The following is a 56951-nucleotide window of genomic DNA, read 5'->3' on the forward strand; positions in this document are numbered from 1 at the left end:
TGGGGCGTTGGGTGCGCTACGTGCACTGCAAGGCGGTGGCGCGCCGCGCCGACGGGCGCCTGGTAGCCGTGGTGCCCGAGGACCTCGACCTGGCCCAGTGGCGCGAATTGATGACGCATTTCGCCCCGGGCCTGCCGCGTGCCATCGAGTACCCCCTGGCCGGCGAGGACCTGCTGGCACTGACGGCGCGCCAGGTCGCGCAACTGGCCGAGCTGGAAGGGCAGGTGTGCCATGGCTGAGCATGACGTGCTGTGCTTCGGTGAAACCATGGCCATGTTCGTGGCGGCGCAGCCGGGCGACCTGGCCCAGGTCGAGGGCTTTGGCAAACGCATCGCCGGTGCCGACAGCAACGTGGCCATCGGCCTGTCACGCCTGGGCCTGCGGGTGCAATGGCTGAGCCGGGTCGGTGACGACTCGCTCGGTGCCTTCGTGCTCGACAGCCTGCGCCGCGAAGGCCTGGACTGTTCCAGTGTCGAGGTCGATGCCGGGCACCCCACGGGGTTCCAGCTCAAGGAGCGCTGCGACGATGGCAGCGATCCGAAAGTCGAGTATTTCCGCCGTGGCTCGGCGGCCAGTCGGCTGTCGCCCGCGCTGGTGCGGCCGGCGTTGTTGCAGGCCCGGCACCTGCATGCCACGGGCATTCCGGCGGCGCTTTCAGGCAGTTGCCGCGAACTGTGTCACCAGTTGCTGGACGGCATGCGAGCCAATGGCCGCAGCATTTCCTTCGACCCCAACCTGCGTCCGTCACTGTGGCCCGACCGCCAGACCATGGTGCGCGAGGTCAACGCCCTGGCGGCCAAGGCCGACTGGGTGCTGCCAGGGCTGGAGGAGGGGCGCCTGCTCACCGGCCGGCAGGCGCCGCAGGCCATCGCCGAGTTCTACCTAGAGCAGGGCGCGCAGTACGTGGCGATCAAGCTGGGGGCCGAAGGCGCCTACTGGCGCGATGCCCAGGGTGCCCATGGCGTGGTGCCCGGCCAGCCGGTCGCGCGGGTAGTGGACACCGTGGGCGCGGGCGATGCCTTCGCCGTCGGGGTGATCAGCGCCTTGCTCGAAGGCTTGCCGCTGCGCCGCGCCGTGGCCCGCGGCAACTGGTGCGGCAGCCGCGCGGTGCAGAGCCGCGGCGACATGGAAGGCCTGCCGCAACGTCATGAACTGGACCACCACGAAAGCCCTGAGCGCGAAGCACGCTGAAGCGCCGGCCTGTACGCAACCTGATGTGACAAGAACAACAAGACCAGGAGAACACCCATGCAGATCGATCGACTCGCACCCAGACGCTGGTGGTACATCATGCCCATCGTCTTCATCACCTACAGCCTGGCCTACCTCGACCGGGCCAACTACGGCTTCGCCGCGGCCTCGGGCATGGCCGACGACCTGAAGATCACCCCGGCGCTGTCGTCGCTGCTCGGCGCGCTGTTCTTCCTTGGCTACTTCTTCTTCCAGGTGCCCGGCGCCCTGTACGCGCAGAAGCGCAGCGTGAAGAAGCTGATCTTCGCCAGCCTGATCCTCTGGGGCGGGCTGGCCACGCTGACCGGGATCGTCCACGACGTCTATTGGCTGATCGCCATCCGCTTTCTCCTGGGCGTGGTCGAGGCGGCGGTGATGCCGGCCATGCTCATCTACCTGTGTCACTGGTTCACCCGCGCCGAGCGCTCGCGGGCCAACACCTTCCTGATCCTCGGCAACCCGGTGACCATCCTGTGGATGTCGGTGGTCTCGGGCTACCTGGTGCAGCAGTTCGACTGGCGCTGGATGTTCATCATCGAGGGCGCGCCGGCCATTCTCTGGGCGTTCATCTGGTGGCGCCTGGTCGATGACCGACCGGAGCAGGCCAAGTGGCTCGATGCCCGGGAGAAGGCCGCGCTGCGCCAAGCGCTGGACGCCGAGCAGCAGGGCATCAAGCCGGTGAAGAACTATGCCGAGGCATTCCGCTCGCCCACGGTGATCATCCTGTCGTTGCAGTACTTCTGCTGGAGCATCGGCGTGTATGGCTTCGTCCTCTGGCTGCCGTCGATCCTCAAGCAGGCCGCCGCGCTGGACATCGTCACCGCCGGCTGGCTGTCGGCGGTGCCGTACCTGGGGGCGGTGCTGGCCATGCTCGGGGTGTCGTGGGCCTCGGACCGCCTGCAGAAGCGCAAGCGCTTCGTCTGGCCGCCGTTGCTGATCGCCGCGCTGGCGTTCTACGGCTCCTATGCCCTGGGTACCGAGCACTTCTGGTGGTCATACGCCTTGCTGGTGATCGCCGGCGCCTGCATGTACGCGCCCTACGGGCCGTTTTTCGCGATCGTTCCCGAACTGTTGCCGGCCAACGTCGCCGGGGGCGCCATGGCGCTGATCAACAGCATGGGCGCGCTGGGCTCGTTCTCGGGCTCGTACCTGGTCGGCTACCTCAATGGTGTCACCGGCGGCCCCGGCGCTTCGTACCTGTTCATGTGCGGTGCACTGCTGTTGGCCGTGGCCCTGACCGCCGTCCTCAACCCCTTGCAACAGGCGCGCCGGCAAAGCCTGGCGCCGAGCCGATAGGAGCCTCAGCATGAAAAAGCGCATCGTCGCCTACAAACGCCTGTCCGATGAACTGATGGCGCGCCTGCACGCGCAGGCCGAGGTGATCCTGGTCGAGGCGCCGGCCGCCGATGGCCTGGCGCGCTTGCGCGCGGCGCTGCCGGGCGCCCATGGCCTGCTGGGCGCCAGCCTGCGCCTGGACCGCGCGCTGCTCGACCTGGCGCCGCAGCTGGAGGTGATCTCCAGCGTGTCGGTGGGCGTGGACAACTACGATATCGAGGCGCTGGATCAGCGTGGGGTGCTGCTGACAAACACTCCCGACGTGCTCACCGAAACCACCGCCGACACCGGTTTCGCGCTGATCCTGGCCTGTGCCCGGCGCGTGGTCGAGCTCGATGGCTGGATTCGCGCCGGCCACTGGCGGGCCGGGATCGGGCCGGCGCAGTTCGGCTGCGACGTGCAGGGCAAGACCCTGGGCATCGTCGGCATGGGCCGTATCGGCGAGGCCCTGGCCCGACGCGCGCATGCCGGTTTCGGCATGCGCGTGCTGTACCACACCCGTCAGCCGCGGCCCGAAGTGGAGGCGCGGTTCGCCGCCGCGCATCGCAGCCTGGAGGCATTGCTGGCCGAGTCCGATTTCGTCTGCCTGTGCCTGCCGTTGACCGCCGCGACCGAGAACCTGATCGGCGCGCCACAGCTGGCGCTGATGAAGCCATCTGCGATCCTGGTGAACATCTCCCGTGGCCGAGTGCTGGACGAGGCGGCTTTGCTCCAGGCCCTGGCCGAGCGGCGCATTCGCGGCGCCGGGCTGGACGTGTTCGTGCAGGAGCCGCTGGCGGCCGATTCGCCGCTGCTGCAACTAGACAACCTGGTGGTCACCCCGCATATCGGCTCGGCCACGCTGGAGACCCGCGAAGCCATGGCCCGCTGCGCGGTGGACAACCTGCTGGCCGCGCTGGCCGGCGAGCGGCCGGCGAACCTGGTCAACCCGAGGGCGTGGGAGTTGCGTATGCGTTGAACCTGGCAAGCGTTTCGTTTGCCTGATAACAACAGCTCTTGTGTGATTTCGAGGAGTGGGGCCGCTGCGCAGCCCTGGCCCCACCCACCAAAGGAGCGACGATTCCCGTATGACCTGATCAACAGAGAGACATCCTCATGTCCAAGGACCAACCCGCCTCCGTGCAACCGGCGCGCCGGGCGTTCCTGCGCCAATCCCTGACCCTGATCCCGGTGGCGACCCTCGCCAGCACGGGACTGGGCGGTGCAGTGCTCGCCGACAGCGCCACCCCGGCAGCCGCCGAACCGGCCCGGCCGGTCACCGCGCGCGCCTACCAGCCGACCTTCTTCACCCAGGAGGAGTGGGCCTTCGTCAGCGCCGCCGTGGCCGTGCTCATCCCCACTGATGCCCTGGGCGCGGGCGCGGCCGATGCCGGCGTGCCCGAGTTCATCGACCGCCAGCTCAACACCCGCTACGGCAGTGGCGGGCTGTGGTACATGCAGGGGCCATTCCACCCCGACGCCCCCAGCGAGCTGGGCTACCAGCTCAAGCTCAACCCCCAGGAGATCTACCGGCTGGGCATCGCCGAGACCGACGCCTGGTGCAAGGCGCAGTTCGGCAAGGCGTTCGCCCAGCTCGATCTTGCGCGCCAGCAGCAGGTACTGGAGGCCCTGGACGGCGGTACGGTGACATTTGCCTCGTTGCCGGCGGCCACCTTCTTCAACATGCTCTGGCTCAACACCCGCGAAGGCTTTTTCAGTGAGGCAACCAGGGGTTGGTCGGCTGGAAGCTGGTGGGCTTCCCAGGCGCCCGCGCCGATTTCATGGACTGGGTGGAGCGCGACGAGCGTTATCCGTTCCCGCCGGTCTCCATCAGCGGCGAGCGGGGTTGAAGCATGAGCCAGATGAAGAAAGTCGATGTAGTCATCGTCGGTTTCGGCTGGGCCGGGGCGATCATGGCCAAGGAGCTGACAGAGGCCGGCCTGCAGGTGCTCGCCTTGGAGCGTGGCCCGGCCCGGGACACCTACCCGGATGGCGTCTACCCGCAGACCATGGACGAGCTGACCTACAACTCGCGCAAGAAGCTGTTCATGGACATCTCCCGCGAGACCGTGACCCTGCGCCACAGCGTCAACGACGTGGCCGTGCCGTATCGCCAGTTCGGCGCCTTCCTGCCCGGCACCGGCACGGGTGGGGCGGGGCTGCACTGGTCCGGCGTGCATTTTCGCGTCGACCCGGTGGAGCTGCGCCTGCGCAGCCACTACGAGGAGCGCTACGGCAAGGCCTTCATCCCCGAAGGCATGACCATCCAGGACTTCGGCGTGAGCTACGAAGAGCTGGAGCCGTACTTCGATTTCGCCGAGAAGGTGTTCGGTACCTCCGGCACGGCCTGGTCGATCAAGGGCCAGGTGGTGGGCCGCGACAAGGGCGGCAACCCGTTCGCCGCCGACCGCTCCAGCGACTTCCCGCTGGTGGCGCAGAAGAACACCGTGTCGGCGCAACTGTTCGAGAAGGCCGCCCGTGAAGTCGGCTATCACCCCTACAACCTGCCGTCGGCCAACACCTCGGGGCCTTACACCAACCCGTACGGTGCGCAGATGGGACCGTGCAACTTCTGTGGTTACTGCAGCGGCTATGCCTGCTACATGTACTCCAAGGCCTCGCCCAACGTGAATATCCTGCCAGCCCTGCGCCAGGTGCCGAACTTCGAGTTGCGCAACAATGCCCATGTGCTGCGGGTCAACCTGACCGAGGACAAACGCCTGGCCACCGGCGTGACCTATGTCGACAGCCAGGGGCGCGAGGTCGAGCAACCGGCCGACCTGGTGATCCTCGGCGCCTTCCAGTACAACAACGTGCGCCTGATGCTGCTCTCGGGCATTGGCAAACCCTACGATCCGGTCAGCAACCAAGGCGTGGTGGGGCGCAACTTCGCCTACCAGAACATCTCCACCGTGACCGCGTTCTTTGATCGCGACAGCCACCATACCAACCCCTTCATCGGTGCCGGCGGCAACGGTGTGGCGGTGGACGATTTCAACGCCGATAACTTCGACCATGGCCCCCACGGTTTCGTCGGCGGCTCGCCGTTCTGGGTCAACCAGGCGGGCGCCAAGCCGATCTCCGGTACCAAGGTGCCACCGGGCACGCCGAAATGGGGCAGTGGCTGGAAGGCCGCGGTGGCCGACAGCTACCGGCATATGCTGTCGATGGACGCCCACGGCGCGCACCAGTCCTATCGCGACAACTACCTCGACCTGGACCCGGTGTACAAGGACGCCTACGGCCAGCCGTTGCTGCGCATGACCTTCGACTGGAAGGACAACGACGTGAAGATGAACCGCTTCATGGTCGAGCGCATGGGCAAGATCGCCGAAGCCATGGGGCCCAAGGCGATCAGCGCGGGGAAAAAGGCCTTCGGCCAGCACTTCGATGCCTCCACCTACCAGACCACTCACCTCAATGGCGGCGCAATCATGGGCACCGACCCGAAGACCAGCGCGCTCAACCGCTACCTGCAATGCTGGGACGTGCACAACGTGTTCGTGCCCGGCGCCTCGGCCTTCCCCCAGGGCCTGGGCTACAACCCCACCGGGCTGGTGGCGGCGTTGACCTACTGGTCGGCGCGGGCGATCCGCGAACGCTACCTGAAGAACCCCGGCCCACTGGTGCAGGCATGAGGAGGCCGGTCATGAAACTCAAGACACTGTTCATCGCCATGCTCGGCCTGGGTGCGAGCACCTTGCTGCACGCCGCCGACGGCGTCGATCCAGCCTTGGTCAAGCAGGGCGAGTACCTGGCCCGTGCCGGCGACTGCGTGGCCTGCCACACCGCCAAGGGCGGCAAGCCCTTCGCCGGCGGGCTGCCGATGGAGACGCCGATCGGCACCCTCTATTCGACCAATATCACCCCGCACGCCAGCGGCATCGGCCAGTATCGCTACGAAGACTTCGAGCGCGCCGTGCGCCAGGGCATCGGCAAGGATGGCAGTACGCTGTATCCGGCCATGCCATACCCGTCCTATGCCCGGGTCAGCGATCAGGACATGCAGGCGCTGTATGCCTACTTCATGCACGGCGTGCAGCCGGTGGCGCAGCAGAACAAGGCCAGCGACATCCCTTGGCCATTGAGCATGCGCTGGCCGCTGGCGTTCTGGCGTGGGTTGTTCGCGCCCGAGGTCAAGCCGTTCGAAGCCGCAGGGCGTGATCCGGTGGTGGCGCGGGGTGCCTACCTGGTCGAAGGGCTGGGCCATTGCGGCGCCTGTCATACGCCACGGGCGATCACCATGCAGGAAAAGGCATTGGATACCAACGACGGCGACGCCTTCCTGGCCGGCAGCGCACCGCTTGAGGGCTGGATCGCCAAGAGCCTGCGCGGCGACCACAAGGACGGCCTGGGCAGTTGGAACGAGGCGCAGATCGTCGCCTTCCTCAAGACCGGCCGCAACGAGCGCACCGCGGTGTTCGGCGGCATGAGCGACGTGGTCGAGCACAGCATGCAGTACATGAGCGATGCCGACCTGACGGCCATTGCCCGCTACCTGAAGACCTTGCCGCCGAGCAACCCGGACGACCAGCCGTTCCAGGCGGACCCCAGCGCGGCCCTGGCGCTGTGGCAAGGCAATGACGGCAAGACGGGCGCGGCGTTGTACGTGGACAACTGCGGGGCTTGCCACCGTACCAACGGCCAAGGCTATGCCCGGGTGTTCCCGGCGCTGGCAGGCAATCCAGTGGTGCAGGGGCAGGATGCCACCTCGCTGATCCACATCGTGCTGGAAGGCGCGACCCTACCGGCCACGGCGAGCGCGCCGTCGACGTTCAGCATGCCCGGCTTCGGCTGGCGGCTGTCGGACCAGCAGGTGGCCGATGTGGTCAACTTCATTCGCAGCAGCTGGGGCAACCAGGCCGCGGCGGTGACCGCGGGGCAGGTGGCGGCGCTACGCAAGGCAGCACCGGTGCCGCTCAAGGCTCAGACGCTGATCGGTGATACCACGGGGATTGTGGAGCCTTGATCGACAGGCTCGATTGACAGGGAGGTGTTGTGGGAGGGGGCTTGTTCCGCGATGGCCGCTTGGCCAGATCGCGGGGCAAGCCCGCTCCCACCGGTTGCCGATTACGCCGCCGAATACCTCGAAATCACTTCAGCATGTTCTAATAAAATACATTTGATATAACTCATAACTATTTGAATTATATGAATTAATTTTTAGCGACTGCATGCTGGGCGCATTGCTCGTAATACGTCTGCTTGATCGCCGCAGGCTTCAGCCGCGAGCGACTGTTATACGTCTGCTCGGTGATCCCGAACGCCGTCATGCGCATCCATGGCTTGGCGAACTTGCGTGCCTGCAGCTTCTTGCGCGTGGCATACAGGGTCACCCCGGAAAGCTTGGCCTGTTGCGCCTCGGCGGCGATCTGCGCGCCCCAGCCGCACACCTGGCGATCGTTCTGGCTCAGGGCCCGGGCCTGGGCGCCAAAGGCGGTCGTGGCCAGCAGGCAGCCAGCCACGGTTGCTAGAATTACGCGCATGTTGCTGTCCTAAGCATCTGAAGGAAAACGAAGTTTGCCCGCGCTTTCGACGCCTGGGGGCCAGCAGTTTGCCGTCAGGCGATGGCCATTTGCAGGCCATCGCGCGAACGCCAGCGCAACGATTGCAGGGCCAGGGCGGCAACCCACAACACGCTGATGCCGTAGTTGAGGCGCTGGTACAGGCCGAACAGTTCACCGCCTTGCGCGGCTTTGGCCATCAGCACCACGGTGATCATCGCCAGCACCGAGCACAGTAGCGACCACCTTCCCAGCCAGGGGGAACCTGCCACGCGTTTGCCCAGCCAGATCCACAACACGCTGGCCAGGGTCAGCGAGAGGAACATCAGCAGGCCGCTGAGGTTGTGCATCTGTTGCGAGAATGACGGCTCCAGCGGCGCGCAGCCCTGGTCGCAGGGGAACCAGCCGGTACCCAGGCTGCCGACAGCGTGCAGCAGCACCAGCCCCGCGCTCAACCGAGCCAGACCCGAGTACTGCCAGCGCCGCGCCAGGCCCCAGCCGAACAGGCCGAAGAGCAACGCCAAGGGGAAGTTGTTGACCCAGGGCGAGAAGCCATGGGTCGGCGCGCCGACCGCGCCGAGCTGGCTCATGGCCTGTTGCAGATGGTCGTAGCCGGGATAGGCCAGGGCGGTCAGGCCAACGCCCGACAACAGCCAGAGCGGAATGAGCAGGCCAGTGGCGAGCAGCAGGCGATCGAACGTCTTCATGCGGTTTCCTTCCTTGGAGAGAGCAGGTCGCAGCCTACAGCGCGGGCATGTCCCATGGCCAGGCTCAATCGCCAACGAGCAGCATCACCAGCAGTACGCAGGCCAGCAGCGCCAGGTAGGCCCGGGCATGCACGTGGTCGGGGATGCGCCCCAGCAACGGCGCGGCCAGGTGCATGCCCAGCCAGGCACCGACGGTCATAACCAGGGCGGCGCGCAGGTCGATCAGCCCGAGCACGCCGGAGCCCAGGTCAGCCTGACTGCTCGGCACCAGGGCATAGACCAGCGTGGCCGCCAGGGCCATGGGCAGCGACAGCGGATTGGCCATGGCAGTGGCGGTGCGCATACTGGCGCCGCGGCGGCGCATCAGCGGCACGGTCATCACGCTGCCACCGACGCCAAGCAGCGCCGCCAGCGCGCCGATGGGCAGGCCGGCGAGGGTTGCGCCGGTACGGCTCATTTCAGCCAGTGCCTGCCCGCTTGTGCGGACGAAGCCCGGGCGCAGCCAGGCATCGAGCAGGCTGAGCAGGAGATAGGCGATGAACAACCCGCGCAGCCAGGCGCTGGTCACGTACAGGGCGGCCCAGGCGCCGAGCAGCGCCCCTATGGCTATGGCCGGCGCCAGGGGCCGCACCAGGTCCCAGCGCAGGCTGCCGGCTCGGTGGTGGCGCCAGGTGGCCAGGGCGCTGCTGAAGATCATCACCGTGGCCGAGGTGGCCACGGCGATCTGCATGGCATGCTCCGCCACGGCCGTGCCTGCGCCGTGGCTGGTCAGCAGCAGGGCATAGAGCAGCGGCACGGCGAAGAACCCGCCGCCGAAGCCGAACAGCAAGGTGGTGACGCCGGCACACAAGCCGAACAAGCCAAGCAGGGGGTAGAGCATGGGAACAGCCTCAGGGCCAGGACAGGGGCTCCCAGCGTAGGCCCCTGCCTCTTGGCCGGCTTGCGCCAATTGGCCAATAATCATCGCATCACGGCCAGAGCCTGTTGTCATGCGCAATGTTCCCCTGTCCCAAGTCGATGCCACCCCCCGTGCGGTACTGGCCATCGCCACCGATTACCCGCCCGACACCCTGTTGCCCAGGCACGTCCATCGCCGGGCGCAATTTCTGTACGGGATGAGCGGGCTGATGGAGGTGTTGACCGACGATGGCGCCTGGGTCATTCCACCCGGCAGCGGCGTGTGGATTCCTCCCGGCAAGCCGCACCAGGTGCGCATGCGCGGCGTGAGTACCCGCAGCCTCTACATCGAGCCGACAGCACTGCCTCGCCCGGGGCCGCTATGCGAGGCATTGCGTGTCCAACCGCTGCTGCACCAGCTATTGCTGGCCAGCGCCGAAGTGCCGGCACTGCATGACGAGGCGGGGCGCGACGGCCTGCTGCTGGGGCTGCTGCTGCACGAACTGGGCCAGGCCGAGCGCCTGCCGCTGTTCGCGCCGATGCCGACGGAGCCACGTTTGGCGGCCCTGTGCCAGGCGTTCCTGGCGCAGCCGTTGATCCATGCCCGGGCCGAGGCCTGGGCGCGTCAACTCAACTGCAGCCCGCGCACCTTCAGCCGGCGTTTTCGCGAGCAGACCGGGCTGTCGTTCGGCCAATGGCGCCAGCAGGCCTGCCTGATGGCGGCGGTGACACGCCTGGCGGCAGGCGAGGCGGTGACGGCCATCGCCCTGGACCTGGGCTACGAGAGCCCCAGCGCATTCTCCAGCCTGTACCGCAAGGTCATGGGCCACACGCCCTCGGCGGCGCGCCACGGCGCATGAAAACCCGCCCGGACGTATGTGATCGTACAACTGCTTGCGCTATCATCGCGCCTGTCTTCCACAACCAGACAGACAGGGCATGACAGAGCAGCAGGTACAGGCACGGACCCGGCGCAAGCCACGCAGTCTGGCCCAGGAACTGGTCACGGTGCTGACCGAGCGCATTCGCAGCGGCCAGCTCAAACGCGGCGACAAGCTGCCCACCGAATCGCAGATCATGGCCGAGGAAGGGGTCAGCCGCACGGTGGTGCGTGAGGCCATCTCGCGGCTGCAGGCCGCAGGCCAGGTCGAGACCCGCCACGGTATCGGCACCTTCGTGCTGGACACCCCAAGTACCGGGGGTTTTCGTATCGACCCGGCGACCATCGTCACCCTGCGCGAGGTGCTGGCGGTGCTGGAGTTGCGCATTGCCCTGGAGATCGAGTCGGCGGGCCTTGCGGCCGAGCGTCGCAGCGACGAGCAACTGGCCGGCATGCGCGCCGCGCTGGACGAGCTCAACGAGGGCGCGGCCCATGCCTCGGATGCGGTGTCGGCGGACTTCCAGTTCCACCTGCGCATTGCCCAGGCCAGCGGCAATCACTACTTCGCCGACATCATCAATCACCTGGGCACCAGCATCATCCCGCGTACCCGGCTCAACTCGGCGCGCCTGGCCCATGACGACCAGGCGCATTACATGAGCCGGTTGATGCACGAGCACGAAGCGATCTACGAGGCGATCGCCCGGCGCGACAGCGAAGGCGCCAAGATGGCCATGCGCATGCACCTGAGCAACAGCCGCGAACGCCTGCGCCAGGCCCATGAAGAGGCCGAGGCGCAGCGGGGCTGACGTCCGAGGTGGTCAAACGCGTGGGAGCCCGGTATCAGGCCTGCTCCCACGTCGTTTCCAATCGCGTTTCCAGGTAGTCAGACTGCCCCTTCGCTCCACTGTCCATTCACCAGCCGCCGCAGCCCCAACGGGTTGCCATCGCGCAACGCCTCCGGCAGCAAAGCCTGCGGGTAGTTCTGGTAGCACACCGGCCGCAGGAAGCGATCGATCGCCAGCGTTCCCACCGAAGTGCCACGGGCATCCGAGGTCGCCGGGTAAGGCCCGCCATGGACCATGGCGTCGCACACCTCGACCCCGGTCGGGTAGCCATTGACCAGGATGCGCCCGACCTTCTCTTCGAGCAGCGGCACCAGCCAGGCAAAGGCCTCGAGGTCGTCCGGCTCGCCGATCAGCGTGGCGGTGAGCTGGCCGCGCAGGCCGAGCAGGGCGGCGCGCAACTGTGCCTCGTCGGCGACCTCCACGGCCACCGTGGCCGGGCCGAACACCTCCTCCTGCAGCAGCGGGTCGGCCTCTGCCAGCAGGCGGGCATCGGCCTTGAACAGCTGGGCCCGGGCCTGATCGCCTAGCTGCGGCTGCCCCGCCAGATGCTGGATGCCGGCGTGGGCCTGCAGATGCTCCAGGCCGCCGACATAACTGCACAGACCGCCGGCATTGAGCAACGTCTGGCCGGCCTGCTGATCCAGGTGCTGGCCCAACTCGCCCAGCAGTTGGCTGAAGCCTGGGGACTGCAAGCCGATCACCATCCCGGGATTGGTGCAGAACTGACCGGCGCCCAGGCACACCGAGCCTGCCAGTTCGCGGGCGATGGCCTCGCCGCGCTTGGCCAGGGCGCCGGGCAGGACGATCACCGGGTTGATGCTGGACATCTCGGCGAACACCGGAATTGGTTGCGGCCGCTCGGCGGCCATGCGGCACAGCGCGTCGCCGCCTTTAAGCGAGCCGGTGAAGCCGACGGCCTGGATGGCCGGGTGCTTGACCAGCCATTCGCCGACACCACCGCCGAACACCATGTTGAACACGCCCTTGGGCATGCCGGTGCGGTCGGCGGCGCGCAGGATGGCACAGGCCACCAGGTCGGCGGTGGCCATATGGCCGCTGTGGGCCTTGAATACCACCGGGCAGCCGGCGGCCAGGGCCGCAGCGGTGTCGCCACCTGCGGTGGAGAAGGCCAGCGGGAAGTTGCTGGCACCGAACACCGCCACCGGGCCGACCCCGATGCGCATCTGGCGGATGTCCACCCGTGGCAGCGGCTGACGCTCGGGCAGCGCCAGGTCGATGCGCGCGCCGAGGTAGTCGCCGCGACGCAGCACCTGGGCGAACAGGCGCATCTGGCCGCTGGTGCGGCCGCGCTCGCCCTGGATGCGCGCGGCGGGGAGGGCGGTTTCACGGCAGACGATGGCGACGAAGTGCTCGTCGAGTTCGTCCAGTTCGGCGGCGATGGCTTCGAGGAACTCGGCGCGGCGGGCCGGGGGCAGTTGGCGGAACGCGCTGAAGGCGTCGGCGGCGGCGCGGGCGGCACGGTCGACTTCGCCCTCGGTGGCCTGGACGAAGCTGTAGGGCAGCGCTTCGCCGCTGGTGGCGTCGAGGCTGTACAGGCGTTGCGGGCCAAGGGCGCTGCGCTGGCCGGCGATGAAGTTGTGGCCGAGGATATTGGGCATGGAAACTCCAGGATGAGTGATGAGCCAATGCGTGGGAGCGGGCTTGTCCCGCGATTGCATCATCGCGGGGCAGGTCCGCTCCCACGCCACCTGTGTCGTTCAGGTAATAGGGGCTGGGTTGAACAAGGTGATGTCGTTGTGCAGCCGGTGCTGTTCGGCCCAGGTCTGCCTGCGGCCGCTGGCCACGTCCAGGTAGTAATGGAACAGCTCCCAGCCCAGCTCCTCGATGCTCGCCCGGCCGCTGGCGATGCGCCCGGCGTCGATGTCGATGAGGTCCGGCCAGCGCTGGGCCAGCTCGCTGCGGGTGCACACCTTGACCACCGGCGCCATGGCCAGGCCATAGGGCGTGCCGCGACCAGTGGTGAACACGTGCAGGTTCATCCCGGCCGCCAGTTGCAAGGTGCCGCAGACGAAGTCGCTGGCCGGGGTGGCGCAGAAGATCAGGCCCTTGCGCGTTACCCGCTCGCCGGGCCCGAGTACGCCCTGGATCGCGCCGCTGCCGGACTTGACGATCGAGCCCAGGGCTTTTTCGACGATGTTTGACAAGCCACCTTTCTTGTTGCCCGGCGTGGTGTTGGCGCTGCGATCGGCGGCGCCCTGCTGCAGGTAGCGGTCGTACCAGTCCATTTCGCGCACCAATGCTTCGGCGACCTCCGGCGTTTCGGCGCGGGAGGTGAGCATGTAGATGGCGTCGCGCACCTCGGTAACTTCAGAGAACAGCACCGTCGCGCCGGCGCGCACCAGCAGGTCGGCGGCATAGCCCAGCGCCGGGTTGGCGGTGATGCCGGAGAAGGCGTCGCTGCCGCCGCACTGCATGCCGAGGATCAGTTCGCTGGCCGGCACGCTCTCGCGACGGCGCTGGTCGAGCTTTTTCAGGCGGGTCTCGGCCAGGGCCATGATCTGCTCGATCATCTCGCCGAAGCCCAAGGTTGCATCCTGCAGGCGGTACAGCCACGGCTCGCTGAGGTCCACGGACGGATCGCCGTCGTGCATCACCTGGCCGGCCTGGAGTTTTTCGCAGCCCAGGCTGATGACCAGCGCCTCGCCGCCAAGGTTGGGGTTGCGCGCCAGGTTGCGCACGGTGCGGATCGGGATGTAGGCGTCGCGGGCGTTGATCGCCACGCCGCAGCCGTAGCTGTGGGTGAGGGCGACCACATCGTCGACATTGGGGTAGCGGGGCAGCAGTTCGGCGCGGATACGCTTGACCGCATGGTCGAGCACGCCGGTCACGCACTGCACGGTGGTGGTGATGCCGAGGATATTGCGGGTGCCGACGCTGCCGTCGGCGTTGCGGTAGCCCTCGAAGGTGAAGCCGTCGAGTGGCGGCAGGGGGGCGGGTACGGCGTCGCAGCGTGGCAGGCTGGCAAGCTCGGGCGCGGCCGGCATCGCCAGTTGATCTTCCTTGACCCAACTGCCCTGGCGCAGGTCTGCCAGGGCATGGCCGATGACCTGGCCATAGCGGCGCACCGCCTCGCCCTTGCGGATGTCCACGGTGGCGACCTTGTGGCTCTGCGGCACGCTCTCGACCAGGGTCAGGCCATCGGCAAAGCGCGCGCCTTCGCCCAGGCCGCCGTCGTTGACCACCACCACGACGTTGTCGTCGGGGTGCAGGCGCACGTAGCGGGGCGACTCGGAATGTTCGATCAGCTGCATGGTTCAGGCCCTTCTTGTCTTGTCTCTCAGGCGTGGTGCTGTCGCCGGCGCCGTTGGGCGCCGACGTGTCCGGCTTACTGGCGGGCCAGTTCCGCATCGGGCGCAGGTTCGTGCTTGGGCGGCTCCTTGAGCTCGATGCGCTTGATCGGGCCGACGATCACCAGGTAGCTGAACACCGCCACCAGGGCGTTGGCGCCCACATACATCAGAGCCCATTTGAACGAACCGGTGGCGCTGATGATGTAGCCGATGACGATCGGCGTGGTGATCGAGGCGATGTTGCCGAAGGTGTTGAACAGCCCGCCCGACAGGCCGGCGATCTGCTTGGGCGAGGTGTCGGCGACCACCGCCCAGCCCAGGGCGCCGATGCCCTTGCCGAAGAACGCCAGGGTCATGAAGCCGACCACCATCCATTCGGCCTCGACGTAGTTGCAGAACACCATGGTGGTCGACAGCAGCAGGCCGCAGACGATTGGCAGCTTGCGCGAGAAGGTCAGCGAGTTGCCGCGGCGCAGCAGCCAGTCCGATAGCACCCCGCCGAGTACCCCGCCGATGAAGCCGCATACCGCCGGCAGCGAAGCGATGAAGCCGGCCTTGAGGATGGTCATGCCGCGCTCCTGTACCAGGTACACCGGGAACCAGGTGAGGAAGAAGTAGGTGATGGCGTTGATGCAGTACTGGCCGAGGTAGACGCCCAGCAGCATGCGGCTGGTCAGCAGCTGCTTGATGTAGCCCCATTTCGGGCCGTCGCCGCCGCGTTTCTGGTCCATGTCCACCAGGCCGCCGTGCTGTTCGATATGGTCGAGTTCGGCCTGGCCTATGCGTGGGTGCTGGCGCGGGTTGTAGATAGTCTTCATCCACACCGCCGAGAACACGATACCCAGTACGCCCATGACCACGAACACATGTTCCCAGCCGAAGGTGAAGACGATCCAGCCCATGATCGGGGCGAACAGCGCGGTGGCGAAGTACTGCGCCGAGTTGAAGATCGCCGAGGCGGTGCCGCGCTCCTGGGTGGGGAACCAGGCCGCGACGATCCGCGCGTTGCCGGGGAACGACGGCGCTTCGGCGAAGCCGACCAGGAAGCGCAGGGTGAACAGCGTGACCACCGCCCAGGCCACCGGCAGCCCGCCGACGAAGCCCTGCAGCAGGGTGAACAGCGACCAGGTGAAGATGCTGAAGGCGTAGACGTTCTTCGAGCCGAAGCGGTCGAGCAGCCAGCCGCCGGGGATCTGCCCGGCCACGTAGGCCCAGCCGAAGGCGGAGAAGATGTAGCCGAGGGTGACCGCGTCGATGCCCAGGTCTTTCTGCAGGCTGGAGCCGGCGATGGCGATGGTGGCGCGGTCGGCGTAGTTGATGGTGGTCACCAGGAACAGCATCAACAGGATCAGGTAGCGTACATGCGTCTTTTGCGTCGCTTGCATGCTGGTTACTCCCACTCGTTATTTTTATACGGGGATTGGTTGTAGGCCGGAGCGGGGCGTCCCTGCTCCGGCGGCGGCTTTGGCAGGCCGCGGGGTGCTCGCTTATTGCGGGCCCATCTTGTCCATCAGCGCCGCGAGCATCTCGTACTCCTGCGCGGTGAGGTCGGTCAGCGGCGTGCGCACGGGGCCCGCGTCATGACCGGCGAGCTTCGCCCCGGCCTTGACGATGCTCACGGCGTAACCGGCCTTGCGGTTGCGGATGTCCAGGTACGGCAGGAAGAAGTCGTCGATCAGCTTGGCCACGGTGGCGTGATCGTCGCGGGCGATGGCGTGGTAGAAGTCCATCGCGGTCTTGGGCACGAAGTTGAACACCGCCGACGAATACACCGGCACTCCGAGCGCCTTGTACGCCGCAGCATACACCTCGGCGGTGGGCAGGCCACCCAGGTAGCTGAAACGATCGCCCAGGCGGCGACGAATCGACACCATCAGCTCAATGTCGCCCAGGCCGTCTTTGTAGCCGATCAGGTTCGGGCAGCGCTCGGCCAAGCGTTCCAGCAGGTCGGCGTTCAGCCGGCAGACGTTGCGGTTGTAGACCACCACGCCGATGTTCACCGCCTTGCACACCGCCTCGACATGGGCGGCGACGCCGTCCTGGCTGGCTTCGGTGAGGTAGTGGGGCAGCAGCAGCAGGCCCTTGGCGCCCAGGCGTTCAGCCTCTTTGGCGTATTCGATGGCCTGGCGGGTCGAGCCACCGACGCCGGCGAGGATCGGTACCGAGGTGGCGCAGGTGTCGACGGCGGTCTTGATCACCTGGCTGTACTCGCTGGCGGCCAGGGAGAAGAACTCGCCAGTGCCACCGGCGGCGAACAGCGCGCTTGCGCCATACGGGGCGAGCCATTCCAGGCGTTTGACATAGCCTGCGGGGTTGAAGTCGCCGGCCGCGTCGAAGTCGGTGACGGGGAACGACAGCAGGCCGTGGGAGAGGATGGATTGCAGTTCTTGTGGATTCATTGTTGTAGGCATCCTGTGGCGCTTGGAAGGAGGGGTACCAAGGTGAGAGGTAAGTTATCGTACAACTTGTTCTATGACTAGCCCTGTTCATGGATTTTCTGCGGGGGTACTGATCAGATCTGGCCTTAGCGCGTGGGGCAGCCCGCGCCTATAGTCATGAGGTGACAGGTCTGCCGGGCTGCGGGAGCGGGCTTGCGCTGCGATAGGGGCGGCAAGACGACACGAGACCTTACGAGTCATCGTATCTCTATGAGGGAGAGAGGAAAAAAGATCGCGGAGACAGGCACAAGCCCGCCGCCCGCTTCCACGGGAGATGTTCTGGGACCAGCAGAGGGTGACCGTGGGAAACGGGGGCGACCTTGCGCCGCCCCGCGATCAAAGCTAACGAAGCTTCAGAGGGTCAGGCGGCCTGGTTGCGCTTGACCTGGGACTTGCGGACCTGGGCGCGGCAGGCGTCGCCGAAGGCCTGGAACATCTTGATCGAATCGGGGTTCTTCGCCGCCTGCCACTCCGGGTGCCATTGCACCGCGAACAGGAAGGGCGAGATGCTCGGGGCGTGGATCGCCTCGACCAGGCCATCCTCGGCATGGGCGATCGGCTCGATGCCGGCGCCCAGGTTGCGCAGGCCCTGGCCGTGCAGCGAGTTGACGCGAATTTCGTCGCTGCCGAGGGTGTCGCGCAGCCAGCTGCCCGGCTTGATCTTCACGCCGTGCACCTGGGCGTACTGGACCTCGACCGGATCTTCGGGGTTTTCCCGGTGGTCGTTGAAGCCTGGCTCGGCGTAGACCTTCTGGTAGATGTCGCCACCGAGGGCCACGTTGATTTCCTGCATGCCGCGGCAGATGCCGAAGATCGGCAGGCCACGCTTGATCGCCGCCTTGACCAGCGGGATGTCGAACAGGTCGCGGTCCTTGTCCTGGCCCTTGCCGGGCGTCTGGTTGTCCTGGCCGTAGAGGGCCGGGTCGATGTTGCTGCCGGCACCGGTCAGGTACACGCCGTCGGCCATGTCCAGGTAGGTCTCGAGGTCTTCAACGCCGCAGCAGGTGGGCACCAGGACCGGAACACAACCGGAGAACTCGACCAGCGGGGAGATGTATTTGTGTGTCATGACCTGATAGTCATGGCCTTTGCGCTCTTGGCTGCCCATGGTCATGAGGACGACGGGTTTGCGCAGGGAAGGTTGCTTGTTGCCAATGTTGCTGTTGGACATATGTCACCTTGAGACAGGTCATGCCTGTCGTTGTTGTGCAGGCGCACGGCCGGAGCCTTGAGTGCTGCCTGAAGCCCCGAGCACTGCCGGCTCGCCCTGCAGGCGATGTCGGTCGGGGCCTGACTCATAGCTTGCCAGAGCCGTTCGATATGTCAAACGAGTGACGAACCCTCAAGCCGCCATTTTTCGGGGGCTGTAGGCGGTCGGAGCCTTGGGCGACAAGGGTTTGGCGCAAGCTAGGTCAATAATATTTAACGACGCAGTCGGCTCTTTGCACCAATGCAATGTCATGCAGGCATGTTCCGCAAAATCATTACGCCCAGCCCAGCCCAGCCCAGCCCAGCTTTTGCCTTTGCCTTTGCCCTTGCTGTTGCTTCTAAGCGCGCGATAGTTCAGGCGACACAAATTGCGACTTCAAGAGGCCGAACGGAGGGCTTGCGCAGGGAGGTGACGGGCATGGATGCCCGTCAAGCGCCGATCAGGCCATGGATGGCCCGTCGGCGCGTCCTCCAGGAGCAAGCCCGGAGTGAGGGGACCCCGGAGCGAAGCGTAGGGGCCGTATGAACGGAGCCGAACGGTTTTGCCTCCTTTTCCCAAGAGAAAAGGAGGTCGCCGTAAAGGCGAAAAGGTGAGTATGCGTCGACATGGCGAATGAATGCGTATATAACTTTCAAAACACACGCTGTGTAAGTCAAAGTCAAAGTCAAATGCGATCGGCGTGGGTTTTCACAGTTTTAAGCGCATTCATTTGCTATAATGACGCATAGTCACGGCGGCGGCAAAAACTGAGTGCAACACCTGACCTTTCCGGTACGGTGCTGCCACTATGTCTTATACCGAACTCAGCGTTGAAGAGCGCGCCACCATTCAAATCGGTCGTACTCAAGGCTTCAGCCTGCGTAGGATTGCCTGCTTGATCAACCGATCCCCTTCGACCATCAGCCGGGAGCTGCGCCGCAATCGAGATGTCTGTGGCGGCTACTCGGCCCACGCGGCCCAGCAGCAGATGCAGGCTCGCCGCCAGGTGTGTCGACCGAAGCGAAAGCTGTTGCCGGGTGGTGAGCGCTTCGAGTTGGTGGCGCATATGCTCCGTGAGCGTTTGTCTCCCGAGCAGATTGCCGGCAAGCTGCGCAGCATGAACATTCCCAGCCTCAGAGATGCCTACGTCTGTCGCGAGACGATCTATAACGCGATCTATGCCCTGCCGGTCGGTGAACTGCGCAAGGAGCTGATCATCTGCCTGCGGCAAAGCAAGACGACACGCCGACCGCGCTCTGGTGGTGTGGATCGGCGCGGCCAGATCCCCGAGATGGTCAGTATTCATGTGCGCCCGCCGGAGATTGAAGACAGGCAGATGCCGGGGCATTGGGAAGGCGACCTCATCAAGGGTAAGGCCAACGCCTCGTCCGTCGGTACGCTGGTGGAACGCACCAGTGGCTACCTGATGCTGGTAAAGATGAACGACGCGACGGCGACTTCGGCGCTGGAAGGCTTCAGCGCCGCGCTCAATGGCATGCCGCTGGAGATGCGAAAGAGCATGACTTACGACCAGGGCCGGGAGATGGCGCGACACGCCGAGATCACCCAAAGAACCGGCGTGGCGATCTACTTCTGCGACCCGCACAGCCCTTGGCAGCGCGGTAGCAACGAAAACATCAATGGCCTGATCCGCCAGTACCTGCCCAAAGGCACAGACCTGTCGGTACACAGCCAGGAAGAACTGAATGCCATCGCACTGCAACTGAACATGCGTCCGCGTAAGCGCTTCGACTTCAAATGCCCAATCGAAGTTATGGGCGAGGTGATGCAGAAGGCCATGGCTATGCGGCATGATGCTCCAGTTTCAATTCAATGACCGTGTTGCACTCAGCTCCTGCAACCGCCCACCTTTTCGCCAACGGCGAGTCACTTTTTGTCAAACGCGACAAAAAGTAACCAAAAAACGCTGCGCTCCATTCATCCGGCCCTCCGCTTCGCTCCGGGTTCCCTCACTCCGGCCTTGCTCCCGGGAGGACCGCGCTGAACGCCCCATCCTGGGGCGCAGCGCTTGACGGGCATCCATGCCCGTCACCTCCCTCCGCAAGACCTGCGTTCGGCCTCCTGAAGTCGCGAAGTTACGGGTGGCGCCTGGACTAACGCAGCTAGTCGCTAGTTGCCAGCGTGGGAACTCTAGATCAACATCGCGGGGCAAGCCCGCTCCCAAAATAGTTTGACTACGTGATTCAACGTGGGAGCGGGCTTGCCCCGCGATAGCGTAATGAAGAACAACATATCAGCCACCAACAAAACCAACATATCTGCTCTTGATCTGCTCTTGATCTGCTCTTGATCTGCTCCTGATCTGCTTTTGATTTTGCTTCTAAGTGCGCGATAGTTCAGGCGCCACCAATTGCGACTTCAGGAGGCCGAGTGGAGTTCTTGCGTAGTGGGGCGACGGCCATGGATGGCCGTCGAGCGCTGCGCCCCAGGATGGGGCGTACAGCGCGGTACCCACGGGAGCAAGAACGGAGCGAGGGAACCCCGTAGCGAAGCGTAGGGGCCGTATGAACGGAGCCGAACGGTTTTGCCTACTTTTGTCAAGACAAAAGTAGGTCGCCGTAAGGGCGAAAAGGTGGGCGGTTGCAGGAGCTGAGTGCAACACGGTCATTGAATTGAAACTGGAGCATCATGCCGCATAGCCATGGCCTTCTGCATCACCTCGCCCATAACTTCGATTGGGCATTTGAAGTCGAAGCGCTTACGCGGACGCATGTTCAGTTGCAGTGCGATGGCATTCAGTTCTTCCTGGCTGTGTACCGACAGGTCTGTGCCTTTGGGCAGGTACTGGCGGATCAGGCCATTGATGTTTTCGTTGCTACCGCGCTGCCAAGGGCTGTGCGGGTCGCAGAAGTAGATCGCCACGCCGGTTCTTTGGGTGATCTCGGCGTGTCGCGCCATCTCCCGGCCCTGGTCGTAAGTCATGCTCTTTCGCATCTCCAGCGGCATGCCATTGAGCGCGGCGCTGAAGCCTTCCAGCGCCGAAGTCGCCGTCGCGTCGTTCATCTTTACCAGCATCAGGTAGCCACTGGTGCGTTCCACCAGCGTACCGACGGACGAGGCGTTGGCCTTACCCTTGATGAGGTCGCCTTCCCAATGCCCCGGCATCTGCCTGTCTTCAATCTCCGGCGGGCGCACATGAATACTGACCATCTCGGGGATCTGGCCGCGCCGATCCACACCACCAGAGCGCGGTCGGCGTGTCGTCTTGCTTTGCCGCAGGCAGATGATCAGCTCCTTGCGCAGTTCACCGACCGGCAGGGCATAGATCGCGTTATAGATCGTCTCGCGACAGACGTAGGCATCTCTGAGGCTGGGAATGTTCATGCTGCGCAGCTTGCCGGCAATCTGCTCGGGAGACAAACGCTCACGGAGCATATGCGCCACCAACTCGAAGCGCTCACCACCCGGCAACAGCTTTCGCTTCGGTCGACACACCTGGCGGCGAGCCTGCATCTGCTGCTGGGCCGCGTGGGCCGAGTAGCCGCCACAGACATCTCGATTGCGGCGCAGCTCCCGGCTGATGGTCGAAGGGGATCGGTTGATCAAGCAGGCAATCCTACGCAGGCTGAAGCCTTGAGTACGACCGATTTGAATGGTGGCGCGCTCTTCAACGCTGAGTTCGGTATAAGACATAGTGGCAGCACCGTACCGGAAAGGTCAGGTGTTGCACTCAGTTTTTGCCGCCGCCGTGACTAAATGTCGACATCTTCTACGAATGCGCAAACAAAAATCAAAACAATCACTTCCGACCCCGACCCCGACCCCGACCCCGACCCCGACCCCGACCCCGACCCCCTCGAAACCACCCCCTCTGATGAACCTTTCATGACAAAACTTCGGTAGCAATCCGCCACCCCCGTCAAAGCCATGGACACCAACAAGGCACCTGGCCATCAGGCCAATCAAGCCTTGAGAACCGGCCTGGGAGCGGGGCAATGGGCACTATGGAACGCTACACGAAAGTGGGAATGCAGGAGCTCGACCAGCGTCTGGCCAAGATCGTCGAGGCCGCCCGCAAGCAGCCCGTCTCGGTCTACCGCTACGGCGCCCCCTGGGTATGGATCGTCTCCCAGGACGACTGGCAGGGCGCCCTGCGCGAGGTGGCCAGCTGCGTGCCGCCCGGCCATTCGCTGGCGCTGCTCAAGCCGCGCATAGAGGCATTGCTGGACGCGCACCAGCCCGCGCTGGCGCTGCTGGCCGAGCAGCAGGGCATGATCATCGCCCCGCGCACGCTGATGCATGTGCTGCTCCTGCAGCTGCTGTATTCGGTGCCCAGCGAGAAGCAGCTCTACGAGCAGCTCAACTACAACCTGCTGTTCCGCTGGTTCACCGGTCTGGAGCTGAAATCGCGGGTGTGGAACTTCAGCCTGTTCAGCCATGACCTCGGCGTGCTGCTGGGCAGTGCCATGGCCGTTTCCCTGCTGCAGCGCATGGTCGACGAAGTGCTCGGCGCGAGCCTGCAGGCCATGCCCGAGTTCAGCCTCAACCTGGCCCTGTTGCACAGCTGGCTGGCCCGCCACCAAGGCCAGCCCGCAACCAGCGACAACCACTAGCAAACCAACGAATTCCTGGCGCTCAAGGGGGCGGTGTGGAGCATTTTTTCTTCAAGCGATGCGGCATGGGCGCAGGGGCGCTGCTGTGCCTGCTGGCGGTCGAGGTGGCCGCGGACGAGGCGCAGCGCCGGGTCGAGATCAATGAATACGTGGTGCGCGGCAACACCGTGCTCGACGCCCAGGCCATCGAAGAGGCGGTCTATCCCTACCTGGGGCCGGACAAGACCCTGGCTGACCTCGAAGGCGCCCGCGAGGCGTTGCAGAAAAGCTATCAGGCCCGGGGCTACCAGTCGGTGTTCGTCGAGCTGCCCGAGCAGAAGGTCGAAGGCGGCGTGGTCTACCTGCAGGTGAGCGAAACCAAGGTCGGCCGCGTGCGGGTGGTGGGCGCCAAGCATTATTCGCCGCTGGAGATCCGTGAACAGGTGCCGGCGTTGGAGGAGGGCAAGGTCCCCGATTTCGCCCAGGTACAGAACGAGCTGGCCACGCTCAACCGTGCCCCGGGGCGGCAGGTCATGCCGCTGGTGCGCGAAGGCCAGCGCCCGGGCACCATGGACGTCGACCTGCAGGTCGAGGACAAGCAACCCTGGAACCTGAGCCTGGGCTTGAACAACGACCACAGCGCCGACACCGAGAAGCTGCGCAGTGTCGTCAGCCTGGGCTACAACAACCTCTGGCAGGCCGGCCACAGCGTCTCGCTGACCTGGTTCACCGCGCCCCAGGACCGTGACAACGCCGAGGTCTGGTCCGGGTCCTACGCCGCGCCGCTGAGCGAGCGCTGGACCGTGCAGTTCTCCGGCTACCACTCCGACAGCAATGTCGCCACGGTGGGCGGCACCAATGTGCTGGGCAAGGGCCATTCCTACGGTGTTTCGGCGATCTACAACCTGCCGGGCGTCGGCGCCTGGGCCAACGCCCTGTCGATCGGCGTGGACTTCAAGGACTTCGACGAACAGGTCGGCCTGGGTGGCAGCAGCGACAAGGTCCCGCTCAAGTACGCCCCGATCACCTTGGGCTATACCGGCTACCGCTTCACCGAACAGGACCAGCTGAGCCTCGGCCTGAGCCTCGGCCTGAGCCTGGTGGCCGGGACGCGCAGCCTGCTGGGCTATGGCAGCGACGATACCGAGTTCGATTACAAGCGCTACCGCGCCGACTCCAGCTTCGCCGCGCTCAAGGGCGACGGCAGCTACACCTTCGACTTCGCCGGCGCCTGGCAGAGCGCTTCCAAGCTGGCGTTCCAGCTGGCCTCGGGGCCGCTGGTGTCGAACGAGCAGTTCGCCGCCGGTGGCGCCACCTCGGTGCGCGGCTATCTCGCCGCCGAACGCACCGGGGACGACGGCCTGCTGTTCTCCCAGGAACTGCGCACCCCATCCATTGGCCGCTACGTCGGCAGCTACATCAGCGACTGGCGCTTCTACCTGTTCGCCGAGGGCGCCCAGTTGCGCCTGCAGGACGCACTGCCCGAACAGGATGACAGCTACAGCCTGGCCAGCGTCGGCGTCGGCACCCGCGCCACGCTCAACGACTGGTTGTCCGGCAGCCTCGACTGGGCCGTGCCGCTCAAGGACGGCCCCAACACCGACAAGAACGCTTCCCGCGTGCACTTCAGCGTGCAGGCGACTTTCTGAACGATTGACCTACTGACCGGCATCGGCCTGGAGACCTCTCATGCAACGCCTGATATTGACCTTGCTGCTGTGCCTGGGCTTCGCCCTGCCGGGCAGCGCCAGCGCCTGGTGGCAGGACGACTGGATGTACCGCAAGCAGATCGCCGTGGACACCACGCCCCAGGGCGCCGGCCTGACCCAGGCGCTGGGCCGCACCGCGCTGCTGGTGCGTCTGCACACCGGCAACTTCAGCTTCGACGGCGTCAGCGAAACCGGCGCGGACATCCGCTTCGTCGCTGCCGACGACAAGACCGTGCTCAACCATCATGTCGAGCAGTTCGATCCGCTGATGGGCATGGCGCTGATCTGGGTCGACGTACCCCGTATAGAAGCCGGCCAGCGCCAGGACCTGTGGATGTACTACGGCAACCCCAAGGCCCAGGCACCCGCCGGGCAGCCGAGCTTCGACGCCGACTACACCGCGCTCTACCACTTCGACGGTGCCACCGCCCGTGACGCCAGCCCTTATGGCAACCAGCTGCAAGGGCCGACGGTCAGCGTCGATGGTGTGATCGGCCGGGCCATCCAGCTCGGTGGCCAAGCCTTGCTACTGCCCGCCAGCGCCTCGCTGCAGCTGCCGGCGGGCGCGGCGTTCAGCTTCAGTACCTGGCTGCGCCAGGACCAGGCGGTGGGTGAGCAACTGCTGCTGGCGCGCCGCGAGGCCGGCCACAGCCTGCTGCTCGGCCTGGCCGAAGGCGTGCCCTTCATCGAGGTGGACGGCCAGCGCGCCGCGGCCAACCAGGCGCTCGGCGCCGGCCAATGGCAGCACCTGGCGCTGGTGGGCGAGGGCGGTAACCTCACGCTGCTGGTCGAAGGCCAGCCGGTCGCGCGACTGGCCGCGAGCCTGGCGGCCTTCAGCGGCGCCATCGGCATCGGTGGCGACCTGCCAGCGGCTGGGGGCGAGGCCGCCGGCCACTACGCGACCTTTGTCGGCGCCCTGGACGAGCTGCGTGTTTCCCGCGTCGCCCGCAGCCAGGCCAGCCTGCAGGCCGACGTGCTGGCCCAGGGTGCCGAGTCGCGCCTGGTGGTCTATGGCGTCGACGAGGAACAATCCGGTTTTGGCTTCGGCGGCCTGGGCTTCCTGCTCAAGGCGGTGCCGGTGGACGCCTGGGTGATCATCGCTGTCCTGGTGCTGATGATGGTGCAGTCGTGGGTGATCATGCTGCGCAAGCAGCGCACGCTCAATCGCGTCACCGCCGCCAATACGCGCTTTCGCGAGCGTTTCGCCACGGTCGGCACGCGCCTCGAGCAGTTCGCCGACGATCGCGAACTGCATGACCGGCTGACCGACTCCTCGCTGTGGCGCCTGTACCTGGTGGCGGTGCAGGAAATCCGCACCCGCCGCGCCCAGGGCGCCGACACCAGTGAAGTGTCCGCGGCCACCATCGAGGCCATTCGCTGCTCCATGGACGGCGTGCGCACCCGCGAGAACCAGGCGCTGTCCTCGAAACTGTCGACCCTGTCCAACGCCATCGCCGGCGGCCCCTACATCGGCCTGCTGGGCACGGTGCTGGGGATCATGGTGGTGTTCCTCGGCACCGCCATGGCCGGCGACGTCAACATCAATGCCATCGCCCCGGGCATGGCCGCGGCGCTGCTGGCCACCGCCATGGGCCTGTTCGTCGCCATCCCCGCGCTGTTCGGCTACAACCGCCTGACCACGCGCAACCGCGAAGTCAGTGCTGACATGCGGGTGTTCGTCGACGAGTTCATCACCCGCCTGGCCGAGCTGCACGGCGAGGGCCAGGCCGGTGAAGCGGCGCTGCGTCCGGCCGGGCGCAGCGTCAACCCGTCGATCCCGGCGTGAGGAGGCAGCCATGGCATCCGTGAACAACGCCCAAGACGACGACGCCGACGCCGCGGTCGACAGCATCAACATCACCCCGCTGGTGGATGTGCTGATGGTGGTGCTGGTGATGTTCATCCTCACCGCCACCGCGCAGGTCTCCGGGATCCAGGTGCAACTGCCCAAGGCCAGCGCCACGGTGTCGCTGGCCCAGCCCAAGACCAAGGCGATCTCGATCAACGATGCCGGCCAGGTATTCCTCGATGCCTATCCGGTGACGCTGCAGGAGCTGGAGGACCGCCTGCGCAGCGAAAAGGCGCGCAGCCCGGATTTCCCGTTGATCGTGCGCGGTGACGCGGGCGTGCAGTACCAGAAGGTGGTCGAGGTGCTCGACCTGCTGCGCCGTCTCGAACTGGCCCAGGTCGGGCTGGTCACCGGCAAGCCGAACCAGGGGTGAGGGCAGGCATGGAACCTAAAGCCAACTTCCGCCGCCTGCTGACCTGGGCCGTGCTCGCCGTCGCTGGCGCGGGCCTGGCCTGGCTGCTGTGGCAGTGGGCCAACGACATGGCCGGGGTGCGCCGCGAGGCGCCCAAGGTGCCGGCGATCATCCCGCTGCCGCCACCTCCACCGCCGCCTCCGCCCGAGCCGCCCAAGGAGCCCGAACCGCCGGTCGAGGAAAAGATCGTCGAGCCGCAGCCGGTGCCCGAGGCCGAGGAGGTCAAGCCCGCCGAGGACGCGCCGGACCCGGCCCAGGACCTGGCCGACCCCATGCAGATGGACGGCGACGCCCAAGCGGGCGGCGACAGCTTCAACGTCGGGGCCGGCAAGGGCGGCGGCATGGCCGGTGGCGGCGGTGGCGGCCTGGGCAGCGGCACCTACAGCCAGTACCTGGCCTATGCCTTCCAGCGCCTGCTGCGCGACAACCCCGAGCTGCGCAACCTGGTGTTCAACCTGCAGGCCGAAATCTGGCTCAGCGCCGCCGGCGAGATCACCCGGGTCGAGCTGCTGCGCGGCAGCGGCGAGCCGGAGGTGGACGCCCAGGTGCTCGCCGCCCTGCGCGGCGCCCGCGCCCTCGACCAGCGCCCGCCGGCCAATCTGACCTTGCCGGTGAAGATCGCCCTGCAGGGGCGCCGGCCATGAACAACGAAGCACGACTGACCCACAGGAGCTGCAAACCCATGAAGTGCCCAGTCAACCGATTGACCCTGGCGCTCGGCCTGCTGGCCGCCGCCACCGCGGTCGGTCCGGCCGTCGCCCACGCCGCGCCGTCGGAGAACGCGACCGTCAACCTGATCCGCCTGCTGGTGGAGCAGGGCGTGCTCAAGCAGGACAAAGCCGACGCGCTGATTGCCCAGGCCGAGCGCGAGGCCCAACAGGCGCGGGCTGTCAGCGCCGCGCCGATCGTCGCCCAGGCCCCCGCGGCCAACGGCGAAGTGCGCGTGCAGTATGTGCCGGCCATCGTCCGCCAGCAGATCCGCGACGAGATCAAGGCCGAGGTGATGAACACCGCCAAACAGGAAAACTGGGCAGCGCCCAACACCTTCCCCGACTGGGCCTCGCGCATCAGCTTCGACGGTGACCTGCGCCTGCGCTACGAATCGCGCGGCTACGCCGACGGCAACAGCAACGAGATCGTCGACTTCGCCAAGCTCAACGACAAGGGCCCGTACGACGTCAACGCCAACAGCGGCTCGAACCTGCCGCCGCTGCTCAACACCCGCGAGGACCGCGACAGCCTCCTGCGCCTGCGCGCGCGCTTCGGCCTCAAGGCCCAGCTGGCGGACAACTGGGTGGCCGGCATCCGCGTCGCCACCGGCTCCAACAACAACCCGGTGTCGACCACCCAGAACCTCGGTGGCGGCTTCGGCAAGAAGGACATCTGGCTCGACCAGGGCTATGTCACCTGGACGCCCAGCGAGCGGCTGACGTTGACCGGCGGGCGCATCGCCAATCCGTTCATGTCCACCGATATCCTCTATTCCCACGACCTCAACTTCGATGGCGTGGCGGCGATCTTCGACCAGCCGCTGAACCGCGACCTCAGCCTGTTCGGCACCGTCGGCGCGTTCCCTGTGCAGTACAGCGACGACAGCGCCAGCAGCAACGGCCTGGACAAGGAGGACAGCGACAACAAGTGGCTGTACGGCGCGCAGCTGGGCGCGAAATGGGCGCTCAACGACCATCACCGCCTCAAGGGCGCGATGGCCTACTACCGCTTCGACGACATCGCCGGCGAGCGCTCCAGCCCCTGCGCGCCCTGGGATGGCCAGCCGGCCTGCGACAGCGACGAAACCCGGCCGACCTTCATGCAGAAGGGCAACACGGTGTTCCTGCTGCGCGATATCACGCCCAATCCGGCCAACCCGGCGGCCACGCCGCAGCCGCAGTTCGTCGGCATCGCCTCGGAGTTCGAACTGCTCGACCTGAACCTGGTGTGGGACGCCGACCTGCCCCATGACTTCAAGCTGCGCAGCCAGGCCAACTACATCCACAACCTGGCCTACGACGAGGGCGACATGCGCAAGCGTTCGGCCGGCCAGCTGGCCAACAACATCGACGAGAACGGCAACATCAAGAGCGGCGGCGACGCCTGGATGTTGCAGTTCACCCTGGGCAACGCCCTGGACATGCGCAAGGCCGGCGACTGGAACCTGTTCGCCGGCTACAAGCGCATCGAGCCTGACGCGCTGCCGGACGGGTTCAACGACTCGAGCTTCCACCTCGGCGGCACCAACGCCAAGGGCTATTTCCTCGGTGGCAACTACGGCCTGGCCGACAACGTCTACGCTACAGCCCGTTGGTTGAGCAGCGAGGCAGTCTACGGCGCGCCGTTTGACATCGATGTGCTACAACTTGAAGTCAACACGCGGTTCTAGGGAAGGAGCACGGGCATGAACAAGGGAGTCTATCGCCATCGTTGCGCCTGGTTGATGCTGGCGCTGGGCGCAAGCCTGGCCGCCTCGGCGTCGGCCGAAACCCTCGAAGAGCGCCTGCGCACCCAGCTGCGCAGCACCACGCAACAGCTGCAGGCCCTGCAGAGCGAGCAGGCCCAGGCCAGCGCCGCCCGCCAGGCGGCGGAACAGCAACGCGACGCGGCCCTGAGCCAGGTGCGCGAGCTGACCGCGCAACTGGCCAGGGCGCGCGGCCAGAGCGAACAGCTCGCCGGCCAGCAGCAGGCCGTGCACAGCCAGGCCCAGGCGCTGGTGGCCAGCAGCAACGAACAACTGCACAAGTACAAGCAGGCCTATGACGAACTGCTGGGCATGGCGCGCGCCAAGGAAAGCGAGCGTGCCGGCCTGCAGGCACAACTGGCCGAGCGCGATGGCCAGGTGCAGCAGTGCCAGGCGCGCAACCAGCAGATGTACGGGGTGGCCAAGGAGATGCTGGCCGCCTTTGAGAAGGTCGATATCGCCGATGTGATGAAGATGCGCCAGCCCTTTGCCGGCTCGGCCCGGGTCCGCTTCGAGGAGCTGGCCCAGGCCTATGGCGACAGACTCTACGAAAGCCAGTTCGACGCCCCCACGGGCGTGACCCAGTGACGTTTTCTCAACGCAAGGAAGTAAGCACATGACCGAAGTCACCCTGATCGAAACCGTTAGCGCCGACTCCCTGACCAAGCTGCTGCAGGATGCCGGCTGCCGGGTCAATCGCACCGAGCAGAATGCCGTGGTGCAGTTGCTCAGCGCCAGCCAGGGCGTGGGTTACGCCGTACGTTTCGGCAACCGGGCGCTGAACCAGGAAGGCGAGTTCCTCGATTTCACCTTCAGTTGCGCGCTGCGTATCCAGGGCGAGCTGCCCGCGGGCCTGGCCGAGCGCTGGAACGCCACGCGGCGTTTCGCCCGCCTGTCGGTGCAGGGCGAGTTCCTGGTGATGGAGAAGGACGTGGTGGTCGCCGACGGCGTCAGCGAGAAACACCTGCTTGGCAGCCTGTTGCTGTGGGATCGCTTGCTGCAGGAGTTCATCGTCTACCTGCGCGACTACAGCCGCAATGTCGCCGAAACGGCGCCCGAGCAGGTGGCCAGCGATGCGGTGAGCGCTTCGTGACGGCGCGAACCCTGTGGGCCGGCGCTGGCGCGCTGGCCGTTGTCGCAGTGGCGGTCGCCCTGGCCTTGCGCCCGGGCGACCAGCCGGTGGCGGCGGCGCGCCCGGCTTCGCCCGCCACCCTGGTGGCCACCGACAACGGCCCGGTGCTGGCGCGCCTGGGCGAGCAACAGGTGGGCAGCGGCGAGCTCAAGGCGCTGTTCGCCCAGTTGCCCGAAGAGTCCCGCGCCAGCCTGCGCGGCGACCGGCCAGCACTGGAGGCCTGGATCCGCGCCCGCTTGGCGGAAAAGGCCCTGTACCAGCAGGCCGAGGCCCAAGGCTGGCTGCAGCGTCCGGAGATCCAGGTGCAGACCCGCGCGGCCACCGAGCAGATCGTCTTGCGCGACTACCTCGACTCGGTGAGCAAGGTACCCGACGACTACCCCACCGAAGCCGAGCTCAAGCAGGCCTACGAGGCAGGCAAGGCTGGTTTGCAACTGCCGGCACGCTATCGCCTGAGCCAGATCTTCCTGCGGGTGGAGAACCCCAAGGATGACGAGGCCGTGCGCAAGCAGGCCGTGGCCCTGGCCAAGCAGGCCCAGGCCGCGGATGCGGACTTTGGCGCATTGGCCCGCGAGCATTCGCAGGATGCCGGCACCGCCGCCAACGGCGGGGATACCGGCCTGCAGGCCTTGGCGCAACTGTTGCCGGAGGTGCGCGGGGTGTTGCCGAAACTCAAGGTGGGCAGCGTCAGCGAACCGGTGCAGAGCGCGGCGGGCTATCACATCATCAAGCTGGTGGAACAGCAGCCGGCCCGGGCGGCGACCTTCGACGAGGTGGCCCCGCGCCTGCGCCAGGTGCTGCGTGCCCAGCGCCAGGAGCAGGTGGCCAAGGCCTATGTCGAGGGCATGTTCGACACTGCCACCCTCAGCATCGACGGCGCGGCGCTCAACCAGGTGCTGGAAAGCAGCCGCTAGTCGCCTACAACCATGGAAGAAGCGGGCCTGCCAAGGCGGGCCTGCGGGAGGCGAGGGATGCCTATCGATCTGTCCCGGGGGCGAGCCCCGGATACCAGCGTGCCCGTCGTTCGCCCCCAGGTGCCGCTGGCCCTGGACGAACAGACCCTGAACTGTTTTCTGGTCACCGCGCGCTGCGGTTGTTTCATGCAGGCGGCGCGGCGGCTCAACCTCAAGCCGGTGGCCCTGCGCAAGCGCCTGGCGGCGCTGGAGGCACGCCTGGGCTACAGCCTGTTCGTCAACCGCAACAACAACCCGGTGCTCAGCCAGCAGGGCGAGCGCCTGCAGCAGGTGCTCCAGGCCCGCGAACCAGTGGTGCCAGCGCCGCGGGAAGCCAGCGCCAGTGTGCGCCTGGCCGTGGCCGAACCACTGTTGCAGGACCTGCTGGGCCGCAACCTGATCAACTTCGTGCGCCAGCATGCCGGCATGCGCCTGGAGGTGGCCACGCTCGATGGTCGCCAGGTACCCGAGCAGGCCGCGGATGTGGCGCTATGGCTGGGCGACCTTGACCAGGGCGCCCGCAGCGGCTGTTTTGCCGACACCACCGCCGAAGCCCTGGCCACCCTCGAGTATCTGCCGCATATCGCCAAGCGTTATGCCCGCGAAGCCAACCGCCCGACCAGCCTGGCGCACCTGCAGGACTACATGCTGGTGCAATGGCAAGGCGAGGTCGGCGTGCAGGCGCTGATGCCCTGGCAGGCGCTGTTGAATTCCCGCTCGGCCGGCGTGACGCAGATCCAGGACTACGAGATGTACTGCCAGCTGATCAAGTGCAGCGCCAGTGTCGGTTTGCTGCCGCACTACGCGGCGCATCTGGATCGTGGTCTGCTGGCCTTGCCGGGGTTGTTTCGCGAGCCGATGCGCCGGCGCGTGTGGCTGGCGGTCGATGAGCGCACCGAAGCCGACCCGTTGGTGCAGGTGATGGTCGGGGCGATCCGCGCCGCGTTCGAGGAACGCCGGGAATGGTTTGCCGGCCGTTAGGGTCAGCCGGCCTTGCGCAGCGTCAGGTTGATCCGCCGTTCGCCCATGCGCGGATGCACGCCAGGCTTGATCGGCAGCACGCCATGAAAGCGCAGGCGGTCCTCGCCGCCCCACACCAGCACGTCGCCGTGGTTCAGCGGGATGCGCCGGGTACGGTCTGAGCGTTGCAGCCCGCCGAACAGGAACACTGCGGGCAGGCCCAGCGAGATCGAGACGATCGGATGGGCGTAGTCCTGCTCGTCGCGGTCCTGATGCAGGCTCAGGCGGGTACCCGGCAGGTAGTGGTTGATCAGGCAGGCATCCGCCACGAAGCCGTCGAAACCGGCCTGGGCGGCGGCGCGCGAGGCCAGCTCGACCAGCACCCGGGGCAGGGCGGGCCAAGGCTTGCCACTGACCGGGTCGGTGGCGGAGTAACGATAGCCGCTTGCGTCGCTGACCCAACCCAGCGCGCCGCAATTGCTCAGCGCCACGGCCATGCGCAGGCCGCCGGGGGTCTGCATGTGGCGAAACGGCGCCGCGCGCAGCACCGGGCGCAAGGCATCGAGCAGGGGCTCGAGCTCCGCCAGGGCGAAACCTGGCAGCAGCGTGGTGCGCGCGGCCAGCTGCTGGGGGTTTGCGTCGAACAGATCGAGATCGGACTGGATCATGCCAGGGGCTGCTTGGGTGGTGTCCGCACAGTGTATCGCGATGCCCCGGTGCGTGGGGCATCGCGAGCCACTGCGTCGGCCTCAGAGGCTGAGCGTCAGGCTGACACTGACATTGCGCGGCTCGCCCGGCAGCACCCATGAACTGTTGTATGAGCGCTCGTAGTACTTGCGATCGAACAGGTTGTTGAGGTTCAGGCCCACGGTGACCTGCTCGCTGGCCTTGTAGTGCGCCAGCAGGTCGACCGTGCTGTACGAGGGCAGGGTGAAGGCACTGCCGGCCTGGCCGGAGCGCTCGCCGACATAGTTGAACGCCGCGCCCAGGTCCGAACCGCGCAGGGCGCCATTCTGGAACTCATACACGCCCATCACGCTGCCGCTGTTACGGGCAATGCCCAGCAGGTCGCTGCCCTTGGGCAGGCTGGCATCGCCCTTGGTGACCTCGGCATCGATGTAGGCATAGGCGCCGATCACCCGCACCGCCTCGCTGAGCTGGCCGCTGAACTGCAGGTCCAGGCCCTGGCTGCGCGCCTTGCCGGCCGCGATGCTCTCGCCCAGGGCATCGGTGGTGATGACGTTCTCCTTGTCGATATGGAACAGCGCCACCGTGGCGCCCAGGCGGCTGTCGAACAGGTCGAGCTTCAGGCCGGTCTCGTAGCCGATGCCTTTCTCGGGCTTGTACACCTGCCCCTGGGTGCCGATGGTGTTGGGCTTGAACGAGGTCGAGGCGTTGGCGAACACGCCGACCTGTGGCGTCAGCTGGTACAGCAGGCCGACGCGGGGCGTGGCGACATCCTTGGCCTGGCTGTTGCTTATGCCGCTGCTGCGGTTCTGCGAGGTCTGCTCGATGCGCTCCAGGCGTACCCCGAGCAGGCCGCGCAGGCGTTCGCTGAAGGCGATCTGGTCCTGCAGGTTGAGGGCATGGCTTTCGGTGCGCTCGAAGAAGTCATTGGCGCGGGTGAGGGCCGGCTTGGGCTTGCCGTATACCGGGTTGCGGATGTCCAGGCCGTAGCTGGCCAGGGTCGCGCTCTGCGGGTACTTCTGGCTGTTGCGGTAGTTCTCGTATTCCAGGCCGATCAGGCTCTGGTGCTGCCAGCCGAGCAGCTCGAACTGGCCGTGCAGTTCGGCTTGGGTGATGTTGTCGTTCCACTCGAAGTCGCGCTCGCGGTAGAAGCGCGTGAGCGTGTTTCCGACCAGGGCCTGGGGCTCGGAGCTGTTGCCCTTCAGTGTGCCCTGGGTGTAGTGGTTGGCCAGGCGCAGCTTCCAGTTGTCGTCAAGGAAGTGCTCCAGGGCCAGGTCGACGGTCTGGTTGTCGTTGCGGATCTTGCCGTCGTTGGGCTCGCCCATGAACGCCGAACGCGGCACCGAGCCCATCTGGCCATTGACCACCGGGATGCCACGGTCGAACACCGATTCGGTGCGGGAGAACTCGGTGTCCAGCAGCAGGCGGGTGTCGGGCGACAGCTGCCAGCTCAGCGACGGGCTGACGATCCGTCGCTCGCTGTTGACGTGATCGCGGAAGCTGCCATTGTCTTCCACCGCCAGGTTGACCCGGCCCAGCAGGTTGCCTTGGCTGTCCAGCGGCGCGTTGGCGTCCAGCGTGCCGCGGTAGCGGTCCCAACTGCCGGCGCTCAGGTTCACGGTGCTGAACGTCTCGGCCTGGGGGCGCTTGCTGACGATGTTGACCAGCCCGCCGGGATCGCCGCGCCCATAGAGGCTCGCGGCCGGGCCCTTGAGCACCTCGATGCGCTCGATGCTGGAGGTGTCGGGCGCGCTGTAGCTGCCGCGGTTGACGGCAAAGCCGTTCTTGTACAGCTCCCCCGTGGTGAAGCCGCGCACGCTGTAGTTGAGAAAGGTCAGGCCGCCGAAGTTGTTCTGCCGCGACACGCCGCCGGCAAAGTCCAGGGCGCGGTCGATGCGGGTGCTGTTGAGGTCCTTGAGTACCTGGGCCGGCACCACTTCGATGCTCTGCGGGGTGTCGCGGATATCGGTGTCGGTGCGCGTGGCGGTGGCCGAGCGGGTGGCCCGATAACCCTGGACCGGGCCGTCGGCGCGCTCTTCGAGGTAGGCGTCGGTGATCGAGGTTTCGTCCAGCACCAGGGGTTGGGCGGCAGCGAGCGGTTGACCGAACAGGCCCAGGGTCAGGCCGGCCAGAAGGGGAGCGCGAGGGTTCAAGGGGGATCTCCGTTAAATATGTAATAACATTACATTATCGCTCCAGTCATCGCCAGAAGAAGGTGTGACAGGGCAGTTGCGCGATGAGAATGATTTACGTTAATGTTATGTTATTACGTATCTGGAGGTTCTCATGCAAGTACTGTCCTCACTCAAGCAGGCCAAGCGCCGTCATCGTGACTGCCAGGTGGTCAAACGCCGTGGTCGGATCTATGTGATCTGCAAGTCCAATCCGCGGTTCAAGGCCAGGCAGGGCGGGGTGAAGAAAAAGCGCGGGTAGCCGTCAATGGCTGTCAGTCAGGCGAAAGGGGCTGCACAGCAGCCCCAATGACGCTACCGAAGAGTCCTGCGCAGGCGTCGCCAGCCCAGTACCACACCACTGAGGGCTATCACCAGGCCGCCGCTACTCAGGCCGATGATCAACCCTTCGCGCAACAGCGGCCGCGCCAGCAGCGGTTGCCAATCCCAACTGTGCAACAGGTTGAACAACCAGCGCCCGGCACGTTGCGCTCGGTCGTGGCTGGCCACCAGCGTGCCGCTGGCAGGGTCCAGGTAGGCCCAGGTGCCCGCCGCGTCGGCGAAGCGCAGGCGCAGCACGGGCAGTGGGCGCGCTTGGGATCCGTACATGCTCTGTGGCTCGCGGGCGAAGTAGTGGAAGTCGTAGGCGCTCTGCCAGTCATCCTCCACCGACACCCCGGGAGCCATCGCTTGCGCGGCCGCCAGCAGCCTTTCCCGGCTGAAGGTACGCGCCGGCGGGGTGTGTGCTTCAAGGATGCGGCTGTCGCCGTCGGCGCTGCGGGCCACGGCATAGGTGACGCCGGCCAGACGTTGCCACTGCAGCTCCACTGCATCGAACCCTGTTTCGTCGCGCAAGCGGGCCAGGGCCGTGGTAATCGGCAACTGCAGGTCGGCGGCGCGCAGCGGCGCTTGCTGCAAGGCGATCTGCGAGCGGCTGTCGGTCACGCCCCAGGGGCGCATCGACATCAACCCGCTGAACACCCACAGCACCAGCACCCCACCGAACAGCAGCCCGCCGATGTGGTGCCAGCGCAACCAGCCGCCGGGGTAGGGGCTGCACGATCCGCTACGGTAAGGCTTGCGCAGCCGCAGGCGCAGGATGCCCACCGCGATGCCCATGAGCGCCATCAGCGTGCCGAGCAGTGACAGGCCGATCACCAGGGTGCGCCAGCCATTGTCGAAGCCCAGGCCGCCGCGCAACGGATAGAGCCAGTGCAACCAGGCGCCGACCCAGTTCCAGGCGCGCTCACGGCCGCTCGCATCGCGCACCACCTCGCCGGTGCGCCCGGACAGGTACAGCCAGGTGCCGGCCGCATCGTCCACTTGCACCCGGTGCAAGGGGCGATCGCTGTCCAGGGCCCGGGAGTGGGTCCACATGTCCTCGTCCAGTGTGCCCTGGTAAGCCAATGCCGCGCTGCCGGCGTACTGCCGGGCATTGGCCAGGGCCCAGGCCGCGTCGGCGATGGCCAGGGGCTCGCCGTTGGCGGCATCGAGGGTGACGCGGCGACCGTCCGCCAGCTCCAGCAAATAGTACGGTTGCCCGCCCAGGCTGGTCAGGCGCAGCGCCTTCACCGGCTGCTCAGCCCATTGCGCCGGCAACTCGGCGCAGCATCCCGCCGGCAAGGCCGGCAGGTGGGCCAGGCGCTCGGCCGTGGTCAGCTTGGGGTAGCCGACATACAGCATGACCACCCCGGAGACGAACCACAGCGCCATGAACAGGCAGGCGACGATGCCCAGCCAGCGATGCCACAGGTACAGCTGGCGTTTCAGGCCCATCAGTAGCGCCACCGCACAGCGACTTCCAGGCTGCGCGGCTCACCCAGGTAGTACTGGGTGTTGGTCTGGTGGATGAAGCGGGCGTAGACCTCGTCGGTGAGGTTGCGCAGGCGGGCGCTGAGTTGCACGTGCTGGTCCAGGTCGTGGGTCATCGACAGCCCGTAGACGGTGTACGAAGGCACCCACTGGGTGTTGGCGGTGTTGGCGTATACCGCCGAGACGTAGCGGGCGTCGGCGCCGACCTGCCAGCCCGGCGCCAGGTCGTAGGTCAGCCAGAGGTTGGCCACCCGGTCCGGGATGTTCACCGGGGTCTTGCCCTTGCGCGAGTACACCACGCCGCTGATGGTCTCGTTGAACTCGTCGTATTCGGCGTTGACCCAGCTGAAGTTGCCCGCTGCCAGCAGCTTGGGCGTGACCTTGAACGACGCCGCCAGCTCGATGCCGGTGGAGGTCTGCTGGCCGGCCTGCTCGGTGGTGTTGGGCACGGTCGAGGAGGGCACCGAGATGTTCTTGCGCACGATGCGGTAGGCCGCCGCGGTGGCCGAGCCGCGCCCGTCGAGGAAGTCGAACTTGCTGCCCACTTCCACCTGCCTGCCGGTGCTCAGGTCGAAGTCGCCGACCTGGCTGATCGACGCGCCGGTGAGCGAGCCGCCTGGCGGTTCGGCCGAGGTGCTGTACTGGGTATACAGGCTGATATTGGAGGTCAGGTCGTAGACCAGCCCCAGGCGCCCGGTGAAGGCATCCCAGCGCCGATTCAGCTTGGCCCGGGTCACGTGGTCGACCACGTCGAAGTCGATATGGTCATAGCGCAGCGCGGTGACCAGCGACAGCTGGTCGGTCAGGCGGGTACGGTTCTCGACGAAGCCCGCAGTGGTGTCGGTGGTGGTGCTGCGGCCCTTGGCGCGTGGCGCGTCCATGCCAGGAATGTCGAGGAAGTGGCCGGGCTGGAAACCGTTGGGGTCGATGCTGTCGAACGCGCCCTTGGACAACGGGTAGGCGGTCTGCTGGTTGCGGTTGTAGTCCACGCCGAACGCCCAGTCGCTGGCCAGGCCGAACAGCTGGCCCTGGTGGGTCAGCTCGACGCGGTTGCCGTTGACCTCCTGGTCGTGGCGCTGGCGGTAGCCGCCGGAGCGGGCGATGGCGGTGTTGCCGGGGTTGTAGCGGTACACCTCGAGGTTGCGGTAATCGCGCTGGCCGTTGTAGTGGTAGAAGGTGTTGCGCAACTGGTTGCTGTCGTCGATGCGGTAGTCGGTGATCGAGCGCAGCCAGCGGGTGCGCTGCTCGTAGCGGCCGTCCTCGACGTTGTAGTTGTTGAAGCGATTGTGCTTGTCGATGTGCAAGGTGCCGACCGCCGGCTGCAGAACCGGCGTGCCCCAGTACGGACTGTTCTCTTTTTCTTCCAGGTACTCGATGGCCAGGGTGTGCGACAGCTGGTCGTTGATGTCGCTGAGCAGCGAGAAGGCCAGGTTGCCGGCCCCGTTCTCCTGGCGGTCGATATAGCCATTGGTGCTGGTGCGGCTGTAGTCGAGCCGCGCGTAGTGGCGCGGGCCGTCACCGCTGTTGAGCGCCTTGTTGAAGCCGACCGAGGTTTCCATCGTGTCGTAGCGCCCATAGCTGACGCGGCCCTCGAAGGTGTCCTCGTCGCGGTTGGCCAGTTTGGTGATCATGTTCAGGCTGCCGCCGACGGCGCCGCTGCCGTTGAGGAACGACGACGGCCCGCCGAGCAGTTCGACACGGATCGTAGATCCATGCCCCGACCGGGCGCCCGGCGGCGCCATACTGCAGGTTGATGCCGTTGAACAGCTGGCTGACCTGGGCGCCGTTGAAGCCGCGATACGACACGTAGCCACCCCAGCCGGGCGGTGCCGAGGCGTTGACCCCGGGCAGCGCGTTGGCGGCGTCCTGGAAGTTGCGCGCGCCGATGCGCTGCATGGTCTTGCGGTCGGCGACGCTGATCGAGGCGGGGTTCTCGCGGGCGCTGAGGTTCAGGCGTGAGCCGCTTTCGATGGGCCGGTCGAGGTCGAGGCTGGTCGCCTCCTTGGGTTGCTCGGCGGTGGCCGTGACGTTGCTGGCGGGCAGGGTGAGGGTGTCGTCCTGCGCCCAGGCGCAGGTTGCGCTGCCAACGAGCAGCGCCAGAGTGGTCATGCGGAACATGCAAGGCTTCCTGGCTGAAATCAATGAGCGCACGCCCGCTGCCGATCAGGCAGTTCGAGGGCGTGGCGATGTCAGAACGCGAGAAGCGAAGCGGGGGAGGCGCGGGGGTTGACCAGTGGCCAGCGCTGCTTGGGCAGCCGTGGCGCGGGTTGTCTGGGTAAGGGTTTGCTCGACTCCCCGGCGAGCAGGGCCAGCAAGCCGAAGAACACCGCCAGCAGGATGGCGCTGAACAGGCTGGCGATCACGCAGTCGCCGCCGGCGGGCAGCACCGGGTCGGTGATGTCCTGGTCGCCCTTGAACACGCCGCTGCTGTCGGCCGCGCACCAGGCGGCGTCGTCGAGGCCGGCCAGGCGCAGCCCGGCCATCTGCCCATGGCCCATGGCGCACAGCAACGAGCCGAACAGGATGCTGAAATACAGCACCCAGGCGACTTGCGATCGTGTGTGGCGGGCCAGCTTCATCGGCAAAGCTCGAAGGGAATGGAATAGTTTAGGCGTGCGGATTCTACAACTTTTGACACATCTGCCTAGAGTGAACGGCCGATAAAAAACATTCGAAACGATTCACCGGTCGTTGCTTGACGCTCTTTGTCCCCAGGTGTTCAGATGCGGACCATTTTGTTTGGCACGGGGCCGCGCGCAACGAGGCAGACAGGAAAATGGAGCAGTGGGTGCAAAGGCATCTGCAGGGCGGAAGGACCGCCGAACGACTGTTGATCGAGGGAGGGGGCGTGTGATGCGTAGAACCTTGCTGCTGTCGCTGGCCTTGTGCTGTGGCACACCGGCCCTGGCGGACAGCTATCGCAACTGCGGGCAGGACTGGCAACGGCCTGCTGCGGCGCCTGCGCGTATCGTCGCCCTCAACCAGCACGCGGCCGACCTGCTGCTCGCCCTCGGCGCGGGGCCGTCGATGGTCGGGGTGGCCTACCTGGACGACAACGGCGCCGCCTACAAGCAGGGCCGCTACCAGGGTGTGCCGGTGATCGCCCGGGAGTATCCGGCCAGCGAAGTGTTGTACGCGCAAAGGCCGGATCTGGTGGTCGGTGGATTCGCCACGGCCTTTGGCGATGGGATCACCTCGCGCAGCAGATTGGCCGGCAACGGGATTGTCACCTACCTGCTCGAGTCGGCCTGTAACGGCCACTCGCTGGACTACTATGGCCATGTCCGGCGTGACCTGACTGTGCTCGGCGAGCTGTTGGGCAGACAGGCGAGGGCGCAGGCATTGATCGAGGCGATGGAGACCGACCTGGCGCAGGCCAGGGCGATCGCACCCAGCGGCAAGCCACTGTCGGTGTTCTACCTCGACAGCGAGGTGCGGGGCCTGGACAGCGAGGGCGGACGTGGGTTCGTCACGCCGCTGCTGGCCGCCGCCGGGGCGCGCAATGTGCTTGCCGGGATCGACCAGTACCGCGTGACGATCAACCGTGAGGCATTGCTGAGCAGCGACCCCGACGTGATCCTGCTGGCCGACGCCCTGTGGTCGCCGGCCAGCCGCAAGCGTCAGCTGCTGACCCGCGACCCGGTGCTTTCGAGCCTGCGGGCGGTGCGCGAGAATCGCATGATCGATATCCCGTTCACCCAGCTGATGCCCACGCCGGCCAGTGGGCGCGTGGCCCTGGAACTGGCGCGGCAGCTCAGGGGGATGGCTGTTCCATAGCCGGCCTACTCGCCGATGACCAACTGACGCGCCAACTGGTTATGACGCTGCAGCACTTTTGGCAGGTCGACGGTAGTGATGCGCCCGTCCTGAACCACCACACGTCCGTTGATCACACTGGTGTCGACGTGGGTCGGGGTGCAGAACACCAGCGCCGCCAGCGGGTCGTGGAGGGCGCCGGCGTAGGCCACATGGCCAAGGTCGAAGGCGACGAAGTCGGCGACCATGCCCGGTGCCAGGGCACCGATATCGTCACGGTTGAGCACCTTGGCACCACCCAGGGTGGCGGTTTCCAGTGCTTCGCGGGCGGTCATCGCATCCGGGCCGAAGCCGACCCGTTGCAGCAGCAAGGCCTGGCGTACCTCGCCGATCATGCTGGCGCCGTCGTTGGATGCCGAACCATCGACCCCCAGCCCCACCGGCACGCCGTGGTCGCGCATCTTGCGGATCGGCGCGATGCCCGAGGCCAGGCGCATGTTCGAGCACGGGCAGTGGGCGACCCCGGTGCCGGTGCGGGCGAACAGCTCGATGCCGTGCTGGTCGAGTTGCACGCAGTGGGCATGCCACACATCGTGGCCGACCCAGCCCAGGTCCTCGGCGTATTCGGCCGGAGTCATGCCGAACTTCTCGCGGCTGTAGGCGATGTCGTTGACGTTCTCGGCCAGGTGGGTGTGCAGCGACACGCCGTACTCGCGGGCCAGGACCGCTGCTTCGCGCATCAGGTCGCGGCTCACCGAGAACGGCGAGCAGGGCGCCACCACCACGCGCCGCATCGAGCCATGGCTGGCGTCGTGGTAGTCCTCGATCAGGCGCTGGGATTCCTTGAGGATGTCGCTTTCCTTTTCCACCACCGAGTCCGGCGGCAGGCCGCCCTGGCTGCGGCCGACGCTCATGCTGCCGCGGGCGGCGTGGAAGCGCATGCCGATTTCCTCGGCGGCGTGGATGCTGTCGTCGAGCTTGCAGCCATTGGGGTAGATGTACAGGTGGTCGCTGGAGGTGGTGCAGCCCGAGAGGATCAGCTCGGCCATGGCCGTCTGGGTCGAGACCGCGATCATCTCCGGGGTCAGCCGCGCCCAGATCGGATAGAGGTTGGTCAGCCAGTTGAACAGCTCGCCGTCCTGGGCCGCCGGCACCACGCGGGTAAGGCTCTGGTACATGTGGTGGTGGGTGTTGACCAGGCCCGGGATGACCACCTTGCCGGTCATGTCGAGGATCACGTCGGCGTTTTGCGGCAGCGTTTCACTGGGGCCGACCTGGCGGATCACGTTGTCTTCGATGTACAGGCCGCCGCGTTTGATTTCGCGGCGTTCGCCGTCCATGGTCACCAGCAGTTCGGCGTTCTTGACCAGTAGGGTCTTGGGCATGTGTGTCCCCTCCCGTTTGGGATGTGTTTTCTGATTGTAGAGAGGCGCCTGGTGCATGGGCCGGGCGCACCAGGGCCGTCAGGCGCCGCGGCGTGGCCGGGCGTCGATGACAGGGGCGAACGGTTCACCGCGCACGTGCCAAGGCTGCGCCATGGCGGGCGCATCGGGCAGGTGGGCAGACGGTGACAGGGCGAATGCGGCAAGTGGCATTCGCGAAGGATGCCCGGTGAAGGCGGGCGGCAGTGGATGTCGCATGGCTTGAGCCTGTCGCAATACGCAACGGCGATGACCGTTGTCGTAGGCGCGAGGCAGTGTAAACAGAATTCGCTTGTTTTGTATACGATGGAATGTCTCGGCAAACCGCGGCCTGCAATCGCTTCGAAAAAGTGCATGCAGTCTTATATGGCGTCGTGCCACTATCGGGTTGTCTCGCTGCCAGCGGATATCTCGGGCCGGCACGTTCGCATGGGCTGATTACACTGTGGAAATCGCCACACGGGGGAGTACCTGGGATGGGCTGCGTGTTGAGAGGGCAGGCTGGACGGGCGTCCGCTCGAGGTAGACGGCGATGAACAACCGTGGCCGGAGCATTTCCCTGCAATGGCTGGTGGCATTGGCGATCATGCTGGGCATGCTGGCGCTGGGCGCGGCCCTGGCCTGGCAAGCCTACCTGGGCGTGCGCCAGGCCCTGGTGGCCGCCGCCGGCGATGCCGCCCAGCAGGTGGGCCGGACCATCGACGAGCGCGCCCGACGCCTGGTTGACCCGGTGCAGAGCAGCATTCGTCTGCTGGCCTTCAGCCCTGCGTCGGATACGTTGGCCAAGCGTCTCGAGCAATTGCCGCAACTGGCCGAGAGTCTGCGTGCCAACCGCATGCTCAGCGCTGCCTACGTCGGTTATCCCAACGGTGAATTCCTGCTGGTCCGCCGTTTGCGCGACCCGCAATTATTGCAGCGCTTCGCTGCTCCGGCAGACACGGCGTTCCTGGTCCAGACCGTCACCCAAGGCGAAGATGGCACGATGCAGGGGGAGTGGCGCTTCTATGACGCGGAACTGACCCTGTTGCAGCGCCAGAGCAAGTCAGACTATCAATACGATCCGCGCCAACGTCCCTGGTTCATCGAAGCGAGCGCGCAGCCTGAAACCGTGCTCACTCGCCCCTACGTGTTCTTCACCACCCGCGAGATCGGCCTGACCATGGCCCAGCGCAGTGCCCAGGGCACGGCAGTGATCGGCATGGATGTCTCGGTCAGCGACCTGGCCAGCGAGAGCCGCGACCTGCGCATTACCGCAGGTACCGAGATCGCCGTGGTCGACGACCAGGGCAACGTGGTGGCCTATCCGGACCTGCAACGGGTGGTCGTGCGCGAGGGTGAGAGCGTGCGCCTGTCGCGCATTGGCGAGCTGGGCATCGGCAGCCTTGCGCATATCTACGCCGACATGCCCCAGGGCGCGAGCCCGCAGCCGTACCAAGTCGAGGGGCAGACCTGGTACGGCATGCGCGTGCCGCTTACCTCCATGGCCGGACAGCACCTGCAGGTGCTGATCGCCGTGCCGGCCCACGAACTGCTGGCCGGCGCGCGCAAGGTGCTGCTCGAGCAATTGCTCTGGGCGGTGGCACTGGCCGCCGTGTTGCTGTTGCTCGGCGGGTTGCTTGGCCGGCGCATCGGCCGTCCGTTGCGCCGGCTGACCGAGCAGGTGCAGGGCCTGGCCAGTTTCGATTTCAGCCGTGAGGTGGGCGTTGTCTCGCGGGTTTCCGAAGTACGTGAGTTGAGTCGGGTGCTGAGCCGCATGTCCGGCACCATCCGCAACTTCCAGGCGATCACCCTTACGTTGAGCCGCGAGACCCAACTTGAAGGCATGCTCGACGGCGTGCTCAATCACCTGGTGGCGGCAGCGGGCGTCAGCGCCGGTGCGGTGTATCTGTACGACGACAACACCCGGTTGCGCCTGGCCGCCGCCAGTCGCGGCCACGACTACCCTGAGGAACTTGCGGTGCCTGAAGGCGAGCGGCAAGACCTGGCCAGCGCGGTGACCCAGGCCCTCGCATGGCAAGGGCGGAGCCTGGCGGTGGTGCTCAATGACCGCGGCCAGGCGCTGCTCGGCATCCTGGTGCTGCAACTCGCCGATGCGAACGCGGCCCTGGGCCAGCCGTTCCAGCGCTTCGTCGAGGAACTGTCCGGAGCCGCCGCCGTGGCCATCGAGACCCGCCAGCTGGTCGAGGCCCAGCAGCGCCTGCTGGACGCCATGATCAAGTTGCTGGCCGACGCCATCGACGCCAAGAGCCCCTATACCGGCGGCCATTGCGAACGGGTGCCGCAACTGGCGCAGATGCTCCTGGACCAAGCCGTGCAGGCTGACAGCGGCCCCTATGCCGACTTCAGCATGAGCGAGGCCGAGCGCTACGAATTCCGCGTGGCCGCCTGGCTGCACGACTGCGGCAAGATCACCAGCCCCGAATACGTGGTGGACAAGGCGACCAAGCTGGAGACCTTGTACAACCGCATCCACGAGGTGCGCATGCGCTTCGAGGTGCTCTGGCGCGATGCCGAGGTCGCCTACTGGCAAGGCGTGGCCAACGGCGATGACGAGCCGGCGCTGCGGCGCACGCTGGAGGCATGCCGGGCAACCTTGCAGGAGGAGTTCGCCTTCGTCGCCAACGCCAACATCGGTGGCGAGTTCATGCAGGAGGCCGATATCGAGCGCCTGCGCACTATCGGCCAGCGCCGCTGGCGGCGGCACTTCGACAACCGCCTGGGCATCTCCCGCGATGAGGCGGAGCGGTTCACCGACATCTCGGCGGCAACCTTGCCGGTGGACGAGCCCCTGCTTGCCGACCGCGATGAGCACCGGGTGCCCTGGGGCGATCGTACGCCGCCGGTGGCCAAGGACGACCCGCGCAACCACTGGGGTTTCGACATGCGCCTGCCGGCCCATGCCAGCAACCACGGCGAGCTGTACAACCTGTCGATCCGCCGCGGCACGCTCAACGACGAAGAGCGCTTCAAGATCAACGAGCACATCGTGCAGACCATCATCATGCTCAGCGCGCTGCCGTTCCCGCGCCAGCTCAGGCGCGTGCCGTCTATCGCCGGCAACCACCACGAGAAGATGGACGGCAGCGGCTACCCGCGCAGGCTCGGCCAGGAGGCGTTGAGCATCCCCGAGCGGGTGATGGCGATCGCCGACATCTTCGAGGCGCTGACCGCGGCGGACCGGCCCTACAAGGCGCCGAAGACCTTGTCCGAGTCGGTGCAGATCCTGGTGTTCATGGCGCGGGACAAGCATGTCGACGGGCAGTTGCTGCGCTTGTTCCTGAGTAGCGGGGTGTACCGGCAATATGCCGAGCTCTTCCTGCGCCCCGAGCAGATCGACGAACTGGACGTGGCGTACTGGTTGGAGCAGTTGCAGGGTTTCACGCCAGAGCAATCCACCTACACTTCTTGAGACCTGTTCGGCGGGATCTCTGGAGGCACCCGATGGAAGCATTCTGGCAAGCCTTTTTGGCGGCGTTGCAGACCGAATTCGCCGATGTCGCCGACGCGCGCGAGGTCTCGCGGATCCTAATTCGCCTGTTGATGGCGGCCCTGCTGGGGGCTGTACTGGGCTTCGAGCGCGAGAGCAAGGGCAAGTCGGCCGGCGTGCGCACGCACATGCTGGTGTCCATGGGCGCGGCCTTGTTCGTCCTCGCACCGAGCATGGCCGGGGCGGACGAGCAAGCGTTGAGCCGGGTGATCCAGGGCATCGTCGCCGGGATCGGCTTTCTCGGCGCGGGCACGATTCTCAAGGGCAATGGCCGCGACACCAGTCACGTCAAGGGCCTGACCACCGCGGCCGGGTTATGGATGACCGCCGCCATCGGCACGGCCGCCGGCATGGGGCGCGAGGCCACGGCGCTGGTCAGCACGGTGCTGGCGCTGCTGGTGCTGGCGAGCATGCCGTTGCTGGTGGAAAAGGTCGAAGGCGAGCATGAGGACAAGCGCGAGGAGGAGGAGGGCAGGAAGCACTGAGGGGAGCCGAAGCTCCCCTCATAAGCGTTGTTGCCTGCTCTTTTCTTATTATTGGAGACTGGCCTGTTGTTGTTTTTGTCGGCTGTCGTCTCTGCACTGCGGGGCCCCCAACCGGGGCCAAGAGCAAACGTATTTTTTTGAGCGCTGACCTGCGTTCATCCAACGTGATCCAACCTTGACTGCCGCTACCTCGGAGGTAGTTTTATTGTTCTTGCCAGGTTGCGGGGCCGGAACCCCTGGAATGCACGTCGACTCCAAAAAAATCTGCTTGCTACGCCTCTGCCGTGTTGTTCTTGTTATGTCAGAGCCGTTTACTGTTGTTTTTATTGGGTATCGCGTTTTTTGTTCTTGTTATGCTTAAAGATATAGCAGGTGGCGTGCCAACTTTTGAAAGCCCTTTAAAATCAATGACTTGTTGATTTTTCAGAGTAGATTGGCACGTGAAAATCTGTCGAATTGTTTCCCTGTTACCCGATTTTCTTCTGCGCAGCGTGTAGGCGGTAACACTCCACCCACACCTGTGTGACAAGCGTGTGACTCAGCGAACGCCGCGGGCCTTCGCCACCCGCGAACCGGTGGCGCGCCCAAGCACTTCGCTGATACGCAGGCCCGCGGCGATCAGCCGGTTCAGGTCAATGCCGGTTTCGATGCCCAGCCCTTGCAGCAGGTACACCACATCTTCGCTGGCGACGTTACCGGTGGCACCCTTGGCGTAGGGGCAGCCGCCCAGGCCGGCCACCGAGCTGTCGAACACGCTGATGCCCTCGAGCAGGCTGGCATAGACGTTGGCCAGCGCCTGGCCGTAGGTGTCGTGGAAGTGCCCGGCCAGCTGCGCGCGGGGCACTTGGGCCGAGACCACCTCGAACAGGCGGCGGGTGTCACCGGCGGTGCCGGTGCCGATGGTGTCGCCCAGCGACACTTCATAGCAGCCCATGTCATGCAGGGCCTTGGCCACCGGTGCCACCTGCTCGGCGCTGATGCGTCCCTCGTAGGGGCAGCCGAGCACGCAGGAGACATAGCCGCGCACCCGCACACCCTGGCTGCGGGCAGACTCCATGATTGGCTCGAAACGCTTGAGGCTGTCACTGATCGAGCAATTGATGTTGCGCTGGGAGAACGCCTCGGACGCCGCCGCGAACACCGCCACTTCCTTCACCCCGGCGGCCAGGGCATCCTCGAAACCGCGCAGGTTGGGCGCCAGCGCCGCATAGGTGACGCCCTCGCGCTGACGGATACCGGCGAACACTTCGCCGGAGCCGGCCATTTGCGGGACCCATTTGGGCGAAACGAAGCTGCCCACTTCTATGTAGGCGAGCCCGGCGTCGGTGAGGTCATCCACCAGGCGCACCTTGTCGGCGACGCTGATGGGCTGGGCTTCGTTCTGCAGGCCGTCGCGCGGGCCGACTTCGACCAGGCGGACATTCTTGGGCAATGACATGGCGGGCTTCCTGTGGCGGATCAACGGTGGGTGTGCGGCGGGTTCAGGGTGGCGGCCAGGGCCTGCTCGCAACGCTCCTGGGCGGTGTCCAGCTCCAGGTGCATCTGCTGGATGTCGAGCATCTGCTGTTCGAGCTGGGCGCGGCGTTCGGCGATCTTCGCCAGCATGCTGGTGAGCTGTTTCTGGTTGCCGCCGGAGGGGTCGTAGAGTTCGATCAGTTCACGGCATTCGGCCAGCGAGAAACCGATGCGCTTGCCGCGCAGGATCAGTTTGAGCGTGACCTTGTCGCGGGCCGAGTAGATGCGTTCCAGGCCGCGTCGTTCAGGGCTGAGCAGACCCTGCTCCTCATAGAAGCGGATGGCGCGGGTGGTGATGTCCAGTTCGCGGGACAGGTCGGAGATGCTGTAGGTCTGGCTGCTCATGCTTGCGCTCGGGGGAGGGAATGCGAGTAACCTAATGCCAGGTTGACGTATACGTCAAGCAAGCGCTGTTCTTGCAGCCCCGCTCAGACACTCACGGATTTGCGGTATGCCTTGGGCGTCTGCCCGTCGAGCCGTTTGAAGAACCGTGCAAAGTAGGTCGGGTCGCTGAACCCCAGGCTGTCGGACAACTGGCTGATGCTCATGCGCGTGTAGGCAAGATTGCGCCGTGCTTCGAGCAGCAGGCGCTGGTGGATCACCTGCAACGCCGATTGCCCGGCCAGCGCCCGGCACAGCTGGTTCAACAGCAGGCTGGTAATGCCCAGGCGCGCGGCGAAATCGTCCACGGCAAGGTGCTCGCGGTAATGCGCCTCGACCAGGCGCAGGTAACGGCCGAGCAACTGCTGGTCCCGTTCGTCCTGGCTGCGCGCTGGCAAGGCGGCTTGTTGGCGGTTGATCCACACCATCAGCGCGGTGACCAATGCCTGCAGCATGGGGCCGCGGGCCGGGGCGCTGCCCTGGTACTCCTGCTGCAGCGTGTCGATCAGGCCGTGCAGGCGCATGCGGTCCTTGCCCAGCGGGTAGCACCGTGCCGCCGCCAGCACGCTCAGGGGCGCGCCCAGGCGCTTTTCCAGATCGACCACCAAGGCCGTGCCGAACGTCAGCACATGCCCCTGGATATCGGCGCTGAAGCGAAAGCCATGGACAGTCAGCGGCGGCACCACCTGGATCGCCGCCTCGCGAATCACCCGGCGTTCGCCCTCGATCTCCACCTGTGCCTCGCCGCGCTGCACATAGAGCAGCTGGAACAGTTCGGCGTGCCGGTGCGGCTTGATCTCCCAGTGGTGCAGACGGCTGCGCGCCGGGATCGACTCGCAGTGCAGCAGGTCGGTATCCGGCCAGGCGCGGTGCTCGCCATACAGCTGGAACAACGGGATGCCGGGAAGGGGGCTGTGCATGGGGTAGGGTCTGTCCGTTAATCGAACGAATTTCAAGAAAGTGCAGTTTTCAAAACGGATTTCGCACGTTCTGCACATTTTTCAGCAGTAAAAATACAGGTGCAAACCCTAACAGCAGATGCGCGGCCTTTGCCAGTGCAAAGCCGGCATCGTCATCGTGAGACAACAACAATGAAGACTCAGGTTGCAATCATCGGCGCCGGCCCGTCCGGCCTGCTGCTCGGCCAGCTGCTGCACAACGCCGGCATCGATACGCTGATCGTCGAGCGCCAGACCCCGGACTATGTGCTGGGGCGCATCCGTGCCGGCGTGCTCGAACAGGGCACGGTCGAGTTGCTGCGCGAAGCCGGCGTGGCCCAGCGCATGGATCGCGAAGGGTTGGTCCATGAAGGGGTCGAGTTGTTGGTCGGTGGTCATCGCCAGCGTCTTGACCTCAAGGCACTGACCGCTGGCAAGACGGTGATGGTCTACGGCCAGACCGAGGTCACCCGCGACCTGATGCAGGCTCGCGAGCTGAGTGGGGCGCCGATCATCTATGCGGCCAACAATGTCCAGCCCCATGACATCGAGGGGCCGCGGCCTTACCTGACGTTCGACAAGGACGGTCGCCAGCACCGGGTCGAGTGCGATTACGTCGCCGGCTGCGATGGCTTCCATGGCGTGGCCAGGCAGAGCATCCCGGCCAGCGTGCTGAAGGTGTACGAGCGGGTCTATCCGTTCGGCTGGCTGGGACTGCTGGCCGATACCCCGCCGGTCAACCATGAGCTGATCTACGCCCATCACGAACGCGGTTTCGTGCTGTGCAGCCAGCGCTCGCAGACGCGCAGCCGCTACTACCTGCAGGTGCCGCTGCAAGAGCGGGTCGAGGACTGGTCCGACGAGCGCTTCTGGACCGAACTCAAGGCGCGCCTGCCACAGGCGGTGGCCGAACAACTGGTGACCGGGCCTGCGCTGGAGAAGAGCATCGCGCCGCTGCGCAGCCTGGTGGTCGAGCCGATGCAGCATGGCCGCCTGTTCCTGGTCGGCGACGCCGCCCACATCGTGCCGCCCACCGGCGCCAAGGGCCTGAACCTGGCAGCCTCGGACGTCAACTACCTGTACCGGATCCTGGTCAAGGTCTACCGCGAGGGGCGCACCGACCTGCTGGCGCAGTATTCGCCCATGGCGTTGCGGCGGGTATGGAAGGGTGAGCGCTTCAGTTGGTTCATGACCCAGCTGCTGCATGACTTCGGCGAACACCAGGATGACTGGGACCGCAAGATGCAGGCGGCCGATCGCGAGTACTACCTGGGGTCAGCGGCGGGGCTGGCGAATATCGCCGAGAACTATGTGGGTCTGCCGTTCGAAGCTGTGGAATAACTGCCGCGTCAGCGGCGCTTGGGGCTTTCCAGCAAGGTGACCATTTCGCGATAACCGCGTTGGCGCGCATGCTCCAGCGCAGTCACGCCGTCCTTGTCGGCAATTAGCGGGTCCGCCCCGGCCGCCAGCAACTGGCGCACGATTTCCACATGCCGCGGGCCGCCATCGCCGAGGATCACCGCCTCGAGCAACGCGGTCCAGTGCAGGCGGTTGAGGTGGTTCACATCGACACCGGCCGCGATCAGCAACTGCACGGTGCTCACATGCCCGCGTTCGGCGGCCGGGATCAGCGCGGTACCACCGTAGCGGTTGGTGCTCTTCAGGTCGGCGCCATGGGCCAGGGTCAGGCGCAGGATGTCGTCCAGCCCCCGTGCGCCCGCGTACAGGTAGGGGCTGTCGTTGATATTGTCCTTGGCGTTGACGTCGGCGCCGGCCTCGATCAGTACCTTGGCGGCTTCCACTTCATTGGCGTGGGTGGCCACCAGCAACGCGGTCTGGCCCTGGTCGTTGCGGCTATCGGCCTGCGCGCCCCGATCGAGCAGTTGGCGCACGGCAGGGGCATCGCCGCGGCGAGCGGCATCGAGCAACGCAGTGTTCATGGCAGGGATCTCGGCATGGCTGGCAAGGCTGGTGAACAGGGTCAGCAGCAAGGCGGTGAACGGCAGGCGCATGGTGGTCGGCTCCTGATAGGACGAGGGGCCATGCTAGGCGGCCTGTGTTTGTAGCAGAAGTGAATAATCTGGATGGATCCCAGTGTATTTGCGCATGTTGCCGGGTATTGGTACCCGTGGTAGAAGTCAGGCTTGTCATTCAGAAGTTGAATACCAAGATGTCTGCCAGCGTAAAACCAAATAGGGCCCTGTTCGACCTCGACCTGCTGCGCGCCATCGTCGTGGTGGCTGACTGCGGCAGTTTCACCACCGCCGCGGCGCGCCTGCATTCCACGCAGTCGACCATCAGCCAGAAGGTCCGCCGCCTCGAGGACATGGTCGGCCACCGCCTGCTTGTGCGTGGCAACCGCGATGTGCTGCCCACTGATGCCGGGCAGACCCTGCTCGGTTATGCGCGGCACATGCTGGCCCTCAATGACCAGATGCTCGAGGCGTTGGCTGGGGCCATGGTCGGGGTAACCGTGCGCCTGGGCGTGCCGGAGGATTTCGTCGGCGGGCGCACCACCAATGCGTTGTCCGCGTTCAGCCGGCAGCACCCCCAGGTCAAGCTGGAAGTCACCAGCGGGCTATGCCGCGATCTCAGCCAGGCCTATGACAATGGCGAGCTCGACCTGGTATTGCTCAAGCAGCGGCGCAACAGCCGCGAGGGCGTGGCCTGCTGGCCGGAGCGCCTGCAATGGATCGACAGCGTGCGCATGCCGTCTTTCGATCTCGACCCGATTCCCTTGGTGACTTTTCCGCCCCGCGGGCTGTACCGCGATGACATGATCAGCGCGATCGAAGGCATGGGCCGGCGCTGGCGCATCAGCTTCACCAGCTCGAGCCTCAGCGGTATCCAGGCGGCGGTGGCCGACGGCATGGGTATCAGCCTGCTGCCGCCGCGGGCAGCGCTGCTCGAGCACCGGGTGCTGGGCATCGAGCAGGGGCTGCCGGAGGTGGACAGCTACGAGATCGTCATCGTGCATCGTCCCACGGCAGATGTGATGGTCAAGGCACTGGCCGAGGTCTTGACAGAGTTGCTGGCGGTGCAGGCGATCTGACCTGCCGGAAACTCACTCCTTGCAGCAGTGCGGCTTGCCACTGGCACCTTCATAGCGATCATGATGCCGCACCCAGTCCATAGTCCCGTCCTCGTTGCGCCCCAGGGGCGCGAGGTCGAGGAAGTTGTACGCATTGACCAGGATGTCCAGCCCTCGGGCATAGGTGGAGTAGGTGTGGTACAGGCTGCCGTCGCTATCGCGGTAGAACGCGCTGAGCCCGGGCAGCTCTGTTTCGTCGCCGGTGTAGGGTTCGTAGTTGTACTGGGCGCTGCCATCGGTGGCGACAGTGACGCCGAAATCCTGGTTGAAGCGGCTGCCGTGCGAGGAGAACCATGGGAAGTGCCAGCCCATGCGCTTGCGGAACGCCTGGAACTCGGCATAGGGCGCCTGCGAAACCGCCACCAGGGAAACATCGTGGTGGGCCAGGTGCAGGTTGGCGCCGTCGAAGTGGTCGGCCAGGAACGAGCAGCCCGGGCAGCCTTCGTGCCAGCCGTCGGCGAACATGAAGTGATAGACCAGCAACTGGCTGCGCTCGGCGAACAGCTCAACCAGGCCCAGCTCACCGTCCGGGCCCTGGAAACGGTAGTCCTGCTCCACCGCTACCCAGGGCAGGGCGCGGCGGGCGGCGGCGAGCTCGTCGCGTTGATGGGTGAAGGCCTTCTCGTGCAGCCAGAGCTGGTGGCGGGCGGCGAGCCATTGGCTGCGGGTTGCCACGGGGTGTTTGGGGGCTGGATGGCTCATGGGCGTGACTCCACGCTTCGGGGTTCATCCCGTAGTCGGATGGCCTTTAGGTAATTCGACAGTTTGTATCCGTTATCGACGAATGGTTGATCCGGAACCGGGAGTTTGCATTTACCGTTGATCACGAGCAGTTTGCTCTCGCTCTCGCTCTCGCTCTCGCTCTCGCTCTCGCTCTCGCTCTCGCTCTCGCTCTGCTTTTGCTTCTAAGCGCGCGATAGTTCAGGCGACACAAATTGCGACTTCAGGAGGCCGAACGCAGGTCTTGCGGAGGGAGGTGACGGGCATGGATGCCCGTCAAGCGCTGCGCCCCAGGATGGGGCGTTCAGCGCGGTCCTCCCGGGAGCAAGGCCGGAGTGAGGGGACCCCGGAGCGAAGCGTAGGGGCCGGATGAATGGAGCGAGCATTTTTTGGTTCCTTTTTGATGCTTCAAAAAGGGACCCGCCGTAAGGGCGGAAAGGTGATTATGCGTCACCGTCGGAAATGAATGCGCATATAAATTTCAAAACACACACTGTGTAAGTCAAAGTCAAAGTCAAAGTCAAAGTCAAAGTCAAAGTCAAAGTCAAAGTCAAAGTCAAAGTCAAAGTCAAAGTCAAAGTCAAAGTCAAAGTCAAAGTCAAAGTCAAAGTCAAAGTCAAAGTCAAAGTCAAAGTCAAAGTCAAAGTCAAAGTCAAAGACAATCGGCATCGGTTTTTATAGTGGTAAGTGCATTCATTTACGATGTCGACGCACAGTCACCTTTTCGCCTTTACGGCGAGTTCCTTTTTGTCGTGGCAAAAAGGAACCAAAAACCGTGCGCTCCATTCATCCGGCCCTCCGCTTCGCTCCGGGTTCCCTCACTCCGGCCTTGCTCCCGGGAGGACCGCGCTGAACGCCCCATCCTGGGGCGCAGCGCTTGACGGGCATCCATGCCCGTCACCTCCCTCCGCAAGACCTCCGTTCGGCCTCCTGAAGTCGCGAAGTTACGGGCGGCGCCTGGGCTGACGCAGCTGTCGCTAGCTGGGTAGGGCGCTAGACTCCTGATCGGCAACGGCAACGGCAACGGCAACGGCAACGGCAACGGCAACAATTCGAACGTTTGCAAAACTCAGGTCGACCTGCCGGTGGAAAAAGCCATGAGGTGTCAGTTGATCAGGCCGTCTCTTGCATCCGTCCGATCACATCCCACAACCGCGGATCGTCATAGTCTTCGATCACCAGCCGCGCCCCGGCTTCCAGCAGTCGTTCGGCCGGCTGGGTAGTGGCCAGGCCCACGGTGAAGATGCCGGCATCGACAGCCGCCTTGACGCCAGGCAGCGAGTCCTCGAAGGCCAGCGCCTGCCCGGCCTGGGCCTGCAGGCACTGCAGCCCGGTGAGGTAGGGCAGGGGATCGGGCTTGGGCCGTGCCAGCTCATCGGCGACCAGCACATGGCCGAAACGCTCGCCAAGGCCCATGGCCCCGAGCATGTGCTCGGCGTTCAGGCGCGGCGCGTTGGTCACCACGCACATGCCGATGCCGTGCTGCTCGGCATGTGCCAGCAGATGCAGCAGGCCGGGCATTGGTGTCAGGGTTGGCGACAGTTCGCGGAACAACGCCTCCTTGCGCTCGGCCAGGACCTGGCGGTGGGTGGCATCGGCCTGGGGAAACAGCTCGGCGAACAACAGACCGTTGGAGCGTCCGCTGACCTGGGTGTTGAACTGCTCCTGAGTCAGCTCGCGGCCATCGTAGTCGTACAGCAGCTTGCGGAAGGCTTGCAAGTGCAGCGTGTCGGTATCGGTGAGGGTCCCATCGAGATCGAACAGCAGGGCGGTCAGCATCGGGCATCCTTAAGGGGGAGAAACCATTCAGCAGCATCTTATGCCATCAGCATTGGAAAGTGCAGTTGGCCGGTTCTTTCGCGTTTTCGGCACAAGTCTCACAGGCAGTGGGGCTGCCGAGCAAACGCTCCAGCCCCAAGAGACCCTGAACGGTTACTATCGGCTGCCAGGCATCCACTGCACGGAGCACCCACCCCATGCCTTTCGTCACCACCCGCAAGATCCTGTTCGGCGATTGCGACCCCGCCGGGATCGTCTACACGCCGCGTATCAGTTACTTCGTCATCGAGGCGATCCACGAGTTTCTTTCCCACCAGCTGGGCGGCGAAGGCCTGCGCAAGCTGTTCGCCATGGGTGTCATGCCGCCGGCAAGGGCATTGTCCATCGAGTTCCTGGCGCCGATGGCCTGGGACGACCTGATCCGCGTGCACGTCAGCAGCGGGCCGCTCGGCCGCACATCGTTCAGTTTCAATGTGGAAGGGGTAGGAGCCAGTGGCGAGTCATGTTTCCGCGCCAGCATGACCCAGGTATGCGTCTGCTCCGATAGCAAGCAACCGGTTGATCTGCCCGAGGCACTGCGCCGGGCACTGAGCAGCACCACAGACTGATGTGCATCACTACGGATAGATATGTCATCAACCAACAAACGTTTCAGCATCAATTGGATATAAAGTCCAAACGTGACCGGTTATTCAGTTGCGTTTTTCCGTTTAATTGAGGCTGTTGCCACTGGTTGCTCCTGTTGAAAGCTGTTAGCTTTCGCCCCGCTCCGGAATTAAACAAGCAGGCCTGCAACGCGCCGCTTGCGGCCACCCGAAAAAACAACGGGTGACCGAACAGGGAACGATAATAAAAATCCTAGGGAGGGATAACTGGATGAATCTCTACATCCGTCTGTTGCTGGCTATTCTGCGCGGTTTCTTCAAGCCGCCGATGGCCCTGACCGAAACGCTGCAGCGTACGCTGCGGGTCTGGCCGAACGATATAGACATCAATAAACACATGAACAACGGCCGTTACATGACGATTGTCGATCTGTTCATGCTGGAACTTTGCCTGCGTGCGAAGATCCTTATTCCTGCCTTCAAGTTGGGTTGGAAACCCATGCTCGGCGGTAATCTGGTCGTCTATAAAAAGCAACTTTCCATGTTCGAACAATACACCGCCGAGTTCAGCATCTGCTGCCTCGACGAGAGCTGGACCTACTTCCAGTACACCTTCTTCAACCGTGCCGGTGAAGTGGTGGTGACTGGTTATTCCAAGGGCGCCTGGGTCGGTCGCAAAGGCCTGGTCGCCAACGCGGTGATCGCCGAAAAGCTCAAGGTCGAACCCACTACCGCGCCGATGCCCGAAGCCATCAGGAAATGGCTTGAGGCTGAGGCCCACGTGCTCGGCAAGGCCTGAGCCAGGTCGCGTCTCGGCCCACTTGGCAAACACCACACCCACGTAATCCGTCCATTGCTCCACGGCACCGGGCCTCTGGCCTGGCGCCGCGCGCGGCAGGCTTTGCCGTGCCCGCCATTCGCGCCTGGCCCACGTCGATCCATGAATGAGTAGGGAAACACCTCATGCCGAACACCTTGTTGTTGATGTTGGTTCTTTTCGCGGTCTTGCTGCTGGTCGCCGAGCTGTTCAGGCGCTACCGCCTGGTGGGCCTGACCTTCTTCGTGCTGGCGCTGCCGGCGTTACTGGTGCCGCACGCCAACCTGTTCATGCGCATCAAGACCATCAGCGTGCTGCTGCCCATGTGCTTCCTGGCTTACGCCAGGTACAGGCCGAAAATCGAAGGTTTCATCTACAAGCTCATCTACCTGGTGATCGTGCTCAACATCATCGAAGCCTCAGTGATCGACTGGCAAACCGGCAACGTCCTCAACATCGTCGCCGCCGTGGGCCTGATCCTGTGCCTGCCGTACTCGCGCCAACACTGGGAGATCTCAGGCCGCCACAGTGATTTCGTGGTGCGCGTCCCGGCCTACTGGCCCTACCTGTACACCACCTGGAACCTGTGTTTCCTGTACTCGGCGCGGATCACCACCTTCGGCTACGCACTGCCGCTGTTGCTGGCGCCGGTGGCCTACGCCTTGCTCCTGCGCCGCTCCGACCTGTACTTCCAGGCCCGCGCCTACACCTTCGGCTTCTACCTGTTCGTGCGCACTATCGCCGGCGACGCCCCGCTGATGAACCTGCCGGCCTTCGATCTGACGACTTGGTACAGCCCCGACGCCGCGCTCATCTGGAGCGTCGTCAACGTGATTTTCACAGGCGCCTGCCTGTACAGCTACGGCGCAAGCCGCAAGAAGAACAAAGCGATCGAACAAGGAGTTTGAAGCATGCTGGAAGTTATCCTGCTGGCGTTTTTCATCA

50 protein-coding genes and 2 pseudogenes (2 of these 52 cut by a window edge) are annotated in these 56951 nt (G+C 65.4%); 30 read left to right on the forward strand and 22 right to left on the reverse strand.

Annotated features, from left to right (window positions below; genetic code table 11):
• From C3F42_RS00240 to C3F42_RS00270, 7 genes and pseudogenes are all read left to right on the forward strand, one after another.
• Positions 1-239, forward strand: partial view of a sugar phosphate isomerase/epimerase gene (locus tag C3F42_RS00240; protein WP_094012525.1) — the final stretch only. It extends 532 nt beyond the left edge of the window; the window shows 239 of its 771 coding nt (coding positions 533-771); the start codon falls outside the window, past its left edge; the stop codon is at positions 237-239.
• Positions 232-1191, forward strand: a complete 960-nt coding sequence (locus tag C3F42_RS00245) for a sugar kinase (RefSeq protein ID WP_094012524.1) — start codon at positions 232-234, stop codon at positions 1189-1191. The genes C3F42_RS00240 and C3F42_RS00245 overlap by 8 nt, the downstream gene beginning before the upstream one ends.
• 57 nt (positions 1192-1248) lie before the next feature.
• On the forward strand, positions 1249-2526 hold the full coding sequence (locus C3F42_RS00250) for an MFS transporter (RefSeq protein WP_038706248.1): 1278 nt from the start codon (positions 1249-1251) through the stop codon (positions 2524-2526).
• Positions 2527-2536: 10 nt separating this feature from the next.
• Positions 2537-3523, forward strand: a complete 987-nt coding sequence (locus C3F42_RS00255) for a D-glycerate dehydrogenase (protein ID WP_104443763.1) — start codon at positions 2537-2539, stop codon at positions 3521-3523.
• 137 nt (positions 3524-3660) lie between these two features.
• Positions 3661-4394 (forward strand): annotated as a pseudogene (locus tag C3F42_RS00260) (gluconate 2-dehydrogenase subunit 3 family protein).
• Between the two features lie 12 nt (positions 4395-4406).
• The gene (locus tag C3F42_RS00265) at positions 4407-6182 is read left to right on the forward strand and encodes a GMC family oxidoreductase (protein WP_094012522.1); all 1776 of its coding nucleotides are present in this window, start codon (positions 4407-4409) and stop codon (positions 6180-6182) included.
• A gap of 11 nt (positions 6183-6193) precedes the next feature.
• Complete coding sequence (locus C3F42_RS00270; protein WP_104443764.1) at positions 6194-7513, forward strand: cytochrome c; 1320 nt, start codon at positions 6194-6196, stop codon at positions 7511-7513.
• Between the two features lie 187 nt (positions 7514-7700).
• Here the strand turns inward: C3F42_RS00270 and C3F42_RS00275 are convergent, their stop codons facing one another.
• The 3 genes from C3F42_RS00275 to C3F42_RS00285 form a co-directional block, all read right to left on the reverse strand.
• Complete coding sequence (locus C3F42_RS00275) at positions 7701-8030, reverse strand: hypothetical protein (RefSeq protein WP_023631866.1); 330 nt, start codon at positions 8028-8030, stop codon at positions 7701-7703.
• Positions 8031-8104: 74 nt separating this feature from the next.
• Positions 8105-8755 carry a DUF998 domain-containing protein gene (locus C3F42_RS00280; protein WP_094012520.1) on the reverse strand — a complete coding sequence of 217 codons (651 nt, stop codon included), beginning with the start codon at positions 8753-8755 and terminating at the stop codon, positions 8105-8107.
• 64 nt (positions 8756-8819) lie between these two features.
• Entirely contained in the window at positions 8820-9635 is an 816-nt protein-coding gene (locus C3F42_RS00285) for a sulfite exporter TauE/SafE family protein (protein ID WP_094012519.1), read from the reverse strand.
• A gap of 109 nt (positions 9636-9744) precedes the next feature.
• Here C3F42_RS00285 and C3F42_RS00290 point away from each other — a divergent pair, with 109 nt between their 5' ends.
• Complete coding sequence (locus tag C3F42_RS00290; RefSeq protein ID WP_094012518.1) at positions 9745-10512, forward strand: helix-turn-helix domain-containing protein; 768 nt, start codon at positions 9745-9747, stop codon at positions 10510-10512.
• Between the two features lie 79 nt (positions 10513-10591).
• Positions 10592-11341 carry a FadR/GntR family transcriptional regulator gene (locus C3F42_RS00295; protein WP_023632887.1) on the forward strand — a complete coding sequence of 250 codons (750 nt, stop codon included), beginning with the start codon at positions 10592-10594 and terminating at the stop codon, positions 11339-11341.
• A gap of 77 nt (positions 11342-11418) precedes the next feature.
• Here the strand turns inward: C3F42_RS00295 and C3F42_RS00300 are convergent, their stop codons facing one another.
• From C3F42_RS00300 to C3F42_RS00320, 5 genes are all read right to left on the reverse strand, one after another.
• Positions 11419-12999 carry an aldehyde dehydrogenase (NADP(+)) gene (locus C3F42_RS00300; RefSeq protein WP_104443765.1) on the reverse strand — a complete coding sequence of 527 codons (1581 nt, stop codon included), beginning with the start codon at positions 12997-12999 and terminating at the stop codon, positions 11419-11421.
• Between the two features lie 99 nt (positions 13000-13098).
• Positions 13099-14652, reverse strand: a complete 1554-nt coding sequence (gene garD / locus C3F42_RS00305) for a galactarate dehydratase (protein ID WP_104443766.1) — start codon at positions 14650-14652, stop codon at positions 13099-13101.
• Between the two features lie 74 nt (positions 14653-14726).
• The gene (locus tag C3F42_RS00310) at positions 14727-16076 is read right to left on the reverse strand and encodes an MFS transporter (protein WP_104443767.1); all 1350 of its coding nucleotides are present in this window, start codon (positions 16074-16076) and stop codon (positions 14727-14729) included.
• A 102-nt stretch (positions 16077-16178) separates the two neighbouring features.
• Entirely contained in the window at positions 16179-17090 is a 912-nt protein-coding gene (gene kdgD / locus C3F42_RS00315) for a 5-dehydro-4-deoxyglucarate dehydratase (RefSeq protein ID WP_038706239.1), read from the reverse strand.
• Positions 17091-17490: 400 nt separating this feature from the next.
• Complete coding sequence (locus C3F42_RS00320) at positions 17491-18300, reverse strand: gamma-glutamyl-gamma-aminobutyrate hydrolase family protein (protein ID WP_046855389.1); 810 nt, start codon at positions 18298-18300, stop codon at positions 17491-17493.
• An 826-nt stretch (positions 18301-19126) separates the two neighbouring features.
• On the opposite strand from C3F42_RS00320, the gene C3F42_RS00330 reads away from it, so the two are divergent.
• The gene (locus C3F42_RS00330) at positions 19127-20155 is read left to right on the forward strand and encodes an IS30 family transposase (protein WP_100774681.1); all 1029 of its coding nucleotides are present in this window, start codon (positions 19127-19129) and stop codon (positions 20153-20155) included.
• 788 nt (positions 20156-20943) lie between these two features.
• Here the strand turns inward: C3F42_RS00330 and C3F42_RS00335 are convergent.
• Positions 20944-21972: an IS30 family transposase gene (locus C3F42_RS00335; RefSeq protein ID WP_100774681.1), complete on the reverse strand. Its 1029-nt coding sequence runs from the start codon at positions 21970-21972 to the stop codon at positions 20944-20946.
• Positions 21973-22274: 302 nt separating this feature from the next.
• Between C3F42_RS00335 and C3F42_RS00345 the strand changes: the two genes are divergently transcribed.
• The 10 genes from C3F42_RS00345 to C3F42_RS00390 all read left to right on the forward strand — a co-directional run bounded on the left by C3F42_RS00345 (position 22275) and on the right by C3F42_RS00390 (position 32362).
• Positions 22275-22892 carry a transposase gene (locus C3F42_RS00345; RefSeq protein ID WP_177182957.1) on the forward strand — a complete coding sequence of 206 codons (618 nt, stop codon included), beginning with the start codon at positions 22275-22277 and terminating at the stop codon, positions 22890-22892.
• A gap of 65 nt (positions 22893-22957) precedes the next feature.
• Complete coding sequence (locus C3F42_RS00350) at positions 22958-24520, forward strand: ShlB/FhaC/HecB family hemolysin secretion/activation protein (RefSeq protein ID WP_256586319.1); 1563 nt, start codon at positions 22958-22960, stop codon at positions 24518-24520.
• A 40-nt stretch (positions 24521-24560) separates the two neighbouring features.
• On the forward strand, positions 24561-26366 hold the full coding sequence (locus C3F42_RS00355; RefSeq protein ID WP_094012580.1) for a DUF2341 domain-containing protein: 1806 nt from the start codon (positions 24561-24563) through the stop codon (positions 26364-26366).
• 10 nt (positions 26367-26376) lie between these two features.
• Positions 26377-26802, forward strand: a complete 426-nt coding sequence (locus tag C3F42_RS00360; RefSeq protein ID WP_046855393.1) for a biopolymer transporter ExbD — start codon at positions 26377-26379, stop codon at positions 26800-26802.
• Positions 26803-26810: 8 nt separating this feature from the next.
• Positions 26811-27485 carry an energy transducer TonB gene (locus tag C3F42_RS00365; protein ID WP_046855394.1) on the forward strand — a complete coding sequence of 225 codons (675 nt, stop codon included), beginning with the start codon at positions 26811-26813 and terminating at the stop codon, positions 27483-27485.
• Between the two features lie 38 nt (positions 27486-27523).
• Positions 27524-29221, forward strand: coding sequence for a putative porin (locus C3F42_RS00370; protein WP_046855395.1), 1698 nt, complete (start codon positions 27524-27526; stop codon positions 29219-29221).
• Positions 29222-29236: 15 nt separating this feature from the next.
• Positions 29237-29884, forward strand: coding sequence for a DNA repair protein (locus C3F42_RS00375; protein WP_104443770.1), 648 nt, complete (start codon positions 29237-29239; stop codon positions 29882-29884).
• 28 nt (positions 29885-29912) lie between these two features.
• Positions 29913-30389, forward strand: a complete 477-nt coding sequence (locus tag C3F42_RS00380; protein ID WP_038706233.1) for a YbjN domain-containing protein — start codon at positions 29913-29915, stop codon at positions 30387-30389.
• On the forward strand, positions 30386-31342 hold the full coding sequence (locus tag C3F42_RS00385) for a peptidylprolyl isomerase (protein ID WP_104443771.1): 957 nt from the start codon (positions 30386-30388) through the stop codon (positions 31340-31342). Before C3F42_RS00380 ends, C3F42_RS00385 begins: the two co-directional genes overlap by 4 nt.
• Positions 31343-31399: 57 nt before the next feature.
• On the forward strand, positions 31400-32362 hold the full coding sequence (locus C3F42_RS00390) for a LysR family transcriptional regulator (protein ID WP_104443772.1): 963 nt from the start codon (positions 31400-31402) through the stop codon (positions 32360-32362).
• 2 nt (positions 32363-32364) lie between these two features.
• Here C3F42_RS00390 and alkB read toward each other — a convergent pair whose 3' ends face one another.
• Positions 32365-33009: a DNA oxidative demethylase AlkB gene (alkB, locus tag C3F42_RS00395; RefSeq protein WP_104443773.1), complete on the reverse strand. Its 645-nt coding sequence runs from the start codon at positions 33007-33009 to the stop codon at positions 32365-32367.
• Positions 33010-33090: 81 nt separating this feature from the next.
• Positions 33091-35181: a TonB-dependent siderophore receptor gene (locus tag C3F42_RS00400; protein WP_104443774.1), complete on the reverse strand. Its 2091-nt coding sequence runs from the start codon at positions 35179-35181 to the stop codon at positions 33091-33093.
• A 133-nt stretch (positions 35182-35314) separates the two neighbouring features.
• On the opposite strand from C3F42_RS00400, the gene ykgO reads away from it, so the two are divergent.
• A complete protein-coding gene (gene ykgO, locus C3F42_RS00405; protein WP_023632134.1) occupies positions 35315-35461 on the forward strand; it encodes a type B 50S ribosomal protein L36 in 147 nt (48 codons plus the stop codon).
• A gap of 53 nt (positions 35462-35514) precedes the next feature.
• Here ykgO and C3F42_RS00410 read toward each other — a convergent pair whose 3' ends face one another.
• The 3 genes and pseudogenes from C3F42_RS00410 to C3F42_RS00420 all read right to left on the reverse strand — a co-directional run bounded on the left by C3F42_RS00410 (position 35515) and on the right by C3F42_RS00420 (position 39590).
• Entirely contained in the window at positions 35515-36969 is a 1455-nt protein-coding gene (locus C3F42_RS00410; protein ID WP_256586320.1) for a PepSY domain-containing protein, read from the reverse strand.
• 5 nt (positions 36970-36974) lie between these two features.
• Positions 36975-39129, reverse strand: a pseudogene (locus C3F42_RS00415) (TonB-dependent receptor).
• Positions 39130-39200: 71 nt separating this feature from the next.
• Positions 39201-39590, reverse strand: a complete 390-nt coding sequence (locus C3F42_RS00420) for a DUF2946 family protein (RefSeq protein ID WP_038706229.1) — start codon at positions 39588-39590, stop codon at positions 39201-39203.
• 274 nt (positions 39591-39864) lie between these two features.
• Here C3F42_RS00420 and C3F42_RS00425 point away from each other — a divergent pair, with 274 nt between their 5' ends.
• Positions 39865-40788 (forward strand): ABC transporter substrate-binding protein, encoded by a 924-nt coding sequence (locus tag C3F42_RS00425; protein WP_094012574.1) that lies wholly within the window; start codon positions 39865-39867, stop codon positions 40786-40788.
• 5 nt (positions 40789-40793) lie between these two features.
• On the opposite strand, the gene C3F42_RS00430 is transcribed toward C3F42_RS00425, so the two are convergent.
• Positions 40794-42152, reverse strand: coding sequence for an 8-oxoguanine deaminase (locus C3F42_RS00430; protein ID WP_104443776.1), 1359 nt, complete (start codon positions 42150-42152; stop codon positions 40794-40796).
• Positions 42153-42230: 78 nt separating this feature from the next.
• Entirely contained in the window at positions 42231-42407 is a 177-nt protein-coding gene (locus C3F42_RS29200) for a hypothetical protein (protein WP_158659505.1), read from the reverse strand.
• A gap of 313 nt (positions 42408-42720) precedes the next feature.
• Here C3F42_RS29200 and C3F42_RS00435 point away from each other — a divergent pair, with 313 nt between their 5' ends.
• Both C3F42_RS00435 and C3F42_RS00440 read left to right on the forward strand, forming a co-directional pair.
• On the forward strand, positions 42721-45597 hold the full coding sequence (locus tag C3F42_RS00435) for an HD domain-containing phosphohydrolase (protein WP_104443777.1): 2877 nt from the start codon (positions 42721-42723) through the stop codon (positions 45595-45597).
• 32 nt (positions 45598-45629) lie between these two features.
• Entirely contained in the window at positions 45630-46160 is a 531-nt protein-coding gene (locus tag C3F42_RS00440) for an MgtC/SapB family protein (protein ID WP_038706226.1), read from the forward strand.
• A gap of 538 nt (positions 46161-46698) precedes the next feature.
• On the opposite strand, the gene C3F42_RS00445 is transcribed toward C3F42_RS00440, so the two are convergent.
• From C3F42_RS00445 to C3F42_RS00455, 3 genes are all read right to left on the reverse strand, one after another.
• Positions 46699-47598: a hydroxymethylglutaryl-CoA lyase gene (locus tag C3F42_RS00445; RefSeq protein WP_094012571.1), complete on the reverse strand. Its 900-nt coding sequence runs from the start codon at positions 47596-47598 to the stop codon at positions 46699-46701.
• Positions 47599-47618: 20 nt separating this feature from the next.
• Complete coding sequence (locus C3F42_RS00450; protein WP_023631568.1) at positions 47619-48020, reverse strand: MerR family DNA-binding transcriptional regulator; 402 nt, start codon at positions 48018-48020, stop codon at positions 47619-47621.
• A gap of 83 nt (positions 48021-48103) precedes the next feature.
• Positions 48104-48976, reverse strand: a complete 873-nt coding sequence (locus C3F42_RS00455; RefSeq protein WP_023631569.1) for a helix-turn-helix domain-containing protein — start codon at positions 48974-48976, stop codon at positions 48104-48106.
• Between the two features lie 171 nt (positions 48977-49147).
• Here C3F42_RS00455 and pobA point away from each other — a divergent pair, with 171 nt between their 5' ends.
• Positions 49148-50335, forward strand: a complete 1188-nt coding sequence (pobA, locus tag C3F42_RS00460) for a 4-hydroxybenzoate 3-monooxygenase (RefSeq protein WP_094012570.1) — start codon at positions 49148-49150, stop codon at positions 50333-50335.
• 8 nt (positions 50336-50343) lie between these two features.
• On the opposite strand, the gene C3F42_RS00465 is transcribed toward pobA, so the two are convergent.
• The gene (locus C3F42_RS00465; protein ID WP_023631571.1) at positions 50344-51006 is read right to left on the reverse strand and encodes an ankyrin repeat domain-containing protein; all 663 of its coding nucleotides are present in this window, start codon (positions 51004-51006) and stop codon (positions 50344-50346) included.
• A gap of 158 nt (positions 51007-51164) precedes the next feature.
• Here C3F42_RS00465 and C3F42_RS00470 point away from each other — a divergent pair, with 158 nt between their 5' ends.
• A complete protein-coding gene (locus C3F42_RS00470; protein ID WP_094012569.1) occupies positions 51165-52046 on the forward strand; it encodes a LysR substrate-binding domain-containing protein in 882 nt (293 codons plus the stop codon).
• A gap of 12 nt (positions 52047-52058) precedes the next feature.
• Here the strand turns inward: C3F42_RS00470 and C3F42_RS00475 are convergent, their stop codons facing one another.
• Positions 52059-52787, reverse strand: coding sequence for a thioredoxin family protein (locus C3F42_RS00475; protein WP_094012568.1), 729 nt, complete (start codon positions 52785-52787; stop codon positions 52059-52061).
• Between the two features lie 1131 nt (positions 52788-53918).
• Entirely contained in the window at positions 53919-54584 is a 666-nt protein-coding gene (locus C3F42_RS00485; RefSeq protein ID WP_094012623.1) for an HAD family phosphatase, read from the reverse strand.
• A gap of 197 nt (positions 54585-54781) precedes the next feature.
• On the opposite strand from C3F42_RS00485, the gene C3F42_RS00490 reads away from it, so the two are divergent.
• The 4 genes from C3F42_RS00490 to C3F42_RS00505 all read left to right on the forward strand — a co-directional run.
• Positions 54782-55192 carry a thioesterase family protein gene (locus tag C3F42_RS00490; protein ID WP_094012624.1) on the forward strand — a complete coding sequence of 137 codons (411 nt, stop codon included), beginning with the start codon at positions 54782-54784 and terminating at the stop codon, positions 55190-55192.
• Positions 55193-55460: 268 nt separating this feature from the next.
• Positions 55461-55988 carry a thioesterase family protein gene (locus C3F42_RS00495; protein WP_052062209.1) on the forward strand — a complete coding sequence of 176 codons (528 nt, stop codon included), beginning with the start codon at positions 55461-55463 and terminating at the stop codon, positions 55986-55988.
• A gap of 164 nt (positions 55989-56152) precedes the next feature.
• On the forward strand, positions 56153-56914 hold the full coding sequence (locus C3F42_RS00500) for a hypothetical protein (RefSeq protein WP_104443779.1): 762 nt from the start codon (positions 56153-56155) through the stop codon (positions 56912-56914).
• Positions 56915-56917: 3 nt separating this feature from the next.
• On the forward strand, positions 56918-56951 hold the beginning of the coding sequence (locus C3F42_RS00505) for a hypothetical protein (protein WP_023630673.1). The gene runs 1565 nt beyond the window's last position; 34 of the gene's 1599 nt are visible here — the first part of the coding sequence; the start codon lies at positions 56918-56920; the stop codon falls past the right edge of the window.

The organism is Pseudomonas sp. PONIH3 (assembly GCF_002934345.1).
Taxonomy (GTDB): domain Bacteria; phylum Pseudomonadota; class Gammaproteobacteria; order Pseudomonadales; family Pseudomonadaceae; genus Aquipseudomonas; species Aquipseudomonas soli.

Coding starts and splice junctions, on each gene's coding strand:
- C3F42_RS00435 (WP_104443777.1), top strand. CDS start 42,721: ATGAACAACCGTGGCCGGAGCATTTCCCTGCAATGGCTGGTGGCATTG.
- C3F42_RS00330 (WP_100774681.1), top strand. CDS start 19,127: ATGTCTTATACCGAACTCAGCGTTGAAGAGCGCGCCACCATTCAAATC.
- garD (WP_104443766.1), bottom strand. CDS start 14,652: ATGCAGCTGATCGAACATTCCGAGTCGCCCCGCTACGTGCGCCTGCAC.
- C3F42_RS00250 (WP_038706248.1), top strand. CDS start 1,249: ATGCAGATCGATCGACTCGCACCCAGACGCTGGTGGTACATCATGCCC.
- C3F42_RS00290 (WP_094012518.1), top strand. CDS start 9,745: ATGCGCAATGTTCCCCTGTCCCAAGTCGATGCCACCCCCCGTGCGGTA.
- C3F42_RS00355 (WP_094012580.1), top strand. CDS start 24,561: ATGCAACGCCTGATATTGACCTTGCTGCTGTGCCTGGGCTTCGCCCTG.
- C3F42_RS00420 (WP_038706229.1), bottom strand. CDS start 39,590: ATGAAGCTGGCCCGCCACACACGATCGCAAGTCGCCTGGGTGCTGTAT.
- C3F42_RS00275 (WP_023631866.1), bottom strand. CDS start 8,030: ATGCGCGTAATTCTAGCAACCGTGGCTGGCTGCCTGCTGGCCACGACC.
- C3F42_RS00500 (WP_104443779.1), top strand. CDS start 56,153: ATGCCGAACACCTTGTTGTTGATGTTGGTTCTTTTCGCGGTCTTGCTG.
- C3F42_RS00380 (WP_038706233.1), top strand. CDS start 29,913: ATGACCGAAGTCACCCTGATCGAAACCGTTAGCGCCGACTCCCTGACC.
- C3F42_RS00345 (WP_177182957.1), top strand. CDS start 22,275: ATGGGCACTATGGAACGCTACACGAAAGTGGGAATGCAGGAGCTCGAC.
- C3F42_RS00255 (WP_104443763.1), top strand. CDS start 2,537: ATGAAAAAGCGCATCGTCGCCTACAAACGCCTGTCCGATGAACTGATG.
- C3F42_RS29200 (WP_158659505.1), bottom strand. CDS start 42,407: ATGCGACATCCACTGCCGCCCGCCTTCACCGGGCATCCTTCGCGAATG.
- C3F42_RS00425 (WP_094012574.1), top strand. CDS start 39,865: ATGCGTAGAACCTTGCTGCTGTCGCTGGCCTTGTGCTGTGGCACACCG.
- C3F42_RS00455 (WP_023631569.1), bottom strand. CDS start 48,976: ATGCACAGCCCCCTTCCCGGCATCCCGTTGTTCCAGCTGTATGGCGAG.
- C3F42_RS00430 (WP_104443776.1), bottom strand. CDS start 42,152: ATGCCCAAGACCCTACTGGTCAAGAACGCCGAACTGCTGGTGACCATG.
- ykgO (WP_023632134.1), top strand. CDS start 35,315: ATGCAAGTACTGTCCTCACTCAAGCAGGCCAAGCGCCGTCATCGTGAC.
- C3F42_RS00375 (WP_104443770.1), top strand. CDS start 29,237: ATGAACAAGGGAGTCTATCGCCATCGTTGCGCCTGGTTGATGCTGGCG.
- C3F42_RS00320 (WP_046855389.1), bottom strand. CDS start 18,300: ATGTCCAACAGCAACATTGGCAACAAGCAACCTTCCCTGCGCAAACCC.
- C3F42_RS00295 (WP_023632887.1), top strand. CDS start 10,592: ATGACAGAGCAGCAGGTACAGGCACGGACCCGGCGCAAGCCACGCAGT.
- C3F42_RS00440 (WP_038706226.1), top strand. CDS start 45,630: ATGGAAGCATTCTGGCAAGCCTTTTTGGCGGCGTTGCAGACCGAATTC.
- C3F42_RS00310 (WP_104443767.1), bottom strand. CDS start 16,076: ATGCAAGCGACGCAAAAGACGCATGTACGCTACCTGATCCTGTTGATG.
- C3F42_RS00365 (WP_046855394.1), top strand. CDS start 26,811: ATGGAACCTAAAGCCAACTTCCGCCGCCTGCTGACCTGGGCCGTGCTC.
- C3F42_RS00490 (WP_094012624.1), top strand. CDS start 54,782: ATGCCTTTCGTCACCACCCGCAAGATCCTGTTCGGCGATTGCGACCCC.
- C3F42_RS00470 (WP_094012569.1), top strand. CDS start 51,165: ATGTCTGCCAGCGTAAAACCAAATAGGGCCCTGTTCGACCTCGACCTG.
- C3F42_RS00335 (WP_100774681.1), bottom strand. CDS start 21,972: ATGTCTTATACCGAACTCAGCGTTGAAGAGCGCGCCACCATTCAAATC.
- C3F42_RS00360 (WP_046855393.1), top strand. CDS start 26,377: ATGGCATCCGTGAACAACGCCCAAGACGACGACGCCGACGCCGCGGTC.
- C3F42_RS00465 (WP_023631571.1), bottom strand. CDS start 51,006: ATGCGCCTGCCGTTCACCGCCTTGCTGCTGACCCTGTTCACCAGCCTT.
- C3F42_RS00245 (WP_094012524.1), top strand. CDS start 232: ATGGCTGAGCATGACGTGCTGTGCTTCGGTGAAACCATGGCCATGTTC.
- C3F42_RS00285 (WP_094012519.1), bottom strand. CDS start 9,635: ATGCTCTACCCCCTGCTTGGCTTGTTCGGCTTGTGTGCCGGCGTCACC.
- C3F42_RS00445 (WP_094012571.1), bottom strand. CDS start 47,598: ATGTCATTGCCCAAGAATGTCCGCCTGGTCGAAGTCGGCCCGCGCGAC.
- C3F42_RS00270 (WP_104443764.1), top strand. CDS start 6,194: ATGAAACTCAAGACACTGTTCATCGCCATGCTCGGCCTGGGTGCGAGC.
- alkB (WP_104443773.1), bottom strand. CDS start 33,009: ATGATCCAGTCCGATCTCGATCTGTTCGACGCAAACCCCCAGCAGCTG.
- C3F42_RS00495 (WP_052062209.1), top strand. CDS start 55,461: ATGAATCTCTACATCCGTCTGTTGCTGGCTATTCTGCGCGGTTTCTTC.
- C3F42_RS00390 (WP_104443772.1), top strand. CDS start 31,400: ATGCCTATCGATCTGTCCCGGGGGCGAGCCCCGGATACCAGCGTGCCC.
- C3F42_RS00485 (WP_094012623.1), bottom strand. CDS start 54,584: ATGCTGACCGCCCTGCTGTTCGATCTCGATGGGACCCTCACCGATACC.
- pobA (WP_094012570.1), top strand. CDS start 49,148: ATGAAGACTCAGGTTGCAATCATCGGCGCCGGCCCGTCCGGCCTGCTG.
- C3F42_RS00350 (WP_256586319.1), top strand. CDS start 22,958: ATGGGCGCAGGGGCGCTGCTGTGCCTGCTGGCGGTCGAGGTGGCCGCG.
- C3F42_RS00265 (WP_094012522.1), top strand. CDS start 4,407: ATGAAGAAAGTCGATGTAGTCATCGTCGGTTTCGGCTGGGCCGGGGCG.
- C3F42_RS00280 (WP_094012520.1), bottom strand. CDS start 8,755: ATGAAGACGTTCGATCGCCTGCTGCTCGCCACTGGCCTGCTCATTCCG.
- C3F42_RS00300 (WP_104443765.1), bottom strand. CDS start 12,999: ATGCCCAATATCCTCGGCCACAACTTCATCGCCGGCCAGCGCAGCGCC.
- kdgD (WP_038706239.1), bottom strand. CDS start 17,090: ATGAATCCACAAGAACTGCAATCCATCCTCTCCCACGGCCTGCTGTCG.
- C3F42_RS00475 (WP_094012568.1), bottom strand. CDS start 52,787: ATGAGCCATCCAGCCCCCAAACACCCCGTGGCAACCCGCAGCCAATGG.
- C3F42_RS00450 (WP_023631568.1), bottom strand. CDS start 48,020: ATGAGCAGCCAGACCTACAGCATCTCCGACCTGTCCCGCGAACTGGAC.
- C3F42_RS00370 (WP_046855395.1), top strand. CDS start 27,524: ATGAAGTGCCCAGTCAACCGATTGACCCTGGCGCTCGGCCTGCTGGCC.